At 72.0% G+C, this 57,671-nt stretch carries 54 protein-coding genes (2 of these 54 cut by a window edge); 23 read left to right on the plus strand and 31 right to left on the minus strand.

The features are described 5' to 3' along the window. From lanKC to ACTMSW_RS13150, 4 genes are all read left to right on the plus strand, one after another. On the plus strand, positions 1-2,457 hold the 3' portion of the coding sequence (gene lanKC / locus ACTMSW_RS13135; RefSeq protein WP_441180860.1) for a class III lanthionine synthetase LanKC. Its footprint begins 138 nt before the window's first position; the window shows 2,457 of its 2,595 coding nt (coding positions 139-2,595); the start codon falls outside the window, past its left edge; the stop codon is at positions 2,455-2,457. A gap of 6 nt (positions 2,458-2,463) precedes the next feature. Next, the gene (locus tag ACTMSW_RS13140) at positions 2,464-2,583 is read left to right on the plus strand and encodes a SapB/AmfS family lanthipeptide (protein WP_013734295.1); all 120 of its coding nucleotides are present in this window, start codon (positions 2,464-2,466) and stop codon (positions 2,581-2,583) included. Positions 2,584-2,656: 73 nt separating this feature from the next. Then, positions 2,657-4,384 carry an ABC transporter transmembrane domain-containing protein gene (locus tag ACTMSW_RS13145; protein WP_441180861.1) on the plus strand — a complete coding sequence of 576 codons (1,728 nt, stop codon included), beginning with the start codon at positions 2,657-2,659 and terminating at the stop codon, positions 4,382-4,384. Then, positions 4,381-6,159, plus strand: a complete 1,779-nt coding sequence (locus tag ACTMSW_RS13150) for an ATP-binding cassette domain-containing protein (protein WP_441180862.1) — start codon at positions 4,381-4,383, stop codon at positions 6,157-6,159. The genes ACTMSW_RS13145 and ACTMSW_RS13150 overlap by 4 nt, the downstream gene beginning before the upstream one ends. A 13-nt stretch (positions 6,160-6,172) precedes the next feature. On the opposite strand, the gene ACTMSW_RS13155 is transcribed toward ACTMSW_RS13150, so the two are convergent. The 3 genes from ACTMSW_RS13155 to ACTMSW_RS13165 form a co-directional block, all read right to left on the minus strand. Then, positions 6,173-6,751, minus strand: a complete 579-nt coding sequence (locus ACTMSW_RS13155) for a response regulator transcription factor (RefSeq protein WP_441180863.1) — start codon at positions 6,749-6,751, stop codon at positions 6,173-6,175. A gap of 98 nt (positions 6,752-6,849) precedes the next feature. Next, positions 6,850-7,455, minus strand: coding sequence for a response regulator transcription factor (locus tag ACTMSW_RS13160; protein ID WP_441180864.1), 606 nt, complete (start codon positions 7,453-7,455; stop codon positions 6,850-6,852). 781 nt (positions 7,456-8,236) lie between these two features. Then, positions 8,237-9,148, minus strand: a complete 912-nt coding sequence (locus tag ACTMSW_RS13165; RefSeq protein WP_441180865.1) for an SDR family oxidoreductase — start codon at positions 9,146-9,148, stop codon at positions 8,237-8,239. A 125-nt stretch (positions 9,149-9,273) separates the two neighbouring features. Here ACTMSW_RS13165 and ACTMSW_RS13170 point away from each other — a divergent pair, with 125 nt between their 5' ends. Further along, on the plus strand, positions 9,274-9,618 hold the full coding sequence (locus ACTMSW_RS13170; protein ID WP_441180866.1) for a winged helix-turn-helix transcriptional regulator: 345 nt from the start codon (positions 9,274-9,276) through the stop codon (positions 9,616-9,618). A 62-nt stretch (positions 9,619-9,680) separates the two neighbouring features. Here the strand turns inward: ACTMSW_RS13170 and ACTMSW_RS13175 are convergent, their stop codons facing one another. The 6 genes from ACTMSW_RS13175 to ACTMSW_RS13200 all read right to left on the minus strand — a co-directional run bounded on the left by ACTMSW_RS13175 (position 9,681) and on the right by ACTMSW_RS13200 (position 14,374). Then, positions 9,681-10,319, minus strand: coding sequence for a hypothetical protein (locus ACTMSW_RS13175; protein WP_441180867.1), 639 nt, complete (start codon positions 10,317-10,319; stop codon positions 9,681-9,683). 268 nt (positions 10,320-10,587) lie between these two features. Further along, positions 10,588-11,541, minus strand: coding sequence for a twin-arginine translocase subunit TatC (gene tatC / locus ACTMSW_RS13180; protein WP_441180868.1), 954 nt, complete (start codon positions 11,539-11,541; stop codon positions 10,588-10,590). 18 nt (positions 11,542-11,559) lie between these two features. Next, entirely contained in the window at positions 11,560-11,886 is a 327-nt protein-coding gene (tatA, locus tag ACTMSW_RS13185) for a Sec-independent protein translocase subunit TatA (RefSeq protein WP_441180869.1), read from the minus strand. Between the two features lie 205 nt (positions 11,887-12,091). Beyond that, complete coding sequence (locus ACTMSW_RS13190; protein WP_441180870.1) at positions 12,092-12,340, minus strand: hypothetical protein; 249 nt, start codon at positions 12,338-12,340, stop codon at positions 12,092-12,094. A gap of 10 nt (positions 12,341-12,350) precedes the next feature. After that, positions 12,351-13,379: a helix-turn-helix transcriptional regulator gene (locus tag ACTMSW_RS13195; RefSeq protein WP_441180871.1), complete on the minus strand. Its 1,029-nt coding sequence runs from the start codon at positions 13,377-13,379 to the stop codon at positions 12,351-12,353. Continuing rightward, complete coding sequence (locus tag ACTMSW_RS13200) at positions 13,376-14,374, minus strand: helix-turn-helix transcriptional regulator (protein WP_441180872.1); 999 nt, start codon at positions 14,372-14,374, stop codon at positions 13,376-13,378. Before ACTMSW_RS13200 ends, ACTMSW_RS13195 begins: the two co-directional genes overlap by 4 nt. A gap of 145 nt (positions 14,375-14,519) precedes the next feature. On the opposite strand from ACTMSW_RS13200, the gene ACTMSW_RS13205 reads away from it, so the two are divergent. Then, positions 14,520-15,608: a DUF3866 family protein gene (locus ACTMSW_RS13205; RefSeq protein ID WP_441180873.1), complete on the plus strand. Its 1,089-nt coding sequence runs from the start codon at positions 14,520-14,522 to the stop codon at positions 15,606-15,608. Between the two features lie 128 nt (positions 15,609-15,736). Here the strand turns inward: ACTMSW_RS13205 and ACTMSW_RS13210 are convergent, their stop codons facing one another. From ACTMSW_RS13210 to arc, 9 genes are all read right to left on the minus strand, one after another. Continuing rightward, on the minus strand, positions 15,737-15,922 hold the full coding sequence (locus tag ACTMSW_RS13210) for a hypothetical protein (RefSeq protein ID WP_441180874.1): 186 nt from the start codon (positions 15,920-15,922) through the stop codon (positions 15,737-15,739). 69 nt (positions 15,923-15,991) lie between these two features. Then, complete coding sequence (pafA, locus tag ACTMSW_RS13215) at positions 15,992-17,350, minus strand: Pup--protein ligase (RefSeq protein WP_441180875.1); 1,359 nt, start codon at positions 17,348-17,350, stop codon at positions 15,992-15,994. 154 nt (positions 17,351-17,504) lie between these two features. Continuing rightward, complete coding sequence (prcA, locus tag ACTMSW_RS13220) at positions 17,505-18,326, minus strand: proteasome subunit alpha (RefSeq protein WP_441180876.1); 822 nt, start codon at positions 18,324-18,326, stop codon at positions 17,505-17,507. A gap of 61 nt (positions 18,327-18,387) precedes the next feature. Continuing rightward, positions 18,388-19,227, minus strand: a complete 840-nt coding sequence (gene prcB, locus ACTMSW_RS13225) for a proteasome subunit beta (protein WP_441180877.1) — start codon at positions 19,225-19,227, stop codon at positions 18,388-18,390. Continuing rightward, positions 19,146-19,832, minus strand: a complete 687-nt coding sequence (locus ACTMSW_RS13230; protein ID WP_441180878.1) for an endonuclease VII domain-containing protein — start codon at positions 19,830-19,832, stop codon at positions 19,146-19,148. The genes prcB and ACTMSW_RS13230 overlap by 82 nt, the downstream gene beginning before the upstream one ends. A 22-nt stretch (positions 19,833-19,854) precedes the next feature. Continuing rightward, entirely contained in the window at positions 19,855-20,070 is a 216-nt protein-coding gene (locus ACTMSW_RS13235) for a ubiquitin-like protein Pup (RefSeq protein WP_441180879.1), read from the minus strand. A 128-nt stretch (positions 20,071-20,198) separates the two neighbouring features. Continuing rightward, positions 20,199-21,716: a depupylase/deamidase Dop gene (gene dop / locus ACTMSW_RS13240; RefSeq protein ID WP_441180880.1), complete on the minus strand. Its 1,518-nt coding sequence runs from the start codon at positions 21,714-21,716 to the stop codon at positions 20,199-20,201. A 155-nt stretch (positions 21,717-21,871) separates the two neighbouring features. Then, the gene (locus tag ACTMSW_RS13245; RefSeq protein WP_441180881.1) at positions 21,872-22,630 is read right to left on the minus strand and encodes a hypothetical protein; all 759 of its coding nucleotides are present in this window, start codon (positions 22,628-22,630) and stop codon (positions 21,872-21,874) included. 97 nt (positions 22,631-22,727) lie between these two features. Then, a complete protein-coding gene (gene arc, locus ACTMSW_RS13250) occupies positions 22,728-24,509 on the minus strand; it encodes a proteasome ATPase (protein ID WP_441180882.1) in 1,782 nt (593 codons plus the stop codon). Between the two features lie 178 nt (positions 24,510-24,687). Here arc and ACTMSW_RS13255 point away from each other — a divergent pair, with 178 nt between their 5' ends. Continuing rightward, entirely contained in the window at positions 24,688-24,981 is a 294-nt protein-coding gene (locus tag ACTMSW_RS13255) for a ferredoxin (RefSeq protein WP_441181060.1), read from the plus strand. 16 nt (positions 24,982-24,997) lie between these two features. On the opposite strand, the gene ACTMSW_RS13260 is transcribed toward ACTMSW_RS13255, so the two are convergent. The 3 genes from ACTMSW_RS13260 to ACTMSW_RS13270 form a co-directional block, all read right to left on the minus strand. After that, a complete protein-coding gene (locus tag ACTMSW_RS13260; protein WP_441180883.1) occupies positions 24,998-25,570 on the minus strand; it encodes a hypothetical protein in 573 nt (190 codons plus the stop codon). A gap of 81 nt (positions 25,571-25,651) precedes the next feature. Next, complete coding sequence (locus ACTMSW_RS13265) at positions 25,652-26,662, minus strand: tRNA (adenine-N1)-methyltransferase (protein ID WP_441180884.1); 1,011 nt, start codon at positions 26,660-26,662, stop codon at positions 25,652-25,654. Then, a complete protein-coding gene (locus tag ACTMSW_RS13270; protein ID WP_441180885.1) occupies positions 26,659-27,813 on the minus strand; it encodes a M50 family metallopeptidase in 1,155 nt (384 codons plus the stop codon). Before ACTMSW_RS13270 ends, ACTMSW_RS13265 begins: the two co-directional genes overlap by 4 nt. 82 nt (positions 27,814-27,895) lie before the next feature. On the opposite strand from ACTMSW_RS13270, the gene ACTMSW_RS13275 reads away from it, so the two are divergent. The 4 genes from ACTMSW_RS13275 to ACTMSW_RS13290 all read left to right on the plus strand — a co-directional run bounded on the left by ACTMSW_RS13275 (position 27,896) and on the right by ACTMSW_RS13290 (position 33,154). Further along, complete coding sequence (locus tag ACTMSW_RS13275; protein WP_441180886.1) at positions 27,896-28,810, plus strand: RecB family exonuclease; 915 nt, start codon at positions 27,896-27,898, stop codon at positions 28,808-28,810. Then, positions 28,807-29,493, plus strand: a complete 687-nt coding sequence (locus tag ACTMSW_RS13280) for a response regulator (protein WP_441180887.1) — start codon at positions 28,807-28,809, stop codon at positions 29,491-29,493. Before ACTMSW_RS13275 ends, ACTMSW_RS13280 begins: the two co-directional genes overlap by 4 nt. Positions 29,494-29,831: 338 nt before the next feature. Beyond that, positions 29,832-30,599: an ABC transporter ATP-binding protein gene (locus ACTMSW_RS13285; RefSeq protein WP_441180888.1), complete on the plus strand. Its 768-nt coding sequence runs from the start codon at positions 29,832-29,834 to the stop codon at positions 30,597-30,599. After that, on the plus strand, positions 30,599-33,154 hold the full coding sequence (locus tag ACTMSW_RS13290) for an ABC transporter permease (protein ID WP_441180889.1): 2,556 nt from the start codon (positions 30,599-30,601) through the stop codon (positions 33,152-33,154). Before ACTMSW_RS13285 ends, ACTMSW_RS13290 begins: the two co-directional genes overlap by 1 nt. A gap of 52 nt (positions 33,155-33,206) precedes the next feature. Here the strand turns inward: ACTMSW_RS13290 and ACTMSW_RS13295 are convergent, their stop codons facing one another. Both ACTMSW_RS13295 and ACTMSW_RS13300 read right to left on the minus strand, forming a co-directional pair. Continuing rightward, entirely contained in the window at positions 33,207-33,881 is a 675-nt protein-coding gene (locus tag ACTMSW_RS13295) for an HAD family hydrolase (RefSeq protein WP_441180890.1), read from the minus strand. A 122-nt stretch (positions 33,882-34,003) separates the two neighbouring features. Then, positions 34,004-35,074, minus strand: a complete 1,071-nt coding sequence (locus tag ACTMSW_RS13300; protein ID WP_441180891.1) for a neutral zinc metallopeptidase — start codon at positions 35,072-35,074, stop codon at positions 34,004-34,006. Between ACTMSW_RS13300 and ACTMSW_RS13305 the strand changes: the two genes are divergently transcribed. Further along, on the plus strand, positions 34,961-35,362 hold the full coding sequence (locus tag ACTMSW_RS13305; RefSeq protein WP_441180892.1) for a YciI family protein: 402 nt from the start codon (positions 34,961-34,963) through the stop codon (positions 35,360-35,362). The genes ACTMSW_RS13300 and ACTMSW_RS13305 overlap by 114 nt on opposite strands. A gap of 9 nt (positions 35,363-35,371) precedes the next feature. Continuing rightward, positions 35,372-36,613, plus strand: coding sequence for an RNA polymerase sigma factor (locus tag ACTMSW_RS13310; protein ID WP_441180893.1), 1,242 nt, complete (start codon positions 35,372-35,374; stop codon positions 36,611-36,613). A gap of 4 nt (positions 36,614-36,617) precedes the next feature. Here ACTMSW_RS13310 and ACTMSW_RS13315 read toward each other — a convergent pair whose 3' ends face one another. Continuing rightward, positions 36,618-37,718, minus strand: a complete 1,101-nt coding sequence (locus tag ACTMSW_RS13315) for a calcium:proton antiporter (protein ID WP_441180894.1) — start codon at positions 37,716-37,718, stop codon at positions 36,618-36,620. Between the two features lie 238 nt (positions 37,719-37,956). Between ACTMSW_RS13315 and ACTMSW_RS13320 the strand changes: the two genes are divergently transcribed. Next, positions 37,957-38,358 (plus strand): nuclear transport factor 2 family protein, encoded by a 402-nt coding sequence (locus ACTMSW_RS13320; protein ID WP_441180895.1) that lies wholly within the window; start codon positions 37,957-37,959, stop codon positions 38,356-38,358. 18 nt (positions 38,359-38,376) lie between these two features. On the opposite strand, the gene ACTMSW_RS13325 is transcribed toward ACTMSW_RS13320, so the two are convergent. Both ACTMSW_RS13325 and ACTMSW_RS13330 read right to left on the minus strand, forming a co-directional pair. After that, positions 38,377-39,126, minus strand: coding sequence for an alpha/beta hydrolase family esterase (locus ACTMSW_RS13325; protein ID WP_441180896.1), 750 nt, complete (start codon positions 39,124-39,126; stop codon positions 38,377-38,379). A gap of 471 nt (positions 39,127-39,597) precedes the next feature. Beyond that, positions 39,598-39,786, minus strand: a complete 189-nt coding sequence (locus ACTMSW_RS13330) for a hypothetical protein (protein ID WP_441181061.1) — start codon at positions 39,784-39,786, stop codon at positions 39,598-39,600. 671 nt (positions 39,787-40,457) lie between these two features. Here ACTMSW_RS13330 and ACTMSW_RS13335 point away from each other — a divergent pair. The 3 genes from ACTMSW_RS13335 (at position 40,458) to ACTMSW_RS13345 (ending at position 43,918) form a co-directional block, all read left to right on the plus strand. Then, positions 40,458-41,585, plus strand: a complete 1,128-nt coding sequence (locus ACTMSW_RS13335; RefSeq protein WP_441180897.1) for a helix-turn-helix domain-containing protein — start codon at positions 40,458-40,460, stop codon at positions 41,583-41,585. After that, positions 41,582-42,160, plus strand: coding sequence for an HD domain-containing protein (locus ACTMSW_RS13340; protein WP_441180898.1), 579 nt, complete (start codon positions 41,582-41,584; stop codon positions 42,158-42,160). The genes ACTMSW_RS13335 and ACTMSW_RS13340 overlap by 4 nt, the downstream gene beginning before the upstream one ends. Before the next feature lie 663 nt (positions 42,161-42,823). Then, positions 42,824-43,918, plus strand: coding sequence for a DUF5677 domain-containing protein (locus tag ACTMSW_RS13345; protein WP_441180899.1), 1,095 nt, complete (start codon positions 42,824-42,826; stop codon positions 43,916-43,918). A 234-nt stretch (positions 43,919-44,152) separates the two neighbouring features. On the opposite strand, the gene ACTMSW_RS13350 is transcribed toward ACTMSW_RS13345, so the two are convergent. Both ACTMSW_RS13350 and metH read right to left on the minus strand, forming a co-directional pair. Further along, positions 44,153-44,731, minus strand: a complete 579-nt coding sequence (locus tag ACTMSW_RS13350; RefSeq protein ID WP_441180900.1) for a hypothetical protein — start codon at positions 44,729-44,731, stop codon at positions 44,153-44,155. A gap of 1,300 nt (positions 44,732-46,031) precedes the next feature. After that, a complete protein-coding gene (metH, locus tag ACTMSW_RS13355) occupies positions 46,032-49,547 on the minus strand; it encodes a methionine synthase (RefSeq protein ID WP_441180901.1) in 3,516 nt (1,171 codons plus the stop codon). A gap of 339 nt (positions 49,548-49,886) precedes the next feature. On the opposite strand from metH, the gene ACTMSW_RS13360 reads away from it, so the two are divergent. The 6 genes from ACTMSW_RS13360 to ACTMSW_RS13385 all read left to right on the plus strand — a co-directional run bounded on the left by ACTMSW_RS13360 (position 49,887) and on the right by ACTMSW_RS13385 (position 55,160). Further along, a complete protein-coding gene (locus ACTMSW_RS13360) occupies positions 49,887-50,756 on the plus strand; it encodes a PAC2 family protein (protein ID WP_441180902.1) in 870 nt (289 codons plus the stop codon). Between the two features lie 286 nt (positions 50,757-51,042). Beyond that, positions 51,043-51,546 (plus strand): hypothetical protein, encoded by a 504-nt coding sequence (locus tag ACTMSW_RS13365; protein ID WP_441180903.1) that lies wholly within the window; start codon positions 51,043-51,045, stop codon positions 51,544-51,546. An 86-nt stretch (positions 51,547-51,632) separates the two neighbouring features. Beyond that, positions 51,633-52,124, plus strand: coding sequence for a hypothetical protein (locus ACTMSW_RS13370; RefSeq protein ID WP_441180904.1), 492 nt, complete (start codon positions 51,633-51,635; stop codon positions 52,122-52,124). Positions 52,125-52,127: 3 nt separating this feature from the next. Further along, positions 52,128-53,366 carry an MAB_1171c family putative transporter gene (locus tag ACTMSW_RS13375; protein ID WP_441180905.1) on the plus strand — a complete coding sequence of 413 codons (1,239 nt, stop codon included), beginning with the start codon at positions 52,128-52,130 and terminating at the stop codon, positions 53,364-53,366. Continuing rightward, a complete protein-coding gene (locus ACTMSW_RS13380; protein WP_441180906.1) occupies positions 53,363-54,235 on the plus strand; it encodes an oxygenase MpaB family protein in 873 nt (290 codons plus the stop codon). Before ACTMSW_RS13375 ends, ACTMSW_RS13380 begins: the two co-directional genes overlap by 4 nt. 133 nt (positions 54,236-54,368) lie before the next feature. Beyond that, positions 54,369-55,160: a GntR family transcriptional regulator gene (locus tag ACTMSW_RS13385; protein ID WP_441180907.1), complete on the plus strand. Its 792-nt coding sequence runs from the start codon at positions 54,369-54,371 to the stop codon at positions 55,158-55,160. Between the two features lie 120 nt (positions 55,161-55,280). Here the strand turns inward: ACTMSW_RS13385 and mshC are convergent, their stop codons facing one another. From mshC to ACTMSW_RS13400, 3 genes are all read right to left on the minus strand, one after another. After that, entirely contained in the window at positions 55,281-56,519 is a 1,239-nt protein-coding gene (gene mshC / locus ACTMSW_RS13390) for a cysteine--1-D-myo-inosityl 2-amino-2-deoxy-alpha-D-glucopyranoside ligase (protein WP_441180908.1), read from the minus strand. A 68-nt stretch (positions 56,520-56,587) separates the two neighbouring features. Then, on the minus strand, positions 56,588-57,406 hold the full coding sequence (locus tag ACTMSW_RS13395) for an SCO1664 family protein (RefSeq protein WP_441180909.1): 819 nt from the start codon (positions 57,404-57,406) through the stop codon (positions 56,588-56,590). After that, positions 57,403-57,671: the 3' end of a DUF3090 domain-containing protein gene (locus tag ACTMSW_RS13400; protein WP_441180910.1), read on the minus strand. The gene runs 322 nt beyond the window's last position; the window shows 269 of its 591 coding nt (coding positions 323-591); its start codon lies off the right edge, out of view; it ends in the stop codon at positions 57,403-57,405. The genes ACTMSW_RS13395 and ACTMSW_RS13400 overlap by 4 nt, the downstream gene beginning before the upstream one ends.

Genomic DNA, 57,671 nt, shown 5'->3' on the forward strand with positions numbered 1-57,671 from the left:
TGGCTCATCTACGCACCCGACGGCGGCACGCTGCCGCAGCAGGGCTGGAAGATCCACGTGTCGGCGACCCTGGCCAACGCCGAACGGGTGCTGGACACGGTCTGGGACTACTGCGTCCCCCGTGGACTGTCCTTCAAGTTTCTCCGGGGTCCGCGCACCCTGCTGCTGCGCAACTCCAAGTACGCCACCCGGGCGGCCAGCGGAAAGTTCCTGACCGTCTACCCCCGGGACGAGGCGGAACTGGAGGTGACCTGCAAGGAGCTCGACGAGCTGCTGCGCGGCGAGTCCGGTCCGTACATCCTCAGCGACCTGCGCCTCGGAACCGGCCCGGTGTACGTACGCTACGGCGGTTTCGCCGCGCGGTACTGCCACTCCCCCGACGGGCAGGTGGTTCCGGCGATCGAGGACGACACCGGCACGCTGGTGCCGGACCGCCGCGACCCGGTCTTCCACGTACCGTCCTGGGTCACCCTGCCGGACTTCCTCGGCCCGCACCTGGACGCCCGCAACGCCACCAGCACCGACGAGGTGCCGTACCGGATCGAGAAGGTCATCCACTTCTCCAACGGCGGCGGCCTCTACGTCGGCCGGGACCTGCGTACCGACACCCAGGTGGTGCTGAAGGAGGCCCGGCCGCACGCCGGCCTGGACGCCGACGGCGCCGACGCGGTCACCCGGCTGGTCCGCGAGGCGGAAGCCCTGCGCCGGCTCGCCGACCTGCCACAGGTGCCCCGGGTGCACGACGAGTTCACCCTCGGCGAGCACCGGTTCCTCGCGTTGGAGTTCATCGAGGGCCGACCGCTGAACAAGGTCCTGGTCGACCGGTACCCGCTGATCGACGCCGACGCCACCGACGACGACCGCGCCGCGTACACCCGGTGGGCGCTGGACGTCCACCGCCAGGTCGACGAGGTCGTCCGGGCGATCCACGAGCGCGGGCTCGTCTACGGCGACCTGCACCTGTTCAACGTCATGGTCCGCCCGGACGACCGGATCGCCCTGGTCGACTTCGAGGTGGCCGCCCCCGTCGACGGCCACCGCCGACCGGGCCTGCGCAACCAGGGCTTCGCCGCGCCGCGGGACCGGACCGGGCCGGCCGTCGACCGGTACGCCCTGGCGTGCCTCCGGCTGGCCCTGTTCCTGCCCCTGACCCAGCTGGTCCGCCTGGCGCCGGCCAAGGCCGCGCACCTGGCCGACGTCATCGCCGCGCACTTCCCGGTGCCGAGGGAGTTCCTCGACGCCGCCGTCGAGGAGATCACCGGCGCTCCCCCGCCCTCCGTCATCGAGCCGGGGACGGAACCCCTCGGCGCGGTCCACGAGGACCAGATCGCCCGGGCGATCCTCGCCAGCGCCACACCCGCCCGGGAGGACCGGCTCTTCCCCGGCGACATCGAACAGTTCCGCAGCGGCGGGCTCAACCTCGCCCACGGCGCGGCCGGGGTGCTCTACGCCCTGCACCGCAGCGGCGCCGGTCGCTGGCCGGACCACGAACAGTGGCTGGTCAGGCGGGCCACGAACCCCGCGTCGGGCACCCGGTGCGGCTTCTACGACGGCCTGCACGGCGTCGCGTACGCCCTGGACGAGCTCGGCCGCCGCCAGGACGCCCTCGACGTGCTCGACATCTGCCAGCGCCAACCCTGGACCGGCCTGGACCACAGCCTCGCGAGCGGACTGTCCGGGATCGCGCTCAACCTCGCCGAGCTGGCCGGACGCACCGGTGAACCGGCGCTGCGCGAGGCGGCCTGGCGGGCCGCCGAGCGGGTCGTCGACCACCTCGCCGACGACCCCGGACCGGACGTCAGCGGCGGGCGGCACCCGTATGCCGGGCTGCTGCGCGGCCGGACCGGCCCGGCGCTGCTGCTGCTGCGGCTGTACGAACTCACCGGCGACCCGGCCCTGCTGGACCACGCCGCCACCGCCCTGCGGCAGGACCTGCGCCGCTGCGTGACCCGCCCCGACGGTGCGCTGGAGGTCAACGAGGGCTGGCGCACGATGCCCTACCTGGGACAGGGCAGCGTCGGCATCGGGCTGGTGCTGGACCAGTACCTGCGGCACCGCGCCGACGACCGGTTCGCCGAGGCGAGCGCCGGGGTGTTCCGGGCGGCCCGCTCCCCGTTCTACGCCCAGTCCGGCCTCTTCGCCGGGCGCGCGGGAATCATCACCTACCTCGCGGCGTACCCGGACGACCCCGACCGGCGGCGGGAGCTGACCGCCCAGGTCGAGCGGCTGGCCTGGCACGCGATGCCCTACCGCGACGGCACCGCCTTCCCGGGCGAGCAGCTGCTGCGGCTGTCCATGGACCTCGGCACCGGCGCCGCCGGTGTGCTGCTGGCGCTGGCCGCCGCGCGGCACGAGACCCCGGCGGCGCTGCCGTTCCTCACGCCCCTCACGGGCGCCCGAGACCCCCTCGCGTCAGCGAGGGTGACCGACCCGACCGACCAGCACGGGAGGAGGTGACACGACATGGCGCTTCTCGACCTTCAGGGCCTGGAGATGGCCCCCGCCGACCGCACCGGCGGCGGTAGCCGGGCGAGCCTGCTGCTCTGCGGCGACAGCTCGCTGTCCGTCACGACCTGCAACTGATCAGGTCACCACGCGAGGCCCTGGGCGGATAGACGTATCCGCCCAGGGCCGCACGTCTCTTCCGGGAGGACCGATGCCGACGCTGACCGACCCCGACCGGCTCCTGCGGCGGGTGGTCCGCGACGGCGGCGGATGGACGGTCCTGCTCGTCGCGGTCGCGCTCGTCGGCGCGGCCACCGAACTGGCCCTACCCGCCGCCCTCGGGCTCGCCGTCGACGCCGCCGTCGACGGCGACGGTTCGGCATGGTGGACCGCCACGGCCTGCGGCCTGGTCGCCGTCCTCGTCCTCACCGACATCCTCGGGGACCTGGCCGGGGGCTACGGCGCCGCCCGCGCGACGGCGCGACTGCGGCGGCGCCTGCTACGGCACCTGTTCGCCGTCGACGTGCGCACGGTTCGCCGATACCCGGTCGGCGACCTGGTCAGCCGGCTCGTCGGCCAGACCGCCGACGCCGGACAGGCCGGCACCGCCGTGGTGCTCGGCCTCGTCGCGCTGCTTCCCCCGGTCGGCAGCGTCGTGGCACTCACCCTGATCGAGCCGCTGCTCGGCGTCACGCTGCTCGCCGGGCTGGCCCTGCTCGCCGTCCTCATGCGCGCCTTCGTCACCGACGCCTCCGCAGCGGTCGCCGACTACCAGCGGGTGCTGGGGGGCGTCGCCGGCCGGCTGCTGGAGGCGCTCGGCGGCGCCCGCACCATCGCCGCCGCCGCCACCGTCGACTCCGAACGCGACCGGGTGCTGGCGGCCCTGCCGGAACTCCGCGACCACGGCCACCGCGGCTGGCGGCTGCTGGCGAGGGCGAGCGGACGCACCGCCGCCGTCGGCCCGCTGCTCCAGGTCGCGGTGGTGGCCGTCGGCGGCTACGCGCTGACCGCCGGGTGGATCACGCCGGGGGAACTGGTCGCCGCGGTGCAGTACGCGGCCCTCGGCGCCGGTCTCGGCGCGGTGCTGGCCACCCTCAACCGTCTGGTGCGCAGCCGCGCGGCCGCCCGCCGGATCGCCGAGCCGCTGGCCCACCCGCCCCGTCCCGAGGGCGACCAGGCGCTGCCCTCCGGGGGTGGGGAGCTGCGGCTGCGCGGGGTCGGCCTCCACACCGACGACGGGCGGCCGGTCCTGGCCGGCGTCGACCTCACCGTTCCGGCCGGCGCCACGGTGGCCGTCGTCGGCCGCTCCGGCGCCGGCAAGTCGAGTCTCGCCGCGGTGGCCGGGCGACTGTACGACCCGGACACCGGCGAGGTGCTGCTGGACGGGGTGCCGCTGCGCGGGCTGAGCCGCGCGGCGCTGCGCCGGGCGGTCGGTCACGCCTTCGACCGGCCGGCGCTGGTCGGTGAGACGGTGCACGAGGCGATCGGGCTCGGACTGCCCCCGGCGGTGGCGCGGCCGCCGGACGACGGCACACCGGCCACGGCGGCGGTGCTGACGGCGGCCCGGGCGGCGCAGGTGGCCGACGTCGTCGCCCGCCTGCCCGACGGCTTCCGCACCCGGCTGGTCGACGCCCCGCTGTCCGGAGGTGAGGCGCAGCGGCTCGGACTGGCCCGCGCGTTCCCCGCCGAGCGCCTGCTCGTCCTCGACGACGCCACGTCCAGCCTGGACACGGCCACCGAGCACCGGATCACCCGGACGCTGACGGACCGGGCCGGCGGTCGTACCCGACTGGTGGTGACCCACCGGACGACGACGGCCGCCGCGGCAGACCTGGTCGCCTGGCTGGACGCGGGGCGTCTGCGCGCCCTGGCGCCGCACCGCCGGCTCTGGGCCGATCCGGATTACCGGGCGGTCTTCGCCGGGGGTGACCAGGGGTGAGCCGCCCGGGCGTACGCCGGACCACCTGGGACGCGCTGCGCGCCCGCCGCCGGCAGCTGGGCCGGCTCGCCGCCTGGTCGGGGGTCGAGTCGGTTCCGGCGCTGCTGGGCGGCGTGCTCGTCGCCCGCGCCGTCGACCAGGGCTTCCTGGCCGGCCGGTTCGGCACCGGCCTGGCCTGGCTGGGCGGGCTCGCCGTGGCCGTGCTGGTCGGCGCCGTCGGCACCGGGCAGGTGTACCGGAGCCTCGGGGCGGTGGTGGAACCCTTCCGCGACGAGTTGACGACCCGCGTGGTCGACGCGGCGCTGCACGAGGCCACCCGGGCCGGCGGCCGCGCGGACAGCGCCGCGGTCACCCGCCTGACCCACCAGGTGGAGGTGGTCCGGGACACCTTCGGCGGCCTGCTGATGGTGGTCCGAGGCTTCCTCTTCACCGCCGGCTCCGCGCTGCTCGGCCTGCTCACGCTGGCGCCCCTGCTGGCGGGCGCGGTGGCCGCCCCCCTGCTGGTGGGCCTCGTCGTGTTCGCGGCGGGCCTGCCGGCCATGGTGGCGCACCAGCGGGCGCAGGTACGGGCCGGCGAGGAACTCGGCCGGGCCGCCGCGACCGCCCTCGGCGGGCACCGGGACGTGGTGGCCTGCGGGGCGCAGGACCGCGTCGTGGACGAGGTCGGCCGGCGGGTGACCGCGCAGGCACACGCCGACCGGACGCTGGCCCGGATGGCGGCGCTGCGCAGCCTCAGTCTGGGGCTGGGCGGCTGGTTGCCGGTGGTGGTGCTGCTCCTGGCCGTGCCGTGGCTGGTGCGGAACGGGCTGAGCACCGGCGCGGTGCTCGGGGCGCTGGTGTACGTCACGACGGGTCTGCAGCCGGCGCTGCACGCGGTCGTGCAGGGCGTGGGCGGCGGCGGGCTGCGCTACGCGGTCACGCTCGACCGGATCCTGCGCGCCTGCCCGACCGTCGAGTCGGCCGGACCGCCCGGCCGTGCCCGTCCCGCGCCCCGGCCCGGCGCCCACGCCGCACCGGGCGGTGCCGCCACGCCCGCGGTCCGGCTGTCCGGTGTGACCTTCCGGTACGGTCCGCACGCCCGACCCGTGCTGGCGGACCTCACCCTGGCGCTCGCCGCCGGGGAGCACCTGGCGGTCGTCGGACCGAGCGGCGTCGGCAAGTCCACCCTGGCCGCGCTCATCGCCGGACTGGCGCAGCCGGACTCCGGCACGGTCCACCTGGCCGGCGCGCCGGTCGCCGCACTCGCGCCGGCCGCGCTGGCCCGGCTGCGCGTCCTCGTGCCGCAGGAGGCGTACGTGCGGACCGGCTCCCTCGCCGACAACCTCCGCTACCTGCGTCCGGACGCCGACGAGGCCACCCTGGAATCCGCGGTGGACGCCCTCGGAGCCCGCCCCCTGATCGCCCGCCTCGGTGGTCTCGCGGCCGAGATCGACCCGGCAGCCCTCTCCGCCGGGGAGCGGCAGCTCGTCGCCGCGGTCCGGGCCTACCTCGCGCCGGCGCCGCTGGTGATCCTCGACGAGGCGACCTGCCACCTGGACCCGGTGCTGGAGGCGACCGTCGAGGACGCCTTCGCCCGTCGACCCGGCACCCTGGTGGTCGTCGCGCACCGGATCAGCTCGGCGACCCGCGCGGACCGGGTGCTGGTGTTCGACGGCGACCGGCAGGTCCTCGGCACCCACGAGGAGCTGCCGGCCCGGTCGCCCACCTACCGGGAACTCGTCGGGCTGTGGGAGCACGTGGCGGTGCCGTCCGGCGTACCGCTGGGCCGGCCCTGAGCGCGGGCGTGCCTCAGATCCAGCCGGCCTCACGCGCGACCCGCACCGCCTCGACCCGGGTCCGCGCGCCCGCCTTGCGGGCGATCCGTCCGAGATGGTTCCGCACGGTACCCGGAGCGAGCCCGAGCGCCCCGGCGACCTCCCCCACCGGCGCCCCGGACGCGGTCAGGTCGAGGATCTCCATCTCCCGCGAGGTCAACGGACTGTCCCGGGCCAGGGCTGCCAGCACCACCTCCGCGTCGACAAGCGACTCCCGGCGGGCCAGCCGTCGGATCCCGTCCACCACCCGCTGCGGGGCGACGTCCCGGCCGAGGACGCCGACGGTCCGGCCCGGACGGAGGAGCCGGTGCAGGTGCCGTGCCCGGCGGCGGTCGGCGAGGACCAGCAGCGGGCAGTGCGCCCCGAGGTCGGCTCCGGCGACGAAGTCGAGGTCGACGACCGCCACGTCGGGACGTCCCGCGCGCACCGCCGGTGCGAGGGCGTCCCGACGGTCCAGCTCCGCCACCACGGTGATGTCGTCCTCGGCGGCGAGCACGAGGGACAGAGCGCCGCGGACCAGGGCGCCGTCGAGAGCGAGCAGGGCACGGATCACCGTAGACCTTCCCAGATATCGACAGACGGATCACGATACGTCAGCATTCAAACACGTACCGTCCGGTACCGCTCGGCACCGGTCCCCGGCCCCACCCCCTAGATCCAGCCCTCCCTGCGGGCCCGCCACACGGCCTCCATCCGGTTGCGGGCACCGGTCTTGCGCATGGTCGCCGACAGGTGGTTGCGAACCGTCCCGTGGGCCAGGTACAGCCGGTGGGCGATCTCCTTGACCGGCAGTCCGTCGGCGGCCACCCGGAGCACCTCCGCCTCGCGGCGGGTCAGCGGGCTCGATGGCGGACTCAGCGCCGTCACGGCGGCCGTCGCGTCGATCACCCTCTCCCCGGCGGCGACGTCGCGGACGGCGGCGACCAGCGCCGCCAACGACGCATCCGTGCCGACCAGGCCCCGGGCACCGGCGGCCAGCAGGTCCGCCACCGTGGTCTGGCTCCACTGGCTGCCCAGCGCCAGCACGCCCGTACCGGGTGCCGCCGCGACGATGTCGGCGACCACCTCGACGGGACGCGGCGCGTCCGGGGTCAGATCGACCAGCACCACGTCCGGCCGGTGCCGCCGCACCGCGGCCGGCACCTCGCCCACTCCGGTCACCTCGGCGGCGACCTCCATGTCCTCCTCGTTCGACAGCGCGGCGCACAGCGCGCTACGCAGTAGGCACATCTCCTGAGCAACGACGACGCGGATCAACGCGTAGCTCCGATCCTGGGCACGCGGCCGGCGATCCGGTCCCCTGCACGGGACCGAGCGGGGCCGGCTCTCACGGACGGGGTCCGGCCCGCGACACGTCGACCCGGTCGACGGTCGGGGCACCCGGTGACCCGTGCGTCGGCGGTACGGCCGGTGAGGCCGAACGACCACGCGCACGGGCCGGTCGGACTCAGCCAGGACGCGTACCCACCTCGGGCGACCGGCCGCCCGACCCGGCCCACGGCGGTGCCGGACCGTCGGCGCGCGGTGGCCGTCGCCCGGCATCCGGGCCGGCCGCGGCCCCGGTCCACGTGGCGGCGCTCGTCGGTGATCCGGCCGTCGTGCCGGACGGTCCGGCTGGACGTGCGGCCGGGCGTGCCGGGCCGGGACCGGGCGGTGGCACCGCCGACGGTGACGCGGCCGGCGACGGCACGGCCGCGTGATGGACCGGCGGCGGTACCGGATCGGCGGGAAGCGCGGGGGTCAGGAAACCTGCGCCCACGGCGGTTCCCCGCAACACGGCGTACCGGGACACGGCGATGCCCCGCCGTGGTCGGGCACTCGCCTCGACCGGGGCGTCGGGTGGACGGCTGCACGTCGGACGACGCACTGGGAAGCGACCTCCCTCGTCGTATCGTCAACACATCGCAATGATCCGATCACCCGACAGCAGCGCGTAGACGCTTCGTGACGGATTGTCGACGTGGCGGGTGACATGGACCGCGCCATGCGCTATGGCAGCCCACCCAGCCTGTTCCCCACCGGGCGCCGGCAGGAACCGTCAGACGGGACGGGTGAAGGCGGGGGCGTGGCGGCCCACCCACTCCCGCAGCGACGTCGGCGTGATCGACAGCTCCGATAGGGTGACCGCGAGGTCGACCCGGGTGCTCAGCATCGTGGGATTCTCGTAGACGGCCTCGTAGGCGGCGGTCACGTCGTCGCCCGCGCCGGGACCACCCATCGCCTCGAAGTAGGCGCCGAACTCCTTCGGAGGCATCGGCCGGAACGTGATCCGTCGTCCCAGCGCAGCGGAGAACCGCGCGGCGACCTCCTCCCCGTTGAGCGCCTCCGGTCCGCCGACGTCGAAGACCCGACCGGCGAGGTCCGGCCGGCGGAAGGCCGCGACGACGTACGCCGCCACGTCGTCGTGGCTCACCCACTGCATGACGACCTCCAGCGGGGTGGGATAGGCGAAGGTGTCCGCCGCGGCCACCTCCGGGGCGGTCCAGGGACCGAGGAAGTTCTCCATGTACGCGGTCGGCTGCAGCACGATGTGCGGCACCCCGCTGCCCTTCAGGTGCTCGTGGATGTCCCGCCGGACGTCCAGCCCCGCGTTGCCGGTGCGCTGCGGCGGAATCGCCCCCGTCGGGTTCCACACGACGAGGCGGACACCCGCGTTCCGCGCCGCGTTCACGGCCTCGCGGCCGTAGCGGGCCTGCGGGTCGAAGAACGGGACGAGGAGGAAGACGCCGTCCATGCCCTCGCTCGCCGCACGCAGGCTGGTCGGGTCGCTGAAGTCGGCGGCGACGACCTCGGCGCCCAGGTCGGCCAGGTCCGCCGCCCGCGCGGGGGTCCGCGACGCGACCCGGACGGTGAAGCCGGCCTCCAGCAGCCGTGCGGCTACCGGGCGGGCCTGCTGGCCCGTCGCACCGTAGACGAGGACCTTCTCGATGGTGCCGTGACGATCAGACATGTCAGTGGTGTCGCTTTCGTGGTGAGAGGAGAGCGGTCACCACTACGCTTCGCTGTTGGCACCGTTTCGACAAGTACGCATAATGTTGCGGTGTAGTCCTGTTTTCCATACCAATGGAGGTCAACGTGGCCGATGCGACAGCGCCCGCGTACGACCGCAGCGCCTGCCCGGTGACCGCGACGATCGACGCCATCGGCGGCAAGTGGAAGCCCCTGATCGTGCACACCCTGCTGGACGGCACCCGTCGCTTCGGCGAGCTGCGCCGCGCGATCCCGGGCGTCACCCAGCAGATGCTCACCCTCCAGCTACGGGAGCTGGAACGTGACGGGCTCGTCCACCGCCACGTCTACGCGGAGGTTCCACCGCGCGTCGAGTACTCCCTGACCCCGCTGGGTCGCAGTCTGCAGACCGTGGTGGCCGAGATGACCCGCTGGGGTCAGCGGTTCCTCGACCGGGACCTGCCGCGGTGACCCGTACGCCGGAGATCCACCTCGGACACGCACCAGCGTCCGGCGGCGGCGGAATCGCCGCCCTACCGGGCCGGCCGGACCGCGCGGTACTCGAGCAACGCCATTCCGGCGCCCAGGGCCAGCACCACGACCACCCCGTGCGGCCAGTAGATGTGGCTGACCAGCCAGGGCACCGACGCGACCAGTAGCACCACGGCCCCCGGCGTCACCCGGCGGCCGTACCGGCCGGCCAGCGCGACGACGGCGGCGATCGCGGCGACCATGAAGCCGAGGGAGCCGGTGATGCCGAGCGCAGCGCCGACGACGTTGAGCTGGTCCACCTGGCGCTGGACCTCGTCAGCGGCCGTGGCGTCGAGCATCAGTCGACCGGCGGCGATCCCGGAGACCGCGTCGAGCCCGGTGTAGAAGATCGCGTAGACGTACACGCCCAGCCGGACCACGGTGATCGACGGGCCGGTCAGCGAACGCACCACGGTCAGCAGGGGAACCGCCAGCAGTGGGAAGACCGGCAGCAGGACGAGGTGCAGGACCAGCCACCGCCCGGCCGTGTCCGGAGTCAGGTGGTGCGGGTGGAGCACACCCGCGCCGACGATCAGCGCCGGCGCCCCGAACAGGGCGGCGGTGCGCGCGACGCGGGCGGCCCGGTTGTCGGGATCCGGCCCGATCGACGTCACCCGGTCGGCCGTGGACGAGACCTCCATCTGCGCGTTCCTCTCCAGTGGTCGCGGGAGCCGCGCGAGCCCGGTGCCGCGGCACCCGGGATCTCGCCGGTCCTGCGGCCGGCGGCGGCGGCATGCTGTCGCGGGCCGCCGGCCCCACCACGCCGAGTCCAGGGAAGCACATCGATGTGTACCCGCTGCTGCCGGGATGTGACAGAAATGCGGCACGACGGGTGGGAAGGCACGAGGAGGCCGCCCCGGTCGGGGCGGCCTCCTCGTGGTCGTACCGTCTGTCGGAGCCCTGCTCCGGTCAGGTCATGTCGTCGTAGCGGCGGTCGATCGGGGCCGGCGCGGCGACCGGCTCCGGCACGGGGATCGGAGCTGTCGCGTCGACCCGCGCACCGGCCTCGACCGGCTGGGCGTCGAACTCCAGCGGCGACACTTCGTCGTCGGCGACGCCCTCGTAGATCTCCTTGCCACGCCCCTTGCGGCGGTCGTTGAGGAACGCGACCCCGACCGCGGCGAAGTAGAGCGCGCAGAGGCAGATCGCCAGCGCCGTCATGCCGAACGGGTCCGGCGTGGGCGTGACCACCGCCGAGAACGCGAAGAACACGAACACCGCCACCCGCCACCAGCTCAGCAGCTTCTTCGCGCTGGCGATGCCGACGAAGTTGAGCATGAGCACGATCAGCGGGAACTCGAACGCCACCCCGAAGAGCAGGATCAGGTTCGTGACGAACGAGATGTAACGGGTGACCTCCAGGTTGGTGGCAATGTCGTCACCGCTGACGTCGAGCAGGAACTCCAGGCCCTTGGTGGTCACGAAGAACGCCAGGAACGCCCCGGCCGCGAACAACGGCGCCGCCAACGCGGTGAAGATGTACGCGTACCGCCGTTCGTGCCGGTGCAGGCCCGGCGCGATGAACGCCCAGAGCTGGTAGAGCCAGACCGGAGCGGCGATGATCAACCCGACCCATAGGCCGATCTTCAGGTTGAGCAGGAAGACGTCCGCCACACCGAGCTGGACGAACTTGCACTTGCCGCTCAGCGGGTCGATCGAGGCCGGCAGGTCACAGTAGGGTTGCGAGAGCAGCAGACGGACCGGCTTGGCCAGCCAGATGCCGAACCCGAAGCCGACCAGGATCGCCAGCGACGCCTTGAACAGTCGGTTGCGCAGTTCGCGGACGTGCTCGATCAGCGTCATCGAGCCGTCGGCGGCCCGCGCGAAGGTGCTCGGACCGCGCTTACGCAGAGCGAAGGCCACGATGCTCGGGCCTCTCGGTCAGTTGTTGTCGCGGACGCGCTGCACCGGGTCGACGACCGGCTGCTGCGGCGGGGCCGGGTAGGGCGCCTGCTGGCCGTAGGGAGCCTGCGCCTGACCGTACGGGGCCTGCTGACCGGCGTGCGGCGGCAGCGGCTGGTAGCCGGACTGCGCGTCGGCCTTCTCGGCCAGGTCCCGGTCGTCGTCGTGCAGGCTCTTCGTCTCGGCCTTGATGATCCGCAGCGAGCGGCCCAGCGAACGGGCCGCGTCGGGGAGCCGCTTCGCGCCGAAGAGCAGGATCAGCACGACCACGAGTACGGCGATGTGCCACGGCTTGAGGGCACCCATGGGAAGCTCCAGTCGCTCTGTGTCGATGAGGGGTGGTACCGCAGCCCATCGTACGTCCGTCGTGGGCCGTTGCCACCCGCCGGGCGGTGGTGGTTGATCCCGGCCGGTGAAGTCTTGACCAACCGGCGATGTCCCGTCAACCGCCCGGCCGGTGCGTTCCTGCGCGCAACGGCGCCGCAGCGCGCACCGGGGCGACGTCGGTCGATCAGTCTCCGCGCTTCGCCTTGATCAGGGCAACCCGTTGGCCGGCGGTGTCGAGCTGACGCTGCAGCGCCTCGGCACGCTCCTGGAGGCTCTCGGCGGCCTCGCGCAGCGTCTCCGCCTCGGCCGCGTGCCCCTGCAGCGACAGAGCCGCCCGACGCAGCCGGGGCAACCGCGCCAGCACCGGCCGGACGGCCAGCCCCAACACGACGAGCGGAACCAGCACCAGCGCCACCACGATCCACGTCACCACGGCGGCCAGCCTACTGCGTACCGGCGGCCAGCGCCGGGTCGGAGGCGGCGGCGGCCCGGACCGGCGGTGCGGGTGTGGCGTACGCGTCGAGGGCCGCGACCGCCGTGGCGCGGACCTGGTCGGCCAGTTCCGCCGGGGCGACCACGGTGACGTCCGGGCCCAGACCCAGCACGAACCGGCGGGCCCAGCCCAGGTCGGTGACCCGCAGCGAGACCCGCCACCGGTCCCCGTCGGCCTCGACGCTCTCACAGGGGTAGTACTCGGTGATCCACCGCTCGCCCCGGCCGATCCGCAGGGTGATCAGCGGAAGGTTCGGCGACGGCCGGAACACACCGGCGGTCAGATCGTGCGGGCGGGCCTGCGGAGGCACCACGGCCGGCTCGTCCAGCGACGTGACCGCGTCGATCCGGTCGGCGCGGAACAGCCGCATGCCCTCGGCGCGGCGGCACCACGCCTCCACGTACGCCCGGCCACCCACCATCAGCATCCGCAACGGATCCACCACCCGATCGGTGGACTCGTCCCGGGCCGCCGTGTAATAGGTGATCCCCAGCGCACGGCCGCTCTCCACGGCGGCGCGCAGCTCCGCCACGCGGCGGGTGTCCGCCGGCAGCCGCACCTCGACCGGAGCACCGACCAGGTCACCGGCCGCGTTCTCGATCTTCGCGAGGGCCCGCTCGACGGCCTCCCGGTTAGCCACGCCGGGCGTCTCGGCCAGCATCCGCAGCGCGACCACCAGCGCCAGCGCCTCGTCCGGGGTCAGCCGCAGCGGCCGGTCGATGCCGGCGTCGTAGGTGATGGTCACCCGGTCACCGTCGAACGCCATGTCGATCAGGTCACCCGGGCCGTACCCGGGCAGCCCGCACACCCACAGCAGTTCCAGGTCCTCCCGCAACTGCCGCTCGGTAACCCCCTGGTCGGCCGCCGCCTCGGCGATCTCGATGCCCGGCCGGGCCAGCAGGTACGGAACGAGGTTCAGCAGCCGGGCGAGCCGGTCGGCGGAGGCGCGGGAGCCGCTCCGGGCGGCCGGCCGGGTCACCGGGCACCCCCGGTGACCGCCAGGTCGTCCTGCCGGGTGGCGATCTCCTTGAGCCGCTGGATGACCGCCTCGCGGACCTCCGGCGGGTCGAGCACCCGCACGTCCGGCCCGTACCCGACGAGGTGCCCGGCCAGGGACTCCGGGTCGGCGAACGGCAGGACCAGCCGGTCGCCGTCCGGGCCGGCGGCCACCTCGACCGCCCAGCGGCGCAGGCCGGCGGCCCGGCCCGGCGCGGCCAGCACGGTCGCCCGGCCGGTGCGCTCCACCGGCCCGGACCAGCGGGCCACGTGGCTGATCAGGTCGACCCCGGCAGGCGGGGAGTACGCGCCGGTCGCACCGGTCGCCCGGACCGCGCCGACGACGCGGGACAGGCGGAAGCAGCGGGTGGCGGCCCGGTCCAGGTCGTGACCGACCACGTACCACCGGCCACGCCAGCAGACCACGCCCCACGGCTGCAGCCGGCGACGGGTGGGCTCGTCCCGGTCCGGGACGCGGTAGTCGAAGGTCACCTCGCGACGGTCCCGTGCGGCGGCGGTCAACGGCGCGAACGCCGGGTCGACCGTGACCATCGGCTCCAGGCCGAGGGTGGCCTGCGGATCCACGTCGACGCCGGCGGCACGCAGCTTCGCCAGCCCCGAGGACGCCGCCGCCGCCAGGCCGGCGTGCTGCCACAGCCGCGCGGCGATGCCCACCGCCGCGGCCTCGTCCGGTTCCAGAGGAATGTCCGGCAGCGCGTACTCCCGATGGGCGATGCGGTAGCCGGGCTCGGCGTCGAAGGCGCTCGCCGTGCCGGTCTCCAGCGGGACGCCCAGCTCCCGCAGCTCCGCCTTGTCACGCTCGAACTTGCGCTGGAACGCCTCGTGGTCCCGCGCGTCGTCCGGATCGTGCTCGTAGCCGGGAACGGTCGCGGCGATCTGCGCGGCGGTCAGGAACCGTCGCGTGGACAGCAGGCAGATCACCAGGTTGACCAGGCGTTCGGTGCGGGTCCGCGACACGCGGTAGACGCTAGCAGCCGACGCGCCGGAACCGGGTACCCACGCGGGCACGGCGTGGGCCACGTCGCGTCCGCCGTGCCGCCGCCCGTCCGGCCTGCCGACCCGCTCCCGGGCGCGACCACCCGCACCCGCTAGCGTGCCCGGCATGGTGCGATGGCGGACGGGCACGGTCAGGGCGCTGCGGCGGGAGTGGACCGGCGCGGTGGAACTCGACGTCGACCTGCCCGACGGCACACCCATGCGGGCCCTCGCCTACCCGGCGCTCGTCGGCCGTCCGGAACGCGGCGACCGGGTGCTGCTCAACGCCGGCGCGCTGCTGATGGGCCTCGGCACCGGCGGGTACGCCCTGGTCGTGGCCGTGCCCGACCGGCTGCCGCCGGACCCGCCGCAGGCGCTCGACACCCGCGCGGGGGGCCACCTCGTCAAGGCCCGCTACACCCCGCTGCAACCCATCCTGCTCGGCGTCGACGAGGAGGCGTCACCGCACCACGACGTCCTCGCCACCGCCGACGACCTCACCGGCCTGCCCGTCGTCACCGCCGACCTGCACTCCGCGCTGCCCGCGATCCTCGCCGGGATCCACGCCGACGCGCCCGACGCCCGGGTCGCGTACCTGCTCACCGACGGCGGCGCCCTGCCCGCCTGGTTCTCCCGCACCCTCGCCGGGCTGCGCGGGCGCCTCGCCGGCACGATCACCGTCGGGCAGGCGTTCGGCGGGGACCTGGAGGCCACCACCCTGCACACCGGGCTGCTCGCCGCCCGGCACGTGCTCCACGCCGACGTCGCGATCGTCGCGCAGGGCCCCGGCAACCTCGGCACCGGCACCCGGTGGGGCTTCTCCGGCGTCGCCGTCGGCGAAGCCGTCAACGCCATCGGCGCGCTGGGCGGACGCCCGGTCGGATCACTGCGGATCTCCGACGCCGACCCCCGTCCCCGGCACCTCGGCGTCTCCCACCACAGCCTCACCGCGTACGGCCGGGTGGCCCTCGTCGGCGCGGACCTGGTGGTGCCCGACGGCCTGGACCCGGCGCTGGCCGGCGCGGTCGACGCGGCGCTGGCACCCCTCGCCGCGCGGCACGCGATCGTGCGGGTGCCCACCGACGGCCTGGACGCGGCGCTGCGGGCCAGCCCGGTCGGCCTGTCGACGATGGGTCGGGACCTGGACGCCGACCGCGCGTACTTCCTCGCCGCCGCCGCAGCCGGCCGACACGCCGCACACCTACTCACCCGCTGAGCGCCACGCCCCCAGCCCCGCCGGGCCCCCGCGCCGCGCCCCGCGATCTTGCACTTTGTGTCGCCACAAAACGCGACAAGTGGTGCAAGGCGGCGACCGAAAGTGCAAGATCGCGGGCTTGGGGGGGGTTACGCGAACAGGACCAGGGCGACCCAGGCGCCGATGATCAGCACGAGCGCCACGGCCAGGACCCACGTCGGAACGGTGTAGTCGCCACGGCGGTTCCGGTCGATCTCCTCGCGGATCTTCTGACGGCGACGCTCGGCCCAGTTCTGCTTCTGCGAGTCGGGATCGGCGGGTTCGGTAGGCATCATGGCGCCGACAGCCTACCTCGGCTCCGACGGGGCCGGGACGGTCACCACCGCCCCGGCCACGCCCACTCGTCACATGCTGGCGATCAGCCGCTCGACCCGCTCGTCGTACGCCCGGAACGGGTCCTTGCACAGCACCGTGCGCTGCGCCTGGTCGTTCAGCTTCAGGTGCACCCAGTCGACGGTGAAGTCCCGCCGCTTCTCCTGCGCGTGCCGGATGAACTCGCCCCGCAGCCGCGCCCGGGTGGTCTGCGGCGGCGTCTCCTTCGCCTCGAAGATCTCCGGGTCGGTGGCCACCCGGTCCACCTCGCCGCGCCGCTCCAGCAGCCCGTACAGGCCCCGGCCGCGTCGCAGGTCGTGGTACGCCAGGTCCATCTGCGCCACCCGGGGGTGCGACAGCGGCAGGTCGTGCTTGCGCTGGTACCGCTCGATCAGGCGCAGCTTCGTCACCCAGTCGATCTCCCGCGACACCGGCTCCAGGTCACCTGACTCCACCGCCGCCAGCACCCGGCCCCACAGCTCCACGACCCGCTTCGCGGTCTGGTCGCCGCCGCGCCGCTCCACGAACTCCGTCGCCTTCGCCAGGTACTCCTGCTGGATGTCCAGCGCGCTGACCTCCTTGCCGGAGGCCAGGCGCACCTTGCGCCGGCCGGTGATGTCGTGCGACACCTCACGGATCGCCCGGATCGGGTTCTCCAGCGTCAGGTCCCGCATCACCACACCGGCCTCGATCATCCGCAGCACGATGTCGGCCGTGCCCACCTTCAGCAGCGTGGTGACCTCGTTCATGTTCGAGTCGCCCACGATCACGTGCAGCCGCCGGTACCGCTCGGCGTCCGCGTGCGGCTCGTCCCGCGTGTTGATGATCGGACGGCTGCGCGTCGTCGCCGACGACACGCCCTCCCAGATGTGCTCCGCCCGCTGGGACAGGCAGTAGACCGCACCACGCGGAGTCTGCAGCACCTTGCCCGCGCCGCAGATCAACTGCCGGGTCACCAGGAACGGGATCAGCACGTCCGCCAGCCGGCCGAACTCCCCGTGCCGCGACACCAGGTAGTTCTCGTGGCAGCCGTACGAGTTGCCCGCCGAGTCGGTGTTGTTCTTGAACAGGTAGATCTCACCCGCGATGCCCTCGTCGTGCAGCCGCTTCTCCGCGTCGACCAGCAGCCCCTCCAGGATCCGCTCGCCGGCCCGGTCGTGCGCGACCAGGTCCACCACCGAGTCGCACTCGGGCGTCGCGTACTCCGGGTGGGAACCCACGTCCAGGTAGAGACGGGCGCCGTTACGCAGGAACACGTTGCTCGACCGGCCCCACGACACCACGCGGCGGAAGAGGTACCGGGCAACCTCGTCGGGGGACAACCGCCGCTGCCCCCGGTAGGTGCAGGTGACGCCGTACTCGGTCTCGAGGCCGAAGATTCGCCGCTCCATGGTGAGACATTAGCCGCCCGGAGCCCCGGATGGGCAGCGCTCACCACGTCCGTCCCACACGGGTCCCACGTGGACCGTCCGTCACCGGCACCGCGGACCCGCCGCAGCGCACGACGCGGACGCCCGGGACCGGCCCGGACGCCCGCGCGGCGCGTCACGCCTCGGGCTGCTGACCCTCCAGGTCGGCCGAGCCCGCCGACGAGGTCGGCTTGTGGGACTCCTCGGTCGGCTGGGTCGGGGTGTCCGGACGCTCGGACGCCGGAGCCTCGGGGACCGTCTCCCCGTCCAGCAGCGCGGTCAGCGCCGCGCCGGTGACCCGCCGGAACGTGCGGCCCACCCGGCGGCGGTCCAGGATGGCCACCTCCATCTGGTTGGCGGCGATGGTGCGCGCGGCACCACCCTCGCCCCCGACACTGCTCAGCGCCTGCACGGCCACCTTCACCGCGTCCTGCAGCGACATGTCCGGCCGGTGGTTCGACTTCAGCACGCCACTGATCGCCTCCGCCTGGCCACCCATCGCCATCCGGCCCGGCTCGTCGGTGACCGAACCGTCGTAGGTGAGCCGGTACAGCTCGTCCTCCTCGTGGCTGGCACCGACCTGCGCCACGCAGATCTCCACCTCGAACGGCTTCGACTGCTCGGTGAAGATCGCCCCGAGGGTCTGCGCGAACGCGTTCGCCAGGGCTCGGCCGGTCACGTCCCGCCGGTCGTAGCTCAGACCGTTCAGGTCGGCCATCCGCACGCCCGCGCGGCGCAGGTTCTCGAACTCGTTGTACTTGCCGACCGCGGCGAAGCCGATCCGGTCGTAGATCTCGCTGACCTTGTGCAGCGCACTGGACAGGTTCTCGGCGACGAAGAGCACCCCGCTGGAGTAGCTCAGGACGACCGCGCTGCGGCCCCGGGCGATGCCCTTGCGGGCCAGCTCGGAGCGGTCGCGCATGATCTGCTCGGGCGAGGCGTAGAACTGCATGGCCACGGCGGCGGTTCTCCTTAGGGCGCGGTGCGGGCGACTGCTGACTGGTGCGGGCGGGAGCGGATCAACCGCCCGGGTTCTCCATCCGGCCGGCGACCACGCTCTCGGCGATCGCCGCCGTCTCGGCGTCGGTCAACCGGTGGGTGCCCTCCGCGGTCGCGGTCATCACCACCGGGTAGATCCGCCGGGTCAGGTCCGGACCGCCGGTCGCCGTGTCGTCGTCGGCCGCGTCGTAGAGCGCCTCCACCGCGAGCCGCACCGCGTCGTCGAGGGACAGCCCGGCCCGGAAGCGCTTCTTCAGCGCCGAGCGGGCGAAGATCGAACCGGAGCCGATCGCGTCGTAGCCGGTCTCCTCGTACGGGCCGCCGGTGACGTCGAAGCTGAAGATGCGACCAGCCCGCACCGGGTCGCTCGCCGCCAGGTCGAAGCCGGCGAACAGCGGGATCACCGCGAGGCCCTGCATCGCGGCGCCGAGGTTGCCCCGGATCATCGACGCGAGGCGGTTGGCCTTGCCGTCGAGCGAGAGCATCGCGCCCTCGATCTTCTCGTAGTGCTCCAGCTCCACCTGGAACAGTCGCATCAGCTCGATGCCGATGCCCGCCGTGCCCGCGATGCCGACCAGCGAGTACGCGTCGGCGGGGTGCACCTTCTCGATGTCGCGCTGGGCGATCAGGTTGCCCATGGTGGCCCGCCGGTCGCCGGCCATCACGACACCCCCGGCGGCGGAGATCGCCACGATGGTGGTCGCGTGCGGCGCCAGGTCGGCGGCCATGCCCGGCGGCAGCGGCCGTCGACCGGGCAGCATCTCAGGAGCCACCTTGCTCAGGAAGGCCGTGAAGGAGGACGTCCCCGCGTTGGTGAACACATCTGGTAGACGCCCGGATGGATCAAAACCCGCTGCCACGTGGTTCCTCTCAGGTACGTGATCGCCCTGGCCAGCCTCGTGGGACTGTCACGGAACTGGCCAAGACCACCGTTGCAGTTGAAGCAGAGTATCCCGCGCACCCACCCGGTGCGATGATCGTGGTCCAGATGTTGGGGATCTTCACCCCCGCAGATGGCGCACACGCCGTTCTGCTCGGCGAGGAGCTCGTCGAACTCCTTCTGACCGACTCCGTAGCGGCGGCGCAGGTGGTACTCGCGGCTGCCGCCGTGCAGCCGGAGTTTGCTCTCCTTGCCTCTCTCGTTGTGGCACGGCTTGCAGTACCGCCCGTAGCCACCCCGATCGGAACGGTTGCGCGGGAAGGCCTCGAGTGCCTTCGTCTCGCCACAGTCCGGGCAGCGGCGGTGTCCGTCGGGCACGGGCGGCAGCTTGCGGACCTCCCGACCGCGCATTTCCTTGAGGCGCTTCGCGTAACTGCCCTTCGATCTCACGTTGAAGCAAGGCTTGCAGTAGCTGCCACAGCCATCGGGCCGTCGGCTGTTGGCGCAGAACTCGTCGAGCGGCTTCCAGTCTCCGCAGTCGCGGCACCGGCGACGGCCGTTGCGATCATCCCACTCCTGAGGCATGTCCGATTTGCCAGTCTATGCCCTATTGGCCCCCTTTCTGCACATAGCCCCTGACGAACTCTTCGGCGTTCTCCTCCAGGACGGAGTCGATCTCGTCGAGCAGGTCGTCCACGTCCTCGGTGATCTCCGCGTGCCGCTCGGCGACCTCCGGGTTCGCCTCGGTGGTGACGTCCTCGATCTCCTCGCCCTGCCGGGACTTGCCCGACTGCGACTGCCCGCCGGTGTCACGAGTGGCCATGACTGCCTCCTCCACGATCGTCTGCGATGAACTTACCTCGCGCGAGCGACGAAAAGCCCGCCGCGCGCCGCTTGCGGCGCGGACGGGCAGATCGTGTCCGGGCGTACGCCGGGGGCGACGGCGGGCGCTCAGCCGCCGGTCAGCGTCTCCAGGAGGTCCTTGGCGCTCTCGCAGCGGTCGAAGAGCGCTCCGACGTGCTTGCGGGTGCCCCGCTCCGGCTCCATCATCGGCACCCGGACCAGCGACTCCCGGCCCACGTCGAAGATGACCGAGTCCCAGCTCGCCGCGACCACCTCGGAGGCGTACTGGGCCAGGCAGCGGCCCCGGAAGTACGCCCGGGTGTCCTCCGGCGGCTCGGTCATCGCCCGACGGGTCTCCTCGTCGGTCAGCAGCGTCTTCATCGCCCCCCGGGACACCAGCCGGTGGTAGAGGCCCTTCTCCGGGCGGACGTCGGAGTACTGCAGGTCGACCAGTTGCAGCTTGTGCGCGCCCCAGCCCAGCTTCTCCCGCTCGCGGTAGCCCTCCAGCAGCCGCAGCTTCGCCACCCAGTCCAGCTGGTCGGCGCAGAGGAACGCGTCGCGGCCGAGCTTGTCCAGGACGTCCTCCCAGCGGTCCAGCACGTCGACGGTCTGCTCGTCGACGTCGTCGCCGTACCGGTCGTCCACGAAGGAGCGCACCCGCTCCAGGTACGCCCACTGCACGTCCAGCGCGGTGAGCCGGCGCCCGTCCCGCAGCCGCATGAGGTGCTTCAGCGACGGGTCGTGGCTGACCGCGCGCAGCTCGCTGACCGGGTCGGCGATGCCGAAGTCGGCGCCGAGCGCCTTCTCCTCGATCATGGTGAGGATCAGGGCGGTGGTGCCCACCTTCAGGTAGGTGGAGATCTCCGACAGGTTGGCGTCACCGATGATGACGTGCAGCCGGCGGTACTTGTCGGCGTCGGCGTGCGGCTCGTCGCGGGTGTTGATGATCGGCCGCTTGAGGGTGGTCTCCAACCCCACCTCGACCTCGAAGAAGTCGGCGCGCTGGGAGATCTGGAAGCCGGTCTGCCCGCCGTCCTGGCCGATGCCGACGCGACCGGCGCCGCAGACGATCTGCCGGGTGACGAAGAACGGCGTCAGGTACGCGACGATGTCGGCGAAGGGTGTCTGCCGGCGCATCAGGTAGTTCTCGTGGGCGCCGTAGCTCGCGCCCTTGTTGTCGGTGTTGTTCTTGTAGAGGTGGATCGGCTGGGTGCCCGGAATAGTGGCGGCCCGGCGGGACGCCTCGGCCATCACCCGCTCCCCCGCCTTGTCCCAGCGGACCACGTCGCGCGGGTTGGTCACCTCCGGAGTGGAGTACTCGGGGTGGGCGTGGTCGACGTAGAGGCGGGCGCCGTTGGTGAGTATCACGTTGGCCAGGCCGAGGTCCTCGTCGGCGAGCGCTTCCGCCGGGTCGTAGGCGGCGCCGGAGTAGGTGAAGCCGCGGGCGTCGCGCAGCGGCGACTCCTCCTCGTAGTCCCAGCGGGCGCGGCCGCCCCGGGTGAGTTCCGGGCGCGCCCCGTAGGCGTTGACCACCTGCGACGAGGTGACCATCGGGTTGGCTCCGGCCTGGCCGGGCACGGAGATGCCGTACTCGACCTCGGTGCCCATGATCCGTCTTACGCTCATCGACCTACCCGCAATCCCTCGCCCGACCGGTCCCCGTCACGTCGAGCGTAGTCGCCGCTTCGGCGGTAGGTGGCGCACCGGGCCCGCGGTGGGAAGGCCGGCGGCCGGCGCTGGCGGTGCCGACGTCGCGCGTACCGCCGGGCCGTGGTGGGGAATCAGAAGAAGGCGTACGCCGAGTCCGGCGCGTCCTCGGTCTGGGAGGCCGGCGGTGGCGTGATGGTGACCGGCTGGCCGAAGCTGTGCAGTGTCATCTCGGTCTTCATCGATCCGGCGGGGATGTCGAGGGTGTAGCTGAGGGTGGTCAGCCGGCCCTCGGCGTCGATCGAGGCTTCGAACGGCACCGTCGAGGGCTGCTTGGCCAGCTTGGCGATGTCCTTGAGGGACTTGCGCTGGGCGTCGGTGCCGGCTGCGGCGGCCGCCTTGTCGAGGTCCGCGACGCCGGTGTAGCGCCCGTCTCCCGCCGCCTGGGCGGAGACGACGCCACCGAGGATGCCGGCCTGCGACTCGACGTCCAGGCCCTGGGACAGCGGACCGCCCGGCTTGAGCCGGGCGCGGTCGAGCTTCATCCAGGTGTCGCCCTCGGTCTCGTTCTTCATGTACAGGGCGTCCCTGGCCAGGATCAGGGTGAAGGACTCCGGTCCGCTCATCTCCACTGTCATCTCGTCGGTGGCCGGGTCCATGGCGGCCTTCATGCGCAGGGACTGGCCGCCGACGCCGAGGGTCACGTCCATGCGTACGGGCTCCCGGACGCTGCGGGCGAGGCTGCCGGTGACGGCGGCGACCGGGTCGGCGGCGGTGCCGGGGGCGGACGAGGGAGCGGGCGCGGCGCCGGTCGGCGAGCCGGTGTCGGTGCCGCAGCCGGCGAGCAGGGCGGTGAGGCCGAGAGCAAGGGCGGGAATGAGTCGTCGTCGCACGGCGGGGACCCTAGCGGGCGTGGCGGGTGCGCGTCGTCCCGAAAAACGGAACAGCGGGGCGGCGCCGTCGGCGCCGCCCCGCTGTCGCCGGTGTCGGCTACAGGTACTGGCCGGTGTTGCTGGCGGTCTCGATGGACCGGCCGGCCTCGGCGCCCTTGCCTCCGGAGACGAGCGTGCGGATGTAGACGATCCGCTCGCCCTTCTTGCCGGAGATGCGGGCCCAGTCGTCGGGGTTGGTGGTGTTGGGCAGGTCCTCGTTCTCGCGGAACTCGTCGACGCAGGCGTCGAGGAGGTGCTGGAGCCGGAGGCCCTTGCGACCGGAGGTGAGGAACTCCTTGATGGCCATCTTCTTGCCCCGGTCGACGATGTTCTGGATCATCGCGCCGGAGTTGAAGTCCTTGAAGTACAGGACTTCCTTGTCGCCGTTGGCGTAGGTGACCTCGAGGAAGCGGTTCTCCTCGGTCTCGGAGTACATCCGCAGCACGACCGCGTCGATCATCGCCGCCACGGTGGCCTGAGGGTCGCCGCCGTGCTCGGCCAGGTCGTCCGGGTGCAGGGGCAGCCCGGCGAGGATGTACTTGGAGAAGATGTCCTTGGCGGCCTCGGCGTCCGGCCGCTCGATCTTGATCTTCACGTCGAGCCGGCCGGGTCGCAGGATGGCCGGGTCGATCATGTCCTCCCGGTTGGAGGCGCCGATGACGATGACGTTCTCCAGGCCCTCGACGCCGTCGATCTCGCTGAGCAGCTGGGGGACGATCGTGTTCTCCACGTCGGAGGAGACACCCGAGCCACGGGTGCGGAAGATCGAGTCCATCTCGTCGAAGAACACGATCACCGGCGTGCCCTCGCCGGCCTTCTCCCGCGCGCGCTGGAAGATCAGCCGGATGTGCCGCTCGGTCTCACCGACGTACTTGTTGAGCAGCTCCGGGCCCTTGATGTTCAGGAAGAAGCTGGTGTGCCTCTCCTTGCCCATCCGCTCGGCGATCTTCTTCGCCAGCGAGTTGGCCACCGCCTTGGCGATCAGCGTCTTGCCGCAGCCGGGCGGGCCGTAGAGCAGGATGCCCTTCGGCGGACGGAGCTGGTGCTCACGGAACAGGTCGGCGTGCAGGAAGGGCAGCTCCACCGCGTCGCGGATCTGCTCGATCTGCGCCTGGAGGCCGCCGATGTCGGTGTAGTCGACGTCGGGCACCTCCTCCAGGACCAGCTCCTCGACCTCGCTCTTCGGGATCCGCTCGTACGCGTACGCCGAGCGGGGCTCGATCATGAGCGAGTCACCGGCCCGGATCGGCGTGCCGATCAGGGTGTCGGCCAGGTGGACGATCCGCTCCTCGTCGGAGTGGGAGACCACCAGCGCCCGGTCACCGGGCGCTCCGTCGGGACCGGCGAGGATCTCCTTGAGCATCACCACCTCGCCGACCCGTTCGAAACCGAACGCGTCGACGATGTTGAGTGCGTCGTTGAGCAGGACCTCCTGCCCGCGTTGCAGCTCGTCCACGTCGAGCGAGGGCGAGACCGCGACCCGGAGCTTGCGACCGCCGGTGAACACGTCCACCGTGCCGTCGTCATGCCGGGCCAGGAAGACGCCGTAGCCACTCGGCGGTTGCGCGAGGCGGTCGATCTCCTCCTTGAGCGTCACGATCTGCGCGCGAGCCTCCTTGAGGGTGCTCACGAGCCGGTCGTTGTTCTCGGTCAGCCGCGCCAACTGTGCCTGGGTGGCCGCCAGCCGCTCTTCGAGCTGCCGGACGTGTCGGGGGCTTTCGGTCAACTTGCGCCGCACCAGAGCGAGTTCCTCTTGAAGGAACGCGACCTGCGTGGAGAGATCGTGGGCCTCCTTCTCCCACCGTGCGGCGCGCGAGTCCGCGTCGTCGCTGCGTGCCACGTCCCACCTCCCCGGGGGGCTTGAACGTTCTGCCCTAACACTAGCCGCTATGAGGCCGATTCGGTCCCACGCAACGCCCTCGTCACCGAACCTTGATCGCCAAGGGTGGGTCGGCGGGCCGGAACGGGCGTTCGGGTACCGTCGAGGTGTGGGACGGGAGAACATGGGGGGTGCACCGGTGGCCGAGGTCGCGACCGACCAGCTGCAGGTCTGGGTGGACCAGGATCTCTGCACGGGTGACGGGCTCTGCGTGCAGTACGCGCCCGAGGTGTTCGAGTTCGACGTCGACGGCCTGGCGTACGTGAAGGGGCCCGACGGTGAGCTGCTCCAGGCGCCGGGCGCCCGCGTGGACGTGCCCGGGCACCTGCGCCTGGAGGTGATCGACTCGGCGAAGGAGTGCCCGGGCGACTGCATCCACGTCGTACGCGGCAGCGACGGTGTCGAGGTGGCCGGCCCGGAGGCCGAGGACTGACCGCGACGCGGCCGGCCTAGAGCATCGGCCGGCCGACCACCGAGGCCACCAGCCGGGCGAACTCCTCCAGGCGGGCGATCTGCCCGGCGCCGCCGTCGTCGAGGGTCTTGCCGAAGCGCAGTGCGTCGTGGCGGGGGCCGCCGACGACCTCCTCGGCGGGCGGCGCCTCGTCCAGCGAGGTCAGCAGCAGGTAGACGTCGATGCTGTCGACGCGGATCGCGCCGTCGTCGACGCGGGTCAGCCGACGCCGGCAGCCCACCTCGGTGACGGTGCTGACCGGGACCACCCGCAGCGAGGAGGTCATCGAGCCGGGCGGGCCCTCACCGGGCGGCACGTCCTCGCCGTGCCAGAGGATCAGTCGGCTGCCGTCGCAGACGACGACCTCCTGCCACACGCCGTTGACCTCGTTGACGAAGCGTTCCAGGGTGAAGCCGAGCACGGAGGCGCCCCGCAGCACCCCGCCGAGCGCATCGAGTGCCACGTCGGGGTCGCGCAGGTAGGCGCGTGCCGCCGACTCGAGGTCCTGGTAGGGCGACCAGTCCGGGAACACCGCCGGCAGGTCGCCGCCGCCGAAGCCGGGCCGGGTCATGCCGCCTCCCCGCACTCGTGCCGCCGGTCCCCGTACGCCGGCGGGGTCCGCACCGTCATTCCCGGCCGCCGCGTTCCGCCGTCACGGCCGGTCCGTCTCCCCCGCCGTCGCGGGCTCCGCCTCGGCGGCCCGGGCGGCAGCCGCCTGACGGGCCGCCTCCGCCTCGCGCAGTACCGCCCGGCGCTGCTCGTACGCCTCGACGCCCTTGCTGGGCTTGCGACGGCGCGGCGGGGCGGTGACCCCGGGGGCCAGCTTACGCGCGGAGACCAGGAACGCGGTGTGGGCGATCATGCGGTGGTCGGGCCGGACGGCCAGGCCCTCGGCGTGCCAGTCCCGCACCAGCGACTCCCAGGCGCGGGGCTCGGTCCAGCCGCCCCGTTCCCGCAGGGCCTCCACCAGCTCGGACAGCTGCGGGGTGGTGGCCACGTAGCCGATGAACACGCCGCCGGGCACGAGCGCCCGCTCGACCATGTCGAGGGTCTCCCAGGGGGTGAGCATGTCGAGGATGATCCGGTCGAAGCCGGTCTCGGTGCACCGGGCGACGTCGCCGACGTGCAGGTGCCAGGCGGGGTGCGGGCCGTTGAAGAAGGCCTCGACGTTGCGCTTGGCGATCTGGGCGAAGTCCTCGCGCAGCTCGAACGAGTGCAGCTCGCCGGTGGTGCCGACGGCCCGCAGCAGCGAACAGCTCAGCGCACCGGAACCGGCGCCGGCCTCCAGGACCTTCGCGCCGGGGAAGATGTCGCCCATGGCGACGATCTGGGCCGAGTCCTTCGGGTAGATCACCTGTGCGCCGCGGGGCATGGACAGCACGTAGTCCGACAGCAGCGGGCGCAGCGCGAGGAAGGCGGTGCCGCCGCCGGAGGTGGTCACCACGCTGCCGTCGGGCAGCCCGATGAGCGAGTCGTGCGTGAGGATCCCCCGGTGGGTGTGGAACTCCTTGCCGGGTTCCAGGGTGACCGTGTGCATCCGCCCCTTGGGATCGGTCAGCTGCACCCGGTCGCCGACGCGGAACGGCCCGCGGTGCACGGGGGGCGGCGGAACGTCGACGGCGGTGCCCGGGTCGACCGGGGCGGCGGAGGGAGTTGCGGTCACGTGTTCATCTTCCGGTGAGGTTCGAGGAGCTGAGCCAGATCCGCGATGTGCAGGATGCCGACGACATCTTCGCCTGCCGTCACGACGTACTGTGCGCCCGGGTGGGCCTGGACCGTCTCCATGACCCGCTCGCCGTCCAGCCCGACCGGCATGGTGGACAGGTTGGCCAGCGACCGGGACACCGCGTCGACGGCCAGCCAGGGGCGCCGCTCGGCGGGCACGGCCGCGGCCGCCGCGGGGTCGACCAGGCCGATCGGGCGGCCGGTGGAGTCCGCCACGACGAGCGCGGCGCCCGGCTGCGGTCCGCTGTCGCGGCGGCGCTGCGCCTCCGCGAGAGGGGTGCCGGTGGGCACGGTCAGCACCGGGCGGGCCAGGCGGGACAGGTCGATCAGCGGTAGCCGGCGGCTGACCCGGGCCACCCGGATGGACTGGCCGGCGCCCCGCCACAGGGTGAACGCGACCAGCAGCATCAGCGGGAGCGCCAGCGGCGCGAGGAACCGGTTGACGGTGAGCACGGCGACCAGCAGCACGGTGCCGACGGCGATGCCGCGGCCCACCCACCCGGCGATCTCGGTGGCGCGGTGGCGGTCGTCGGTCACCGCCCAGACGACCGCGCGCAGCGCCCGTCCGCCGTCCAGGGGCAGCCCGGGCAGGATGTTGAACAGCGCGACGATGACGTTGCTGACGGCCAACTGGAAGGCGAGCTGGTTGAGCAGCGTCCGGTCGGGCAGCGCCAGGGTGGCGGCGACGGCGGCCACGCCGAGCACGGCGGACACGGCCGGGCCGGCCAGCGACACGAGCAGGTCGATGCGCGGCGACGGGGCGTCGCGGTCCATCTCGGTGTACCCGCCCAGCAGCTCCAGGGTGATCCCCCGCACGCCGATGCCGTACCGGCGGGCGGTCAGCGCGTGGCCCAGTTCGTGCAGGAGCACCGAGCCGAGCAGCGAGACGACGAAGCCGAAGCCGATCAGGTAGCCGGCGACCTGCGGCAGGTCGAGCTGGCGGCGGGCGAACTCCGCGTACAGCACCGTGACCAGCAGCGTCAGCAGCAGCATGGAGCCGTTGAGGTGCAGCGGCACGCCGAACACCCGGCCCACGGTCACGCCGGCGCGCCGGTCGGTCCGGCGGGGTGCGCGTCTCGTCCGTTCCACCGGCCCGATGCTACGCGGCGGGAGATCACCCACCGGAGCGGCGACTCCGATGCTGTCGGACCGGTGCCCTAACCTTCCGGGCATGACGGCGGAACCGGTGACGACGCAGCAGCCCGCGCTCCCGGCGGAGGTGCCGGCCACGGTCCGGGCGTCGCTGTCGCCGTCGCGCGCGGCGGACTTCAAGACGTGTCCGCTGCTCTACCGGTTCCGCAGCATCGACCGGCTGCCCGAGAAGCCGAGCGTCGAGCAGGCCCGCGGCACGCTGGTGCACGCCGTGCTGGAGCGGCTGTTCGACCTGCCGGCCACCGGGCGCACCCCGACCGCCGCCGGTGACCTGGTGTCCCCGCAGTGGGATCGGCTGGTCACCGAGCAGCCGGAGCTCGCCGGTCTGTTCGCCGACGGCGACACCGAGGCCGCCGCCGCGTTCCTGCGGTCGGCCGCCGCGCTGCTGGAGGGCTACTTCGCGGTGGAGGACCCGCGGCGCCTGGAGCCGGCCGAGCGGGAGAGCCTGATCTCCGCGGTCGTCGACGGGGAACTGCTGATCCGGGGCTACCTGGACCGGCTGGACGTGGCGCCGGACGGCGCGCTGCGGGTGGTCGACTACAAGACCGGCGGTGCGCCCCGGGAGGCGTTCGAGGCGCGGGCGCTGTTCCAGCTGAAGTTCTACGCGCTGGTGCTGTGGCGCACCCGGGGCGTGGTGCCGCGGGTGCTGCGCCTGCTCTACCTCAAGGACGCCGAGGTCTGCGACTACGCCCCCGACGCCGAGGAGCTGGTGCGTTTCGAGCGCACCGTCGTCGCGCTGTGGCGGGCCATCGAGGCCGCCACCGCCGCACAGGACTTCCGTCCCCGGCCGAGCCGGCTCTGCGACTGGTGCAACCACCAGGCGCTCTGCCCGAGCTTCGGCGGCACCCCGCCGCCGTTTCCCGCCCCGGCGGCCGCTCCCGACCCGCTGCGCGACGCCCGGTCGGCCCCGGCGGCCCCCGGCGCGGACGAGTGACCGGCGGCGTCACCGCGCCCCGGCCGGTCCGCATCCTGCTGGTGGACGACCAGCCGCTGCTGCGGACCGGCTTCCGGATGGTGCTGGGCGCGGAGGCCGACCTGGACGTCGTGGCCGAGGCCGGCGACGGCGTGGAGGCCGTGGACCTGGCCCGCCGGCTGCTGCCCGACGTGGTGCTGATGGACGTCCGGATGCCCCGCATGGACGGGGTGACGGCCACCCGGACGATCGTCGACGCCCGCCTGCCGGTGCGGGTGCTCATCCTCACGACCTTCGACCTGGACGAGTACGTGGTGGGGGCGCTCCGAGCCGGGGCGACCGGGTTCCTGGCCAAGGACGTGCCGGCGGAGGACCTGGTGGCGGCCGTCCGCACCGTCGCGGCCGGGGACGCGGTGGTGACGCCCCGGATCCTCCGGCGGCTGCTGGACCGCTTCGCGGCGGTGCTTCCGGATCCGGAGGCCACGCCGCCGCGGGCGCTCAGCGCGCTGACCGACCGGGAGCGCGAGGTGCTGGTACAGGTCGCCCGGGGACTGTCCAACGCCGAGATCGCCCGGGCCCTGTCGGTGAGCGAGACCACCGTCAAGACGCACGTCGGGCACGTGCTGACCAAGCTGGGGCTGCGCGACCGGGTGCAGGCGGTGGTGCTCGCGTACGAGTCGGGTCTGGTCCGTCCCGGAGCGTAGGGCGCCGGGCGCGCGTACCTCTCGGGTCGTAGGCACGGGTGGGTCCGTGGTGCTACGACGCCGTTGCGTCCGTCACCTACCGTCACCATCGGCGGCGCGGTGGGGTTGACCCTCACGCGGCGTCACGGTGCAGGTTGGGCGACGGCCGTGGGAAAGCGTTCGACGGTCGGCCGGCTCAGGGTCAACCCTGAGCCGCGTTCGGGGCTACCCGCAGTGCGAAATCCGCCTCGACTCCGCCCGGAGTCGGACGGAGGAGCGGCGGGAGGCACCGATGATGGGACTGTCGCGCCGAACCAGCGGGGGCGGCGCGGATGAGACGGACGGAAGAGGGAGAAGACGTGACGGCGACGGTAGGACCGCAGGCAGAGGCCGCGGCCCGGGCGAGCGACGTGTGGAAGGTGTACGGCAGCGGTGAGGCGCAGGTCATCGCCCTGCGGGGCGTCACCGCCGAGTTCGAGCGGGGCCGGTTCACGGCGATCATGGGTCCGTCGGGCTCGGGCAAGTCGACGTTGATGCACTGCCTGGCCGGGCTGGACTCGGTGACCCGGGGAACGGTGTCGATCGGCGACACCACGGTGACCGGCCTGGGCGACGCCGGGTTGACGAAGCTGCGGCGGGACAAGGTGGGCTTCATCTTCCAGCAGTTCAACCTGCTCCCCACGCTGACGGCCAAGGAGAACATCCTGCTGCCGCTGTCGATCGCCGGCCGTAAGCCGGACCCGGCCTGGTACGACACCGTGATCGCCACGGTGGGTCTGCGGGACCGGCTGGACCACCGGCCGGCGCAGCTCTCCGGTGGGCAGCAGCAGCGGGTGGCGTGCGCCCGGGCGCTGGTCTCCCGCCCCGAGGTGATCTTCGCCGACGAGCCGACCGGCAACCTGGACTCCCGCTCCGGCGCGGAGGTGCTCAACTTCCTGCGTACCTCGGTCCGCGAGTACGGCCAGACGATCGTCATGGTCACGCACGACCCGACCGCCGCCGCGTACGCCGACCGGGTGGTCTTCCTCGCCGACGGGCAGATCGTCTCCGAGCTGATCGAGCCCACGGCCGACACGGTGCTGGACACCATGAAGAAGCTGGACACCCCGGCCGAGGTGGGCAGCTGATGTTCCGCGCGACACTGAAGAGCCTGCTGGCCCGCAAGCTCCGGCTGATCCTGTCCGGGCTGGCGGTGGTCCTCGGCGTGATGTTCGTCTCCGGGGCGTTCGTGCTCACCGACACCCTCGGGCGCTCCTTCGACGCGGTCTTCGCCGAGGGCACCTCCGAGATCGACGTGAACGTCGCGGCGAAGCCGAAGGTGGCGCTCAGCGAGGTGCAGGGCGAGCAGGTGGCCGCCCCGGTTCCGGCGGCGACGGTGGACCGGGTGAAGCAGGTGCCGGGGGTGACCGACGCGGTGGGCGTGGTCGCCGCCGACGGCGCCCGCCTGATCGGCAGCAACGGCAAGGTGGTGACGTCGTTCGGGCCGCCGCAGCTGGGTGAGAACTGGGTCGGCGAGAGCGACCTGCTGCGGCTGCGCGAGGGCCGCGCGCCCCAGGCCGACGACGAGATCGTCATCAACAAGGCGCTGGCCACCGCCGCGAAGGTGCAGGTCGGCCAGCGGGTCGGGGTCCTCACCGCGGTGGAGTCCAAGGCCCGCCAGTTCACCCTGGTCGGTGTGGTCGGCTACAGCGGCGACCGGGACTCGATCGGCGGCCTCAACGAGGTCTTCTTCACCACGCCGGTGGCGCAGCAGCTGATGCTCGGCCAGCCCGACACCTTCAGCAGCATCACGGTCACCGCCGCCGACGGGGTGACGCCGGAGACGCTGCGCGACGACGTCGCCGCCGCGCTGGGCGGCGAGTACGAGGTCAAGACCGGCGAGCAGTTGGCCGCGGACTCGGCGGCCAGCCTCAAGGAGGGGCTGACCTTCTTCAACCGGATCCTGCTGGGCTTCGCGGCGGTGGCGCTGCTGGTCGGCACGTTCCTCATCCTCAACACGTTCTCGATCATCGTGGCGCAGCGCACCCGGGAGCTGGCGCTGATGCGGGCGATCGGCGCGAGCGGCCGGCAGGTCATCGGGTCGGTCGTGCTGGAGGCGGTCGTGGTGGGGCTGATCGCCTCGGTGCTCGGCCTCGCTGCCGGCATCGGCATCGGCGCGCTGCTGGCATGGGTGTTCGGCAACGTGGCCGGCGGGCTCGACCTGGCCGGCGTCGCCGTGCCCCCGGCCGCGGTGATCGGCGCCTTCTCCGTCGGCCTGGTCATCACCGTGGTGGCGGCGCTGCTGCCGGCGCTGCGGGCGGCGCGGATCCCGCCGATCGCCGCGATGCAGGACGTGGCGACGCCGGACCGGCCGCTGACGAAGGTGACCGTGTCCGGCGGCATCGTCACCGGCATCGGCGCGGTGCTGCTCTTCCTGGGCCTCAGCGGCAACGCCGGGGACAACACCCTCGCCGTCATCCTCGCCGGGGTGCTGTTCGCGTTCATCGGTGTCGCGCTGCTGACCCCGCTGATCAGCCGGCCGGTGGTGAGCCTGCTCGGTGCGTTGTTCGCCTGGTCGGTGCCGGGCAAGCTGGGTCGTCTCAACTCCGGCCGCAACCCGCGGCGCACCGCCATCACGGCCGCCGCGCTCATGGTCGGCATCGCCCTGGTCACCGGCGTCACCGTGATCCTCGACTCGGCCAAGGGCAGCTTCGGCAAGCTGGCGGAGACCGGGGTCAAGGCCGAGCTGGTCATCGCCGGGGTGCAGAGCGGTCCCCGGCCGCCGAGCTTCGACCCGGCCGTGCTGGAGAAGGCGGCGGCGCTGCCCGGCGTGCGACTGGTCGACGGCCAGTACGGCGACCTGGCCATCGTCGGCGGCGAGCAGACCTGGGTGACGGCGTCCAGCGACATCGCCGCGCAGGGGCAGATCTTCGGCACCGAGGTGGTCGCCGGTGACGTCAGCCGCCTCGGACCGGACCAGATGCTGGTCGGCTCCGACGTGGCGACGTCACGCAAGCTGTCGGTCGGCTCAACGGTGCCGGTGCAGCTGACCCGGGGTGAGCCGCGCACCTACACGGTGTCGGGCATCTACAAGAGCTCGGAGCTGAACAACCCGGTGGTGCTGCCGGTGGAGGCCGCGAAGGACTTCGCCGTCCCGCAGCCGATCCAGGCCTTCCTCCAGCTCGCCCCCGGCGCTCAGGTGGCCGACGTGCAGCCGCGGGTCGAGGCGCTGCTCGCGGACAGCCCCGAGGTGTCGGTGGCCGACCGGGACGCGTTCGTCGAGCAGCAGACCAGCCAGCTCGACGGTCTGCTCAGGATGATCCAGATCCTGTTGGCGCTGGCCATCGTGATCGCCGTGCTGGGCATCGTCAACACCCTGGCGCTGTCGGTGCTGGAGCGTACCCGTGAGCTGGGCCTGCTGCGGGCGATCGGCCTGCGTCGGGCGCAGACCATGCGGATGATCACCGTCGAGGCGGTGGTGATCTCGGTGTTCGGGGCGCTGCTCGGCCTCGCCGTGGGCACCGGGCTCGGCGCGGCCGTGGTCGAGGCCCTTCGGGACGAGGGCATCACCGACCTGGTGCTCCCGTGGGGCCAGATGGGGATCATGCTGGGCCTCGCGGCGATCGTCGGGGTGGTGGCCGCGGTGCTACCCGCCGTCCGCGCCGCGCGGATCAACGTCCTGGGCGCGATCGCCCACGACTGAGATGTAAGGAAGGGCCCCCTGTTAACGCCTGGCGTAGAGCAGGGGGCCCTTCTTAACGCGCGGACGGCAGTGCGTCGCCGCGCACCGGCGGCTCGCCGAGCAGGGCCGCAAGCAGTTCCAGGTCCACCGCGGTGAGGCTTTCCAGTTGGTGTACGCCGTCGGCCGGGCTCAGCGGCACCTCGGCCGGCACCGCGAGCACCGCGGCACCGGCGGCGAGCGCGCTGGCCACTCCGGTCGGCGAGTCCTCGATCGCCACACAGCGGGTGATCGGCACGCCGAGCAGCCGGGCGGCGGTGAGGTACGGCTCGGGGTGCGGCTTCGCCGCCTCGACCTCGTCGCCGCACACCACCACGTCGAAGTTGTCCCGGCCCAGCGTGTCGAGGGCGACCTCGACCAGCGCCCGGCCGCTGGAGGTGACCAGGGCGGTGGGGATGCCCGCGGCGCGTACCGCGCGCAGCAGCGGCGACGCGCCGGGGCGCCAGCGCAGCCCGGTGCGGAACAGTTCCAGGATCCGCGCGTCGATCCACGCGGCGCTGACCTCGGGGTCCCGCTCCGGCTGGCCGAGGTCGTCGTGCAGGATTCGCATGGACACGGCCATGCTGGTGCCGGTCATCGCCCGGCGGGCGGCGTCGGAGAGGCTGCCCCCGTACGCGTCGGCCAGTTCGCGCAGCGCGACGTCCCACAGCTTCTCGCTGTCGACCAGGGTGCCGTCCATGTCGAAGAGCACGGCGGCGGGATGGTGGCTGCTCAGCGGATCCTCCTCGGGTGGGCGTACCGGAGGATCCTCTCAGCCGGCATCCGGCCGGCGACGGCGGTGCCGGGCGGGGTGAGCTACGCCGCCACCCGCGCTCACGTGAGGTCGCAGGCGTCCAGGGACTTCTCGTAGCCGCGGAAGAACGCCTCGGTGCGCTGCTCGGCGGTGCCGTGCGAGCCCTCCGCGAACCACGGCTGGTCGGGGTCGTCGCCGACGGCCAGCAGCCCCTCGCGGAACTCCTCCAGGTCACCGTCGGCCAGGGCCAGGGCGTCGCCCCGGACCGAGTCGCCGAGGAACGCCCCGGCCATGCAGTCGGCCTGCAGCTCCTGCTGGATGGTGAACTCGTAGCGGATGCCGAGCCGGGTCTGGATGGCGTGGGCGTACTCGTGGCCGAGCAGGTAGTAGACGAAGGCGTCGCCGATCTGCCGGAACGCGCCCACCGACCAGCGGATGTCGTAGGCGATGAAGTCGCCGGCCGAGCAGTAGACGGCGTTGTTGCGCGGGATCTCCTGCCGGCCGCAGGCGATCTCGCCGTCGCGCTGGTACGGCAGGATCCGCCGCACCGGCCGGAAGCGTTCGCCGGAGGCACGGAACTGGGCGGCCCAGTACCGCTCCGCGATGCGCTGCGCCGTCACGACGTCGTCCTCGAACTCCTCCACGCTGGTGGTGCCGTCGGCGCGGGTCGTGCTGGCGTCCGGGGCGGCAGACCGCCGGGGCTGTTCGGGCGCCGGTTGTCCCTCCGGCCCGGACACTCCGCCGACGAAACAGCCGGCCGCGGCGACCAGCGCCACCGCCAGGCCCACGAGTGACCCCCCCGACCCTCGTCGCGCCCGCGTCGTCATCGCGCCCTCCCCGGCGTCGGCTTCGTCGTCGTGCAGTACCCCGGCGGCCCGCCCGGCATGCCGACCGGCTGTATCTACGCCCGTGGCGTGTCGTCGGTTCACCGTGGACGGCGCGGGGTGCAATGTCGGCGGGCGGAACGTGTCCGGGATCCGCGACCGGCTTCGACGTCCCGGGTGGCAGCGCACCGGGCGCACCGCGGAAGGAGAACCATGAAGTACATGATCATGCTGTACGGGTCGCAGCGGGACTACGACGCGATGGCCGGGCGCCCCACCGACGGCCCGGCGATGACGCCCGAGCAGGTCGCCACGATGCACGAGCACATGGCGGCGTTCCACCAGAAGCTCGTCGAGTCCGGTGAGCTGGTCGACGCGCAGGGCCTGACCGCCCCGGTGCACGCCCGCCGGATCCAGCTCAGCGGCGGCGTCCCCGTGGTCACCGACGGGCCGTACCCGGAGACGCAGGAGGTCCTCGCCGGCTACACGGTCGTCGACGTGGCCAGTGTCGACCGGGCGGTGGAGATCGCCGCCGGCCTGGTCAACCCGGACGCGCCCGGCGAGTACGTGGACGTCCGACCGATCGCCGAGGGCATCGACGACCTCGACGGCTGAGGTGGCCCGGTGACCGACCGAGGTGTCGAGGACCTGCTGCGCGCGCTGGCGCCGCAGGTCCTCGGCGCGCTCACCCGCCGCTACGGCCACTTCGACAGCGCCGAGGACGCCACCCAGGAGGCGCTCATCGCCGCCGCCGCCGCGTGGCCGCGCGACGGCGTACCGGAGCGGCCCCGCGCGTGGCTGATCACGGTGGCGTCCCGGCGGCTGACCGACCTGCTCCGCGCCGAGCAGGCCCGGCGGCGCCGGGAGGACACCGTGGCCGCGCGGGTCCTCCCGGCGGACCGCCTCGCCGCCCCGGCGGACCGGCCGGCCGACGACGCCGATGACACGCTGGTGCTGCTCTTCCTCTGCTGCCATCCCGCCCTGTCGCCGGCGTCGCAGATCGCGCTGACCCTGCGCGCGGTCGGTGGCCTGGGCACCGCCGAGGTGGCGCGGGCGTTCCTGGTGCCGGAGGCGACCATGACGCGCCGGATCACCCGCGGCAAGCAGCGCATCCGGGACAGCGGCGTGCCGTTCCGGATGCCCGTCGGGGGCGAGCGGGTGGAGCGGCTCGCGGCCGTCCTGCACGTGCTCTACCTGATCTTCAACGAGGGGTACGCCAGCACGGCCGGCCCGGCCCTGCTGCGCGCCGACCTGTCCGCCGAGGCGATCCGGCTGGCCCGACTGGTGCACCGGCTCGTGCCCGACGATCCGGAGGTCGGCGGGCTGCTCGCCCTGATGCTGCTCACCGACGCCCGGGCGCCCGCGCGCACCGGCCCGCACGGCGAGCTGGTGCCGATGGCCGAGCAGGACCGCCGCCGCTGGAAGCACGACCAGATCGCCGAGGGCGTCGCCCTGGTCACCGCCGCGCTCGCCCGGGGTCGGCCCGGCCCGTACCAGCTCCAGGCCGCGATCGCCGCCCTGCACGATGAGGCGCCGAGCGCCGCCGACACCGACTGGGCGCAGATCACCGCCCTGTACGAGGTGCTGATGCGGGTCTCGGACAGCCCGGTGGTGGCGCTGAACCACGCCGTCGCGGTCGCCATGAGCCGGGGCGCCGAAGCCGGACTGGCCCTCGTCGACGGGCTCGCGGCCGACCGGCGGCTCACCGGCGACCCCCGCCTGCCGGCGGTCCGGGCGCACCTGCGGGAGTTGCTCGGCGACCGGCCCGGGGCCCGGGACGCGTACCGGGAGGCGGCGAACCGGTCGACGAACCTGGCCCGGCAGCGCTACCTGCACACCCGCGCGGCCCGCCTCGACGCCGACTAGGGCGTCAGGGGCTCGCGGCCAGGAAGACGAACGCGGCCAGCAGCACCAGGTGGACACCGCCCTGCAGGACGGTGGCCCGGCCCGGCACCACGGTCAGCACGCCGGTGACCACGGTCAGCGCGAGCAGCGTCATCTGCGTACCGCCGAGGCCGAGCAGCAGCGGGCCGTCCAGCCAGATCGAGGCGATCGCGATCGCCGGGATGGTGAGGCCGATGCTGGCCATGGCCGAGCCGAGGGCCAGGTTCAGACTGATCTGCACCCGGTCGCGACGGGCGGCGCGGGTCGCGGCGAGAGTCTCCGGCAGCAGCACCAGCAGCGCGATGACCACACCGACGAAGGAGTGCGGCAGGTTCGCCCCGGCGACCGCGGCCTCGATGGTCGGCGACACGGTCTTGGCGTCCCCGACGACGGCAACCAGGGCGACCACGAGCAGACCCAGGCTGACCAGGGCGGTCTTCGTGGACGGCGGCGCGGCGTGCTCGTCCTCCGAGACCGGGCGCCCCTCGCTGGTGACCGGCAGGAAGTAGTCGCGGTGGCGGCCGGTCTGGACCAGGACGAACAGTCCGTAGAGCGCCAGCGAGGCCACCGCGGCGAAGGCGAGTTGGGCCGGGCTGAACTCCGGGCCGGGCCGGCTGGTGGTGAAGCTGGGTACGACCAGGCTGAGCGTGGCGAGGGTGGCGACGGTTGCCAGCGCCCCGCCGGTGCCCTCGGAGTTGAAGACCGCGACCCGCCGTCGCAGCGCGCCGAGCAGCAGCGACAGACCGAGGATGCCGTTGACCGTGATCATCACGGCGGCGAAGACGGTGTCCCGGGCCAGGGTCTGTGTCTTCTCACCGCCGCTGATCATGAGGGTCACGATCAGCGCGACCTCGATGACCGTGACCGCCACCGCGAGGACCAGTGAGCCGTACGGCTCCCCCACCCGGTGGGCCACCACCTCGGCGTGGTGCACGGCCGCCAGTACCGCGCCGGCCAGCAGGAGGGCAACGACGGCCACGACGGCGCCGGGCAGATCCCTGCCCCAGGTGAGGATCAGCACCACGACCGCCAGCAGCGGTACGGAGACGGTCCAGTCGGCCAGGCGGGATCGGAGAGAGGCAGCCATGCGTCAACCCTGCCAGGTCAGACGATCATGTGCCCACCACCGCGCCGCCCGTCCCCGGGCTACCCCCGCCGGGCGTCCGCCCGTGCGGGACAGGTCATCCGTCCGAGGGACGCGGCGACCAGTCGGGCGTACGCGGGGTGCGCGGTGGCCGACACTGGCAGGACCGAGTTCTGCCGGAGTCACCGGGCCTCATGTGTGCGGCCGGCGCTGCCGTACGCGTTCCCGGAGGTACCGACCAATGGCCACTCGTGATGTGGTGGAGCGTTTCTTCGGCATGGTCGGCGGCGGAGCAGACCCGGACGACATCGCGATGCTCTTCGCCGAGGACATCGACTGGGACGTACCCGGCTCACCGTCGATACCGTGGACGGGGCGGCGGTCCAGGCGTGCCGACGTCGCTGAGTACCTGCGAACGCTGGGCGCCAACATCGTGCCGGAGGAGAACGTCGACGAGGTCGAGGCGATCCTGTACGACGGGGACCACGCGGTGATGCTGGGGCGGTTCGGACGCGTCGCGCGGAGCACCGGCCGGCGGTACGAGATGGCCGTGGCCATGCACTTCCAGGTGAGCCGCGACAAGATCATCAAGTTTCGCCTCTACGAGGACTCGTTCCAGGTGGCCAACGCCTACGCCGAATGACCCGGCCACACGTCGCGGCTACGCCTTCCGGGAGCGCTTCGCGAAGAAGGCCCACATGACCTCGCCCGCGTCGAAGCCCTGGTCGACCGCCATGGACCGGCGATCCGCCTCGGTCGCTCCGGTGCCCGGACCGGGCCACTCCGTGGCGACGTCCCGGAACCAGTAGACGTCCAGGTCGATGCCGCCCCGGCAGGTCACCGTCGCCCGGGTGATCCGCTTGTTGGCACCCAGGAAGGCGGGCTGCAGTTCGGGACAGCCTAGGTCCTTGACGTGGTCCAACAACCGGGTTTGGAAGGTCGGTGCGGCCCTACCCTGTTCGCCCAGGAAGAGCACCACCGGCACCGGCGCGGTCCAGGCCCGCCCGCCCCTGGCGGCGGAGGTGTACGCGCCGTTGACCACCCCGAGCGCCGCGAAGGTGCCGGGCAACTCCGCCACCAGTTCGTACGCAAGGCTGCCGCCGGCCCAGTGACCCACGGCGTAGACGCGGTTGGCGTCGGCGTTCCAGGTCTTGACGGCGTGCTCGACGACCGCCTTGGCGAATCCGACGTCGTCCTGGCTGCCGCCGCAGCAGGTGTAGCCGTTCCAGCTGTTGTCGATGCCCTGAAGGTAGAAGACGAGGAACCCGTTGGCGTCCGCGAGCTGGCTCAGACCGCTGATCCGGGGCATCGCGGTCACGTCCGTCACGCTGCCGTGCAGGGCGACGACTGCAGGGTACGTGCGCCCGGGCTGGTAACCGGTGGGAGCGTGGACGAGCACCTCGCGTGACACCCCGCCCACGTCGACCGTGACCCGGTGGTCGCCCGGCGCCGGACGTGCCGGGGCCGGCGCGGCTGAGGCGGCGGACGCCGGCGTCGAGGCGGTAGGGGACGCCGGTGGGCCGGTCTCCGTGGATCGCGGTGCCGGTGATGCGCCGCACCCGACCAGGATGACGACGCCCGTGAGAGCGGCGAGGAGGCGTGCTGCCGAGCCGAGCTTCATCCTGGTCTCCGATCGATCCACAGTAAGGAGACCAGCTCAGCCATCGACCGCCAGCCGGTCTCCTCTGCGGACGCGACACCACACCGAATCGGTTGTCACGATTTTCTCGACCGGTCCGACCAGCCCACGCGCGCGGATCCTGGGCACCGCCCGGGGTACGGGGTACGGCCACTCGATCTGGGAGCTGGCCGCGTACGCCAGTTGACGCCGCATCGGGTGCGACCGGCGTCTCGGTGCCGGCCGCACCCCACTGCGTACGCGTCACCTCTGCCACCCGGCGTGGATGCGAACCTTGGGGCGCTCGTTCCTCAGGTGACCCTGCTTGTGCTGGCGGACCTGCTCGTCCCAAATTTCCTGGTCGTAGTCCGGGTCCGGTGGGATCCACCGGTGGGAGCCGTCGCTGTAGTGGAACTTCTCGTCCCCGGGCCGCAGGATGCTGACCTCAGCCAGCCGAGGAAGCGTCGGTGCAGCGACCCCGCCGGCAGCCAGGTGAGGTCTTCGGAGGCGCGCACCAGTTGGGCACCCAGGTAGAGAGCCAGGGACACCGGAGCATCCTCGAACTCCGCGCGTAGCTCGCGCTGCCGGGTGCGACAGGGCCAGGGCGCGTCGCAGCCGCCACAGCTCCAGATCGGCAGCACCGGACCGTGGGTGGTCATGGGCACAGGCCGTTCGTTCCCGGTAGATGTACGACCAGGATCCGCTCCGCCTCGTTGCTCACTGCTCCTCCTCGGCGGGCCAGTGCCCCCGGTTGATCGGGATGCGGTGTAGGTGGTGGCAGGGCAGATCCGCCCCACAGCGACAGACCCACGTCCACTTCGGCCAAGACCATGCCGGGCGGTGTCGCCGCGCCAGAGTCATCGCGACGGCGATCAGGTACTGCTCGTACGACACTCGTCGCCCCGGCGGTGTCCGGTCCCGCATCGCTGACTCCCTCCGGCGGGCAGCGCTTCATGGCCGACCCCGAACCACGGGACCGGATCTGGAACGTTCGGTAACTGCGACGCTACGATCACGACGGCGGCGGTTGGACTCACCGGCAGTACGAGTGAGCAGGCCAGATGTCCGCCGCACGGGGCGGCTCGTGGGCGAACGTCGACCACCGGTCAACGTAGGGATGTCGCATGGCAGGTCGTGGACGATCAGCACATCAGCGGGGTTTGGTGACCGGCTACCTGATCAAGCTGATCCGGGAGTCCATCCCGCTGACGCAGGAGCAACTCGCCGCCGAACTGGGCGTCGACCGCGTCACCGTGCAGAGCTGGGAATCAAGTCGCCGTCCATTCACCGCAGTGCCGCTCGGGCAGGCAATCGCCGTCCGACACAGGCTCGGACGGCTCGGGGCGAACGTGACCCTGCTCGCGGCACTCGACGACGCCGCCGAGGCAGACGTCGTCCTCGCCGCAGTCCTCGACGAGCAGGTGGAACGCTGCGACATCGCTGAGCAGCCACTCGGGTGGTCCGTCCTCACCCACCGTCTGACCGACCTGCTCCTGTGGGCCGTCCTCGGGCAGATACCGACCTTCGCCAGAGGGCTACCCGTCACCCATCCGCGACGGGGTCCGGTCGCGTCCGGGCCAACCCTGCCCGTCGACGAGCGACGAACGTTCTTCGCTCACCTTCACGTGCTCGCAGAACGCGCTGCCACCGGACGTGACCCGAACCTCCTGCTGCACCGACAAGCCTGCTTCCTCGCCGGCATGGATCCCACCGGGACGGCGGCAGGATGGCTCACCCAGAGCACCACCCGCGCCCGCCGGGTGACCACCTTCCACACCTGGTCACCGCTGTGGCCCGACGCTCGCTCCGTCGTCACGTCCCTCGCCAACCAGGGCGACCCGGAACCGCTACGGGACTTCATCGCCCGAGCACACCCGGACGACGCCTGCGAGCGAGCGGCCCTCAACTACTCGGCCTACTGGGTGGGCGAGATCTCGTACCGCCAGCGCGACGACTCCTTCATGCCCGAAGCGCTCGCGGACTGGCACGGCTCGATCCTTCTTCGGCACCTGGTCCACCGCCTTGAGCCAGGACACCCCTTCGTCGACCTCAACATCCACAACATCTGGGCTCTGCTGGCCGCACGACGCGGCCTCGCTCTCGACAACCCCTCCGAGGGCAGGACACTCATGGATCGCACCACCCCGCTCCTGGACAGTGACCGGATCTCCGCACAGTCGCGGCAGGAACTAACCTCAATCCTCTACAGCCTGCGGGCGGACGGACTCACCGGCACAGGGACGGACAGATGACCGACGACCACGACGCCGCCGGAACGATGCGCTTCATCTTCGAAGCCGGCGTCCTCAAACGCGCTGCCCGCACCGGATGGTGGTTCGCCGGCGTCAAGCACCCCGAGTCCATCGCCGAACACTCCTTCCGGACCGCACTCATCGGGATGATGCTCGCCGCCATGGAAGGTGCCGACCCGGCCCGGGTGTCGATGCTGTGCGTCCTGCACGACACCCAGGAGACCCGGATCACCGACATCCCACACATCGCCAAGCGATACCTCACCGCCGTACCCAACATGACCGTCACCGCCGACCAGGTCGCCACCTGCCCACCGGCCGTGGCCGACGTCATCACCGCCGCCGTCGCCGAATACGAAGCGGGCGAGACACCGGAAGCCATCGTCGCTCGTGACGCGGACAAGCTGGAATGCCTCGTCCAGGCGGTCGAGTACCGCCATCAGGGCATCGACAACGTCCAGCGGTGGATCGACAGCTCACGAGCGGCGCTCAAGACAGCGAGCGCACACCGCCTCGCCGACGCCGCCCTCAGCGGACAACCCCTCGCCTGGCTCACTCCCCCGCCGCCTGAGTAGGGCCTCGGGGGCTGCTTGGCGACGAGCTGTCGCCGGCCGCTCGGCCCGTATGCCGAGGGTAGTTTCGCCCGGATTCCGGGGCCGTAGCCGGACCGGCCCCCCGATACCCGCCCGCATCGAACGTAGATCCACTCGACGTCATTGAAGTCGAGTCGATCATGCCCATGAAGGCGTGATCACTTGACGTTGCAATGTGAAGGGTGACCGGCGTACCGACCTCAATGGGACGGAACTGCGCTTGACCTGCGTCGGGGTTCGCCGGCGCTTGTCATTGTTGGTGGCCATTGGTTCACCTCAGACGGCCTACGGACGGCATGATCTTGGCTGCCCGCTCCCACGCTAGCCGGCGAACTAGCCCGCCCGTCCTAGCCATCCCGTCGGCCTTCGTCCGCACACCTGTGGAGTGGGTGGGGCCTGCCTGGTCAAGGTGGAGCACCCAGCGGATGAACGACCTTAACCCGCAGGCCCCACCCACTCGGCTCTGCCCGGACGGAGGCCGTCGGATGGCGCCACCATCCCGGAGTGCCCGAGGCCCCGCCGGAGGCGCACGTCTCGGGCCGAGGCTCCCCGTCCAGTGATGCCGCCTGACCGCTCATATCGAGTAGAGGTTCCTCTGTCCACCATGTATCCTGGCCGGCTGCCTACTCGCCATGGAGGCGTCCCATGCCGGAAGAAGAACCGATCCTGCTGCGGTTCATTAATGCGCGGATCAAAGAAGTGGCAGAGGAAGACCACGTCGACATGGAGAGCATATTGGCCGAGGCCACTGCTCTTGCAGACGAGCTTGCGCCCGAACAGTTGTCTAGCATCCGAGCAACGGCGGCCTCCCGCGTGGCGTGGCGACGCAAAACCAGCCATACGGTACGCCGAAAAGTTCAACGCAGGTGCCACCTAGCTATTGATGCGTATGAGTACTTGCTGGCAGTGAGCGAAGAAATGCATGCACGTGCCATCGATAACATGGTACGAACCTGGCGGCAAGACGAGCAGGAGGAAAGCGCCACAGGGCGTGGAGCCGGCGACTCACTGCAGGGCTCAAAGCTTAAGATGTTTATCTTGCTGAGCCTGTTTGCCAGGGCGTGCAAGACGGCGTCTGAGGTCGGGTACTTAGCCTTTGGTGGTTTTCCAGACGGGGCCCTCGCAAGACTTCGCACTCTTTACGAGATAGTAATGATCCACTGCACGCTCGCGATCGCGCCGTACGAGGTGTGCGAACGATATCAGGCATACGCGACCATTGAGCATCTCGCCGATCTGAGAGAGCAGCGCCGCTATCGACAAGCACGCGCGCAAGCCCATGATGAAATCGACGAGGAGATTGCTGCGGCCGAGGCCGACGCCAGAAGTTTATACCTTCGGTACGGCCAAGAGATTCGACGTCCATTTGAGTGGGCAAGGCAAATGATTCCTACCTCATCGGGCCGAATAACGTTCTCCGACCTCGACAGACACGTCTCGGGACACGGCTGGCGTACCATGTACCTCGCGGCAAATCATGGAATTCACGCTGGCCCTTTCGCCACCGTAAACGGGATTGATACAGAGAAACGCTATCTCAATTCAACTAGGCCGTCGATAGACAAGGATGGACTCTTCTTCGCGATAAGGGGGTCGGTCATGCTGATGGAACTTGTTACGGTAACCTTCTGTCGACAGTTCTCACAAGAGACGAAAGACCTCGATGAGTGCCTTTCTAACCGCGCTGTAGAGGACGCTGCGCAAGCGGTGCTCACGGCCATCCTGTCTCACACGGACTAGCGCAAGTCGCTCTCGAAATTCGGCGCCATATGCCGACCGATGTATAGCCCCGCGCTGCTGAGTTAGGCGGCCCGGGGCTTCTTCGTATGTCGCGCCGCCGGCGGGCTGTCACCGTCGCGCTGGCGGCCGAAGGCCAGAGGCGCGGCGGCGGGCCACCGGCCCGTCCCAGGTTCGGCGGCGCGAGCGGCCTGCGAAGCGGGCCGCCTTGATCTCGTACAGAAATATTCTCACAGGCTAAAAGTTGTCCGCCAGAGGCGCAGCCAGCTCAAGCCTTGCCCAAGCCAGCCACTGCTTCAGATCGACGCTGACGGCAGGATGGAAACACTCAGTGCTGCCACCGTTTAGCCTCCCAACTGCTGGCTTGTACGCCCACTTACCAACCGCCTTTTTAATCCCCTGCTCGGCCACCACACAGACGAGAAGCGATTCGTTCTCCACTGAAATCAGACGGCCACCAATGCGCATGTGGCCTTCGAGTCGGTCCACGGTGGTCCCGTGCCGACCAATGCCAAACTTACGAAAGATGGCGCCGTCATGGTCGTCGAATTCGACGACGTAGAGATACGCTTCCGAGCGGGCGAGTTCTTGGTGCCTTTCGATCGAGCCGCGGGAGTAGAAGAATGAAGAGCAGCTTTTGCATCCTCCTTGGCCGCTCCGAATAGAGCCGAGCGTTGGGCTTACCTTCCGACCGCACTTCCCGCAAATACCTTCGATCGGCGTTTTGGTATCCAAGAAGGACCCAACAAGTTCGATATCCGCAGCGGCGAATTCGGCTCGCGCAATGTCCTCTGGCGTTCGTCGCTCCTCGGCCAAGTGGCTGTACATACAGTGCCTACACCCGAACGTTCTCTTTCCGGCCCCTACAGCATTCCTAACCGCTCCAACCCGTATCGCAACTTCATTCCCGCACCGACCGCATCTCGCTCGCGTCAAGGTATTGGCATGGATATAGGAGCCGACCATCTCGAGCCCGATCTCAGAGAGGCTTTCACGCGCTTGATCCTCCGAGAGTCGCGCCGCGCTTCCCACGTGCTTCCGAGCACAGTTAGTGCATCCACGCCCGATTCGAATGCCGGCAAGCCGGGGCCTCACTTGGACACCGCAGGTGACGCAGATAGCCGGAACACCGATTCTCGCGGATACGAAATTGTCGACGAGGCGAAATCCGGCACGCCGGAATGTAAGGGAGATACAACTCTCGCAGATGTCCGTCCCAGAAGCGCGAGGCGCTAGTCCGCAGGACTTACAGGTGGGTCGCCCGAGCGGGTCGCCATGCGCTTTGAAGCGGCGGTAATGCGGCACGCAGAAACCGAAACCCACAACCTTGCCCGCGCAGGAGTCAACCTTGCAAGACGGCGCCACCGGCTTAGCTGGCGGCCCCACACCGCCCTTGGAAATAAGCCGCTGGTAGTGCTTCCCGCAGTAACTGCGGGCTACATGGCTTCCACCGCAGCCCGCGACAGAGCAGATGCCACGACGATGGCCATGCCCAAGCGGATCACCATGCCGCCGCCATCGTTCGTAGTGGTTCGCGCACCAGCCACGCCCGACAACCAGCCGACTGCAGCCCTCTATGCTGCAGGCTTTCCGCCCCGTTGATCTCCGGTCGATGAGAGGGTCGCCATTGGACTTCCAGCGCTGGTAGTGCTTCTTACACCAGCCTCGTGCTGCGAGGCGGCCCCCGCAGCCGTCGACCTGACACGTCCTCGCATCCACGTAAGGAGGCTATCGCTGCGGTACGACGGAACGACTGGCTCCACCATTCGACGGAAGGCCGCCGACGGCAAACGGTCGTAGGATCGGACGGCGGAGGAAGCGATAGCCGAGGCCGTGGGGGGCTGAGAGCCACTTAGGTACAGCGCCCCCCGCCTCGGTCCTGCTCGACGCCGGAGAAAGCGTCAAGGCTCTCTCGGCGTACCTCGGGCACTCCGACCCTGGCTTCACCCTCCGGATCTACACGCACCTGCTGCCAGCCAGCGAGGACCGCACCCGCCGGGCGATCGACCACGCCTTCGCCGACGACCCGCAGACCCCGGACGGCCTGGAGACGGCATGATCATGGAAATCAGGGCCGTTCCGGGTGCTCCACCGCAGGTCACAGCACCTGCGGTCGTCACTTGGCGTTGAAGTAGCTCGCCTCCGGGTGGTGCACGACGATCGCGTCGGTCGCCTGCTCCGGCATGAGCTGGAACTCCTCGGACAGCTGCACGCCGATCCGCTCCGCCCCCAGCAGGTCCACGATCTTCGCGCGGTCCTCCAGGTCCGGGCAGGCCGGGTAACCGAAGGCGTAGCGGCAGCCGCGGTAGTCGGTGCGCAGCAGGCCGGCCAGGTCCGCCGGGTCGTCGTCGGCCACGGTACGGCCGCCGGGCAGGGTCAGCTCGGCGCGGACGCGGCGGTGCCAGTACTCGGCGAGGGCCTCGGTGAGCTGCACGGACAGGCCGTGCACCTCCAGGTAGTCGCGGTACTCGTTGCGGGCGAAGAGCTTCGCGGCGTACTCACTGACCGGCTGGCCGACGGTGACCAGCTGCAACGCGACCACGTCCAGCTCCTCGCCGCGGGGGCGGAAGAAGTCGGCGAGGCAGAGCCGCCGCTCCTGCCGCTGGCGGGGGAACGAGAACCGGGCCCGCTCGGCGTGCCCGTTCTCGTCCAGCACGACCAGGTCGTTGCCCTCGGAGTACGCGGGGAAGTAGCCGTACACGACGGCGGCTTCGAGGACCTTGTCGGCGATGAGCCGGTCCAGCCAGTAGCGCAGTCGCGGGCGGCCCTCGGTCTCCACCAGTTCCTCGTACGACGGGCCGGTGCCACCGCGGGCGCCCCGCAACCCCCACTGCCCGAGGAACGTGGCCCGCTCGTCGAGCAGCGCCGCGTAGTCGGCCAGCGGCACACCCTTGATCACCCGGGTGCCCCAGAACGGCGGGGTCGGGACCTCCACGTCGGCGGCCACGTCGGAGCGCACCGAGGCGTCGTGCAGCTCGGGCAGGGACTCGGTGACCAGTGCCCGCTGCCGCTCGCGGCGTGCCCGGCGGGCGGCCAGGGCCGCCTCCCGCTCGGCGTCGATCACCGGCGCGCCGCCCCGCTTGGCGGTCATCACCCGGTCCATCAGGGACAGACCCTCGAAGGCGTCGCGGGCGTAGTGCACCTGGCCGGGGAACATCGACCGCAGGTCGTCCTCGACGTACGCCCGGGTGAGCGCGGCGCCGCCCAGCAGGACCGGCCAGCGCTCGGCGACCCCGCGCGAGGCCATCTCGGCGAGGTTCTCCTTCATGATGACCGTGCTCTTGACCAGCAGGCCGGACATGCCGATGGCGTCGGCGCGGTGCTGCTCGGCGGCGTCCAGGATGGCGGTGATCGGCTGCTTGATGCCGATGTTCACCACCTCGTAGCCGTTGTTGGACAGGATGATGTCCACCAGGTTCTTGCCGATGTCGTGCACGTCGCCCTTGACGGTGGCGAGCACGATGCGGCCCTTGCCGCCGTCCTCGGCGGTCTCCATGTGCGGCTCCAGGTAGGCCACCGCCGTCTTCATCACCTCGGCGGACTGGAGCACGAACGGCAACTGCATCTGCCCGGAGCCGAACAGCTCGCCGACGACCTTCATCCCGTCCAGCAGGATGTCGTTGATGATCGACAGCGGGGACCGGCCGCCGGCCATCGCCTCGTCCAGGTCGGCTTCCAGGCCGTTGCGCTCGCCGTCGATGATCCGGCGCTTGAGCCGTTCGTCCAGCGGCAGCCCCGCCAGCTCCTGCGCCCGGGTGGCGCGGGCGCTGGTGACGTCGACGCCCTCGAAGAGCTCCAGGAAACGCTGCACCGGGTCGTAGCCCTCGCGGCGCCGGTCGTAGACGAGGTCGAGGGCGACCTCGCGCTGCTCGTCGGGGATCCTCGCCATCGGCAGGATCTTGCTGGCGTGCACGATAGCCGAGGTCAGGCCGGCCTGTACGCACTCGTGCAGGAACACCGAGTTGAGCACCTGCCGGGCGGCCGGGTTGAGGCCGAAGGAGACGTTGGAGATGCCGAGGGTGAAGTTGACACCCGGGTAGCGGGCGGCGATCTCCCGGATCGCCTCGATGGTCTCGATGCCGTCGCGGCGGGTCTCCTCCTGCCCGGTGGCGATCGGGAAGGTCAGCGCGTCGATCAGGATGTCCGAGCGGTCCAGCCCCCACCGCCCGGTCAGGTCGTCGATCAGCCGGGCGGCGACGCGTACCTTCCAGTCCCTGGTGCGGGCCTGACCCTCCTCGTCGATGAGCAGCGCGACCACCGCGGCGCCGTGCTCGGCGACCACCGGCATCACCCGGGCGTACCGGGAGTCCGGGCCGTCGCCGTCCTCGAAGTTCACCGAGTTGACCACGCACCGGCCACCGAGCATCTCCAGCCCGGCCTCGATCACCGCCGGCTCGGTCGAGTCGAGCATGATCGGCAGGGTGGAGGCGGTGGCGAAGCGGGCGGCCAGCTCCCGCATGTCCTGCGTGCCGTCCCGGCCGACGTAGTCGACGCAGAGGTCCAGCAGGTGCGAGCCGTCGCGGGCCTGGCTACGGGCGATCTCCACGCAGGCCTGCCAGTCGGCGGCGAGCATCGCCTCGCGGAACGCCTTCGAGCCGTTGGCGTTGGTCCGCTCCCCCACCATCAGCACCGAGGCGTCCTGGGCGAACGGCACGTGGTGGTAGATCGAGGAGACGCCGGCCTCCTGCCGCGGCTCCCGGGCGACCGGGGTCGCGCCGTGCAGGCGCTCGGTCAGCACCCGGATGTGCTCCGGGGTGGTGCCGCAGCAGCCGCCGACCAGGGACACGCCGTAGTCGGCGATGAACCGCTCCAGCGCGTCGGCCAGCTCCACCGGGGTCAGCGGGAAGTACGCCCCGTCGGCGGTGAGCACCGGCAGCCCCGCGTTCGGCATCACCGACAGCGGCACCCGGGAGTGCTGGGACAGGTAGCGCAGGTGCTCGCTCATCTCCGCCGGCCCGGTGGAGCAGTTCAGCCCGACCAGGTCCACCCCGAGCGGCTCGATCGCGGTCAGCGCCGCGCCGATCTCGCTGCCCAGCAGCATCGTGCCGGTGGTCTCCATCGCCACCTGGCAGATGATCGGCACCGACCGTCCCAGCTCGGCCATCGCCCGCTTGGAGCCGACGACGGCGGCCTTGACCTGGAGCAGGTCCTGCGACGTCTCGATGATCAGCGCGTCGGACCCGCCGGCGATCAGGCCGGCGGCGTTCTCCCGGTAGGCGTCGCGCAGGCTCGCGTACGCGGCGTGCCCGAGCGTGGGCAGCTTGGTGCCCGGACCGATCGAACCGAGCACGAACCGCGGACGCTCCGGCGTGCCGTACGCGTCGGCCGCCTGCCGCGCGATCCGCGCGCCCGCCTCGGACAGCTCCCGGATCCGCCCCGGGATGTCGTACTCGGCGAGGTTGGGCAGGTTGGCGCCGAAGGTGTTCGTCTCGACGCAGTCCGCCCCCGCGGCCAGGTACGCCTCGTGCACGCCGCGCACCACGTCCGGGCGGCTGACGTTGAGGATCTCGCTGCACCCCTCGAGGCCCTCGTAGTCGTCGAGGGTGAGATCGGCGGCGTGCAGCATGGTCCCCATCGCGCCGTCGGCGATCAGGATCCGGTCGGCCAGCGCATCGAGCAAAGAGGTCCGCACGCCCTCAGGCTAGTGCGATCACGTCCCGATCGATCCCCGCCCGCGCCGCTTCCCACATTCTGTCAGGCACATCACGCTGTCCTCGTCCGTCCCGCCGCGGGCCGGTACGGCGTACGACCGGCGCGGCCGGCGGGCCCCGTCCGGCCCCGGCACGTAGGCTGGCGGACGTGAAGGACTACAGCGACACCACCGTGCCCGGCGGACGGACGGGTGGGCACGACCCGGTGCCGTCCGAGGACGAGCAGGCGGAGGTGACGGTGTGAGCGAGCTTGTCGAGCGAACCATCGGGCTCAGCACCGAGGCGCGTCGCGCCGTCGCCGAGCGAAGCGAGGTGACGGCGTGACCGAGTTCGACGGACTGCCGGTGCTGCGGTCTCCCGTGGCCATCGCCGCGTTCGAGGGGTGGAACGACGCCGCCGACGCGTCCACGGCGGCGGTCGAGCACCTGGAGCAGGTGTGGCAGGCCCGGGAGGTCACCGAACTGGACCCGGAGGACTTCTACGACTTCCAGGTCAGCCGGCCGACCATCACCATGGCCGAGGGCGAGACCCGGCGCGTAGAGTGGCCCACCACCCGGTTCATGGTCGCCAGCCCGGAGGGCACCGAGCGGGACGTGGTGCTGATCCGCGGCATCGAGCCGAGCATGCGGTGGCGCACCTTCTGCGAGCAGGTGCTGGAGATCTGCCACAGCCTCGAGGTCGAGCGGGTCGTGCTGCTGGGCGCCCTGCTGGCGGACGTGCCGTACACGCGCCCCCTGCCGATCAGCGGCAGCGCCTCCGACGCGGAGGCCGCGGCGCGTTACCAGCTCACCCCCACCCGCTACGACGGTCCGACCGGCATCGTCGGGGTGCTCCAGGACGCCTGCACCCGCGCCGAGGTCGACGCCGTCTCCTTCTGGGTGCACGTGCCGCACTACGCCAACAACCCGCCCTGCCCCAAGGCCACGCTGGCCCTGCTGCACCGCGTCGAGGAGGTGCTCGACCTGCCGGTGCCGATGGCCGACCTGGCCGAGGAGGCCGCCGAGTGGGAGCAACGGGTGCGCAGCGCCGCCGAGCAGGACGCGGAGCTCGGCGAGTACGTCCGCGAGCTGGAGGAGCGGGTCGGCGACGCGGGTATCACCCCGCTCACCGGGGACGAGATCGCCCAGGAGTTCGAGAAGTACCTGCGCCGTCGGGGCGGGTCCGCCGGTCCCACCGCCGGTTCCTGGTGAGCTGACCGGCCGGCGGCCGGCGGCCGTGGCGGCGAGGGCCCTCCCCGTTGCCCCCCTCCCGGGGCCGACCCTCACCACCGACGACCTCCCCGTCCGCTGATCCGGACCCCCCGCCCAGACCAGCCCGAGCAACAGGCGTTGAGCGACTTCCGCCACCGCTCAACGCCCGTTGCGCGCATACCAGCGAGCATACGCTCACGTTCCGTGTGTGTGTCAACGGGTGTTTCGTGGCCGTCCGCACCTGCGACACTGTCGTTGAGCGGGACCGTCGGAGAGGTGAAGAGCCATGGCTGAGGACCACAGCGCACGCGAGCTGCCACCCCTCGACACGCTCGCCGCCCGGCTGGAGTACCTGTTCGACACCATCCGTCCCACTTCCGACGAACTCACCGAGTCCGACGAGCCGGGACGCCGGTACACCAACCGGGAGATCGCCGACCGGATCAACGCCGTGCAGGACGAGACCGGCGTGTCCATCAGCGCCGCGTACATCGGCGAGCTGCGCCGGGGGGTCGCCAGCGACCCCCGCACCTCCCACGTGCGGGCCCTCGCCCGCGCCTTCGGGGTGAGCTCCGGCTACTTCGTGGACGACGCCGCCGCCCGGCGCATCCAGGACCAGATCGCGCTGCTCGGCGAGCTGCGCCGCATGGACGTCAAACAGGTTGCGCTGCGCCAGGTGCTCGCCGACACGGGACTGTCCCCCACCGACTCGCAGCTCGTCGAGCAGATGGTGGCCCGGCTGCGGGCGCTGGGCCAGGGCGCGACCGGGCCCCGGGACGACCGCCGGTAGCCGTGCTCGTCCTCCGATGGCAGTATGCAGACGAGCGGAGAGGCGCCGAGATGACGCTGCACCGACTACGCAAACGCTGCGAACGGATGGTCGCGAGGCTGGGCGTCCTCGAGCCGTTCGACGTCCACGAGCTGTGCCGGGTCCTCGGTGAACGCCGCGGACGACCGATCCACCTGGTGCCGATCAGCCTCCCCGTGCACACCGTCTGCGGCATGTGCGTCCCCACCGGCGCCTTCGACGCGATCTTCTACGAGCAGGACACCTCACCCCTGCACCAGATGCTGATTATCGGTCACGAGGTGGGCCACCTCCTGGCCGGACACCGACCGGCGGCGGTGCTCGACGCCGACGCCTCCCGGCTGCTGCTGCCCGACCTCGACCCCCGGCTGGTGCAGCGGTTCCTCGGTCGCGGCAACTACGACGCCCAGGAGGAACGCGAGGCGGAGATGATCGGCTCGCTCCTGCTGGGACGGGCCCGCGCCGGGCAGCACGTCGACCAGGACGCCGCACCGCGCGCCGGAGGCCCGGCCGCCCTCTACGACCGGCTGCGGCACTCGCTGGAACACCCGGACCGGTAGCGCGTGGACACCTTCCTCTACGCCCTGTGCGCCGGCGCCGGCTGGATCAGCTTCGGCTACCTGCTCCGGTTGCAGCGGCGGAGCCCGAGCCAGGCCCGCCGCGCGATCTGCGTCGCCTTCGGCGCCTTCGCCACGGGCATCACCCTGGCCGTCCCGCCGCTGGCCGCCGGCCTCGACGCGGCCACCGGCCTGCCGAACCTCGCCAAGGTGCTGTCGCACGGCTGCGCGCTGACGATCGCCGCGAGCGCGGAGCACATGCTGCTGTACCTCGCGCTGCCGGCCGAGCGGGCCGCCGCCCGCGCGCGCCGCTGGGTGTGGATCACCGCGGGCGCGTACGCGGCGATGGTCGCCCTGTTCGTCCACACCCTGACCGGCGACCGCCCGGTACGGCTGACCGTGGAGTACGCCACCGACCCGGCGGTCACGGCGTACCTGCTGATCTTCGTGGTGACGGGCTTCTTCGCGTACTGCGTCGACATCTCGCGGCTCTGCTGGCGGTTCGCGCGCATCTGCGGCCGTCCGTGGCTGCGGCGCGGCCTGCGGACCACCGCCGTCGGCGCCGCCGTGGCCCTGCTCTACAGCACCAACAAGATCCTCTACCTGGTCGCGTACGCTGGCGGACTGCGGCCGGCCGGCGAGCGGGAGATCGCCGCGGTGCTGGTGACCGTGAGCGCCCTGCTGATGATGGCCGGCCTGACCATGCCGGCGTGGGGCCCGGTCCTGCCGCTCACCCGGCGCTGGGACGACCTGCGCGCGTACCACCGCCTCGGTCCACTGTGGCGCGACCTCACCACCCGCCTGCCCGAGCTCGAACTGGACCCGACACTGCGCCGGCCCCTCGGCGCGGTACGGGACATCGACTACGCGCTCACCCGCCGCGTCGCCGAGATCCGCGACGGCCGGCTGGCGCTGCGGCCCCATGTGGACGCCCGGGTGGCCGCGGTCGCCGAGCGACTGGCCGACCGCGCCGGCCTCACCGGCGACGAACGACTCGCCGCGGTCGAGGCCGCCCAGCTGTCGGCCGGGCTGCGCGCCCACCGTGCCGGGGTGGTCGCCGCCGTCCCGCAGGCGGCCGACGAACTGCACCGACCGGGCCACGGCTACGCTGGCGAGATCGCCTGGCTCACCCGCGTCGCCGACGCGTACCGCCGGTGCCCGGTGGTCGCCGGCACCCTCGACGCGACCGCGCACCTGACCGCGACGACCGCCCGGACCGACACCGTTGGAGACACCCACCGATGAAGGACCGTCACGTCCACCTCGCCCGGATCCGCACGCTCGACCCCGACCGCGACCACCTGGCCATCTACCAGACCATGCTGCGGTACGAGTTCCCGTGGGACATGAAGCTGGGTCTCAACCTCGCCTTCAACCGCTCGTTCTCGATCCCGCGGGTCGCGGCGGTCCACACGGCCACCGGCGAGCTGACCGACCGCACCCAGAAGCGCATCGACGACACCGGCGTGCTGATGTACGAGATGGTCCTCAACGGATTCGACCAGCCGCGCGGACGGGACGCCCTGCGCCGCGTCAACCAGATCCACCGCCCGTACGACATCCCCAACGACGATTACCTCTACGTCCTGGGCTGCCTGGTGGTGGTCCCGACCCGCTGGCTGGAGCGCTACGGCTGGCGCCGTCCGTGCTGCCACGAACGGCGGGCCACCTGGCGGTTCTACCGGGAACTGGGCGTACGGATGGGGATCACCGACATTCCCGGCTCCTACGAGGAGTTCGCGGCGTGGTTCGACGCGTACGACCGGGAGCACCTGCGGCCCAGCACCGACGCCACCGCCATCGAACGAGCCACCCGCATGCTGATGCTGACCCGGATCCCCGCCCCGCTCGCGCCACTGGGCAACGCACTCGTCAGCGCCATGTACGACGCGCGTCTGCGGGCGGCGACCGGCGTGCCGACACCTCCGTGGCCGGTGCGGGCCGGCCTGCACGCGGGCCTGCGTGCCCGCGCCCACCTGCAACGGTGGTTCGGCCGGCCCCCCGCCGTCCCGCTGTTCGCCGACGGGATCACGACGAGGACCTACCCCGACGGGTACGACATCAGCCGGCTGGGCCCGCAGCCGGCACCCCCGGCCGAGCGGTCGGACGCCTGAGCGACCGGTTCGGCGCTCACACTCTCCCGGTGATCCCGGCTCACGTCCACCGTGGACCTTTTCGGCGTGTCGGTCAGCGCGCGCACACCGTCTACGGCATCCTAGGAACCTAGTTGCGATCGAGGAGGCGGGTATGCAGATCAACCCGGGGGCCGCCGAGTTCCCGCACCGGCAGATCGCCGCGCAGCTCAAGGCCCAGGTTCGGCGCGGCGACTGGGGCCCCGGCGAGCGGCTGCCGTCCATCCCGGCCATCGCCGAGATGTTCGGCGTCGCGAAGCAGACCGTGCAGCGCGCCGTCGACCAGCTGCGGGTCGAGGGCATCCTGATCACCAAGCCCGGCTCCGGTACGTACGTCCGGGGCACCCGACGTCGTCTCAACCGCCTCTCCCGCGGCCGGTACGGCGGTTTCCGCGGCTACCACACCGACCTGGCCGCCCGGTACCGCCAGCAGCTCGTCTCCGTCGGCCGCTCCCCCGCCCCGCCCGAGGTGGCCGACGTGTTCGGGGTTCCCGACGGCACCGAGCTGCTCTGCCGGCGCCACCTCGTCCGCACCGAGGACTCCCCGGTCGAGGTGGGCGCCTCCTGGTTCCTGCCGGCCGACACCGCCGGCACCTCCCTGGAGCGGGCCGAGGCGTTCGGCCGGCCGCTCTACCAGGAGGCCGAGGAGGCGACCGGGCGGCGGTACGTCTCGGCCACCGACACGATCAGCGCCCGCCAGCCCAGCCGGGAGGAGGCGGAGATCCTCCAGATCCGCCCCGACACGCCCGTGCTGCACCTGCTGCACGTCGCGTACGACGGGCACCACAAGCCGATCGAGGTCGCCCAGGCCACCTGGCCCGGCCCCGTCACCACGTTGACCGAGGAGTACCGGATCCCCGCCCCGGCGGAGGAACCGGACCCGGACCCCGGACTCGTCCTGGGCTGACCGCCATCCCCGCCATCCCCGGCGAGCAGTTTCGCGGAAAGAGTGGCCATCGGCACGGGAATGGCCACTCTTTCCCCGAAACTGCGACGCGAAGGTGGGGGGCGGGGTGGGGTGGGGGCGCTAGAGGCGGATGCCGAGGAGGGCGTCGACGGTATCGGCGAACAGGCCCGGGGCGTCCCGGTCCGTCCCGGTGCCGGCCAGCGCCGCGTCGGCCCAGGCGTCGGCGAGGGCGATCGCGCCCGGGGTGTCCAGGTCGTCGGCGAGGCGCGCACGTACGCCGGCCAGGACGTCGGCCCCGGACGGCCCGGCGGTCGCGGCGGCGGCCCGCCGCCAACGGCCCAGCCGCTCCTGCGCGGCGACCAGCAGCTCGTCGGTCCAGGTCCGGTCGCTGCGGTAGTGACCGCTGACGAGGGCCAGCCGCACCGCCATCGGGTCGACCCGGTCGGCGCGCAGCCGGGACACGAAGACGAGGTTGCCCCGGGACTTGGACATCTTCTCGCCGTTCAGGCCGATCATGCCGGCGTGTACGTAGTGCTCGGCGAACGGCGCGGCGCCGGTGAGGCGCTCGGCGTGCGCCGCGGAGCACTCGTGGTGCGGGAAGAGCAGGTCGTTGCCGCCGCCCTGCACGTCGATCCGGTCACCGAGCAGGTTCAGCGCGATCGCCGCGCACTCGATGTGCCAGCCCGGGCGGCCGGCGCCCAGCTCCCCGCCCGGCCAGGACGGCTCACCCTGCCGGGCACCCCGCCACAGCAGCGGGTCCAGCGGGTCGCGCTTGCCGGCCCGGTCGGGGTCGCCACCGCGCTCGGGGAAGATCTCCAGCATCTGCTCGCGGGTCAGGTTCGACTCGTAGCCGAACCGGGGCGCGGTGGAGACGTCGAAGTAGATGTCGCCGGTGCCGTCGTCGAGGCGGTACGCGGCACCGTCCTTGAGCAGCAGCAGGACCTTGTCGGCGATCTCCGGGATCGACTCGACCGCGCCGACGTAGTGCGCGGGCGGGATGATCCGCAGCGCCTCCATGTCCTCGCGGAACAGCGCGGTCTCCCGCATGGCCAGGACCTTCCAGTCCTCACCGTCGCGCTCGGCCCGCTCCAGCAGCGGATCGTCGATGTCGGTGACGTTCTGCACGTACCGCACGTCCAGCCCCGCGTCGCGCCACACCCGCTGCACCAGGTCGAAAGTGATCATGGTGGCGGCGTGCCCCAGATGGGTGGCGTCGTACGGGGTGATCCCACAGACGTACATGCTCGCCGCGCCGCCCGGCGTGCTGGGCAGGAGACCCTGCCGTGCCGAGTCGTACAACGCCAGCGGCCCGCCCCGGCCGGGCAGCCGCGGCACCTCGTGCCCCACCCAAGACTCCATGCCTGCCAGCCTAGCCACCGTCGGAACGGCGTCGGGCCGGGCCACGGGTGATCAACGTGACAGACGGCTCACATGGGCGGCCAGGGCATCGCCGGCCAGTCCTGCGGCGGTTGCGGGAACCGGCCGGCGGCCCGCAGCCGGTCGATGCGACCGGTCAGCTCCGCGATCTCGCCGAGGGTCAGGTGCTCGGCCAACTCCTCGCCGAGCGTGCCGGCCACCTGGCCGGCGAGCGCGTCCAGCATCTCCACCGCGTCGTCGGGCAACCGGCGACCGGCCCAGCCCCACAGCACCGTGCGCAGCTTCTCCTCGACGTGGAAACTCACGCCGTGGTCCACGCCGTAGATGCGGTCGTCCGGGCCGACGAGCACGTGGCCGCCCTTGCGGTCGGCGTTGTTGATCACCGCGTCGAGCACCGCGAGACGGGCCAGCCGGGGATCGTCGGCGTGCGCCAGAGCGTACGGGGTGCCGTCGTCGTCACGGGCCGCCGCGACGGGGAACCAGCGCGGTGGCACCGCGTCGGCCGGCACGAACCCGACCAGCGGCTCGGCGTCGGCGGGCTCGTCGATCCAGAGCTGGCACGAGCCGGGGCCGAACGGTCCGTCGCGCAGCACCGTCGGCGGCACCAGGTCCCAGCCGGTGGCCCGGGAGACCAGGTACGCCGCGACCTCCCGGCCGGCGAGGGTGCCGTCCGGGAAGTCCCAGAGCGGACGCTCACCCCGAACGGGCTTGTAGACGCAGCGGGCGGAGACACCGCCCAGCGTCAGGATCCCGCGCAGCGTGGTGTTGGAGGCGTCGACCAGCCGGCCCTCCAGGTCGAGCTGACCGTCGGAGAGCAACCGGAGTGCGGCTGTCCCGTCCTGGCGGGGCTGGAGGCCGGACGAGGTCACCGGTGGTAACCGTTGTGCCGCGGGCAGAGGTGCCCGGCGGGATCCAGCGGTTGGCCGCACAGCGGGCAGGGCGGACGGCCGGCGTTGACCACCCGCTTGGCCCGCTCGATGAACTCGCGGGTCGCCTCGGGGGTCAGCCGCACCCGGAGCCGGTCGAGGTCGTCGTCCGGCTCGACGTCGACGTCGTCGTCCTCGTCCTCGTCGTCGTCGTCCGGCTCGCCGAGCTCGACCTCGGTCTCCGCCTCGCCGGTGGCGATCGCCTCGA

It is taken from the genome of Micromonospora sp. BQ11 (genome assembly GCF_052068135.1).
Classification (GTDB): Bacteria; Actinomycetota; Actinomycetes; order Mycobacteriales; family Micromonosporaceae; genus Micromonospora.

Bases quoted from the DNA above. Each gene is read 5' to 3' on its own strand.
- ACTMSW_RS13290 (WP_441180889.1), top strand. From the start codon at position 30,599: ATGTTCCGCGCGACACTGAAGAGCCTGCTGGCCCGCAAGCTCCGGCTG.
- tatA (WP_441180869.1), bottom strand. From the start codon at position 11,886: ATGGGTGCCCTCAAGCCGTGGCACATCGCCGTACTCGTGGTCGTGCTG.
- ACTMSW_RS13140 (WP_013734295.1), top strand. From the start codon at position 2,464: ATGGCGCTTCTCGACCTTCAGGGCCTGGAGATGGCCCCCGCCGACCGC.
- ACTMSW_RS13175 (WP_441180867.1), bottom strand. From the start codon at position 10,319: ATGGAGGTCTCGTCCACGGCCGACCGGGTGACGTCGATCGGGCCGGAT.
- ACTMSW_RS13145 (WP_441180861.1), top strand. From the start codon at position 2,657: ATGCCGACGCTGACCGACCCCGACCGGCTCCTGCGGCGGGTGGTCCGC.
- ACTMSW_RS13340 (WP_441180898.1), top strand. From the start codon at position 41,582: ATGACCGACGACCACGACGCCGCCGGAACGATGCGCTTCATCTTCGAA.
- dop (WP_441180880.1), bottom strand. From the start codon at position 21,716: ATGAGCGTAAGACGGATCATGGGCACCGAGGTCGAGTACGGCATCTCC.
- ACTMSW_RS13235 (WP_441180879.1), bottom strand. From the start codon at position 20,070: ATGGCCACTCGTGACACCGGCGGGCAGTCGCAGTCGGGCAAGTCCCGG.
- ACTMSW_RS13275 (WP_441180886.1), top strand. From the start codon at position 27,896: ATGACGGCGGAACCGGTGACGACGCAGCAGCCCGCGCTCCCGGCGGAG.
- ACTMSW_RS13165 (WP_441180865.1), bottom strand. From the start codon at position 9,148: ATGTCTGATCGTCACGGCACCATCGAGAAGGTCCTCGTCTACGGTGCG.
- ACTMSW_RS13315 (WP_441180894.1), bottom strand. From the start codon at position 37,718: ATGGCTGCCTCTCTCCGATCCCGCCTGGCCGACTGGACCGTCTCCGTA.
- ACTMSW_RS13260 (WP_441180883.1), bottom strand. From the start codon at position 25,570: ATGACCCGGCCCGGCTTCGGCGGCGGCGACCTGCCGGCGGTGTTCCCG.
- ACTMSW_RS13385 (WP_441180907.1), top strand. From the start codon at position 54,369: ATGCAGATCAACCCGGGGGCCGCCGAGTTCCCGCACCGGCAGATCGCC.
- ACTMSW_RS13345 (WP_441180899.1), top strand. From the start codon at position 42,824: ATGCCGGAAGAAGAACCGATCCTGCTGCGGTTCATTAATGCGCGGATC.
- ACTMSW_RS13365 (WP_441180903.1), top strand. From the start codon at position 51,043: ATGGCTGAGGACCACAGCGCACGCGAGCTGCCACCCCTCGACACGCTC.
- ACTMSW_RS13335 (WP_441180897.1), top strand. From the start codon at position 40,458: ATGGCAGGTCGTGGACGATCAGCACATCAGCGGGGTTTGGTGACCGGC.
- pafA (WP_441180875.1), bottom strand. From the start codon at position 17,350: ATGGAGCGGCGAATCTTCGGCCTCGAGACCGAGTACGGCGTCACCTGC.
- ACTMSW_RS13305 (WP_441180892.1), top strand. From the start codon at position 34,961: ATGAAGTACATGATCATGCTGTACGGGTCGCAGCGGGACTACGACGCG.
- ACTMSW_RS13380 (WP_441180906.1), top strand. From the start codon at position 53,363: ATGAAGGACCGTCACGTCCACCTCGCCCGGATCCGCACGCTCGACCCC.
- ACTMSW_RS13320 (WP_441180895.1), top strand. From the start codon at position 37,957: ATGGCCACTCGTGATGTGGTGGAGCGTTTCTTCGGCATGGTCGGCGGC.
- ACTMSW_RS13230 (WP_441180878.1), bottom strand. From the start codon at position 19,832: ATGCCTCAGGAGTGGGATGATCGCAACGGCCGTCGCCGGTGCCGCGAC.
- ACTMSW_RS13205 (WP_441180873.1), top strand. From the start codon at position 14,520: ATGGTGCGATGGCGGACGGGCACGGTCAGGGCGCTGCGGCGGGAGTGG.
- ACTMSW_RS13370 (WP_441180904.1), top strand. From the start codon at position 51,633: ATGGTCGCGAGGCTGGGCGTCCTCGAGCCGTTCGACGTCCACGAGCTG.
- ACTMSW_RS13210 (WP_441180874.1), bottom strand. From the start codon at position 15,922: ATGATGCCTACCGAACCCGCCGATCCCGACTCGCAGAAGCAGAACTGG.
- mshC (WP_441180908.1), bottom strand. From the start codon at position 56,519: ATGGAGTCTTGGGTGGGGCACGAGGTGCCGCGGCTGCCCGGCCGGGGC.